This is a genomic window from Nitrincola tapanii (genome assembly GCF_008368715.1).
In the GTDB taxonomy this organism is placed as follows: domain Bacteria; phylum Pseudomonadota; class Gammaproteobacteria; order Pseudomonadales; family Balneatricaceae; genus Nitrincola; species Nitrincola tapanii.
Genome location: NZ_SMRS01000003.1, coordinates 1 through 57,671, shown reverse-complemented (window position 1 = coordinate 57,671; position 57,671 = coordinate 1). Strand labels below are relative to the sequence as shown.

Sequence of the window (57,671 nt, the reverse complement as noted above, 5' to 3'; positions counted from 1 at the left end):
CAAGATTCCGCCCTCGCCTATGTCGAAACCCGCTCTAACGCAGAGCCATCCAGCGCTCTGAGTCTCGCGCAACGGCGCTTAGCTTTGGGTACAAAAACCCCACGCACATACGCCGAAGAGCTGGCCGATGATCAACGCCTGTCTGAAGATTTACGTTTGCTGTATGTTGCCCTCACGCGTGCGCGCCATGCTTTGTTTCTAGGGGTTGCCTGTCTACGTAAAGGTCAAAAAAGAGTCAGTGAGCAACATCTTAATGCGCTCGGGTATCTGTTAGCCGGCGGTGATCCTCTCACCCCCGCAAGCTTCGCCGAACATTTAGCGCGTTGGGCGCAAGAGCCCGATATTGATTTGAGTCCGGCACCTCAGATTCGTCATGATCGGGTCGAACGTGTGCGGGGAGAGGAAGATCAAGGCGCTCTCCTCAGCCCACGCAGCCCCTATGAGCACTGGTGGATTGCCAGCTACTCTGCGCTCAAAACTGGAGCCATGAGTTCGTTGAAAGAGGATTCTTGTCACTTGGAAAATCGAGTCGAACCGGAATCGGCACGCGAGGCACGCTTACAGGAAGAAACCTTAGACGCCGCGAGCTCTGTCTTGAGTAGTGTCTTGAGTACTGCCATGAATAGCGACGAGCCCCCACCCGCACTTGCTCAAGGGATTCATGCCTTTGCACGCGGTCCTGCCGCGGGTACTTTTTTACATCATCTGCTGGAGTGGGCGGCAGAAGTGGGTTTTGCGCAGGCATTCGCCAATGCAGACGCGCGACAAGCCTGGATTACCCAGGCCTGTCGCCTTCGAGGCTGGGAGGCGTTTGCCCCTCTTCTGGATACCTGGTTACAGAGTTTCCTGGCACAAAGTTATGACTTCAAGCAGGACTCAACCCAGGCCTTACACCTGCCGAACCTAAGCCTTTGGCAAGCCGAGATGGAGTTTATGCTGGCCAGCCATCAGGTCTGCACAGAGCAACTGGACGCTCTCTGTCATACCTATCTATGCCCCGGTGAAGCGCGCCCTCGCCTAGAAAAAAATCAGCTTAACGGTATGTTAAAAGGCTTTATCGATCTGGTGTTTGAACATCAAGGACAATATTATGTGGCCGACTGGAAATCGAACTATTTAGGTCCAAACGCGTCCAGCTATACGCCCGCAGCCATTCGCCAAAGCTTGTTACAGAAGCGCTATGATGTGCAGTATCTGCTGTATCTCTTGGCTCTGCATCGTTTACTCAAACAGCGCCTCCCCAATTACCACTACAGCCAACATCTAGGTGGTGCCCTGTATTTTTATCTGCGTGGTTTTCAAGCCCCGCAGCAAGGGGTCTATTTTGACAAACCTCCGCAGGCCTGTCTGGAAGCACTCGATCAACTCTTTCGAGGAGAGGCGGCATGACTGACTCTTTACACGCTATTTCTGAGCACTCAAGCACTGACCTCTCTCAGTCTGCAGAGGTTCGCTCTGTGAATGCCTTCGCTTCTTGGCAGACCTCTTCGCAGGTACTTTTAGACTTACTCGAAACCTGGGCTGAATTAGGTTGGATTCGCTGGTTGGATCTGGCGCTGGCACGCTTTTGTCGGGAAACCTGCCCAGAAGCGCCTTCAGAGCTGTTATTAATGGCTTGTCTTGCGAGTTATCAGAGCAGTCATGGCCACGTCTGCCTGGATTTACAAGAAACGCTTGAGGCACCACAACTGGGTCTTTCTCCCCTTATCCAAGCCTCCACACAGACGCTGACACGACTCCCCTCCGCACTGCGAACCCATCTGACACTTGCTCAATGCTTAGCCGCCTGTAGTAAGACAAGCCTTCTGGTTTCACTCGGAGGGCAACACACGCCTTTAGTCTTGGACACCTCTAATCCAGAATCACCTTTACTTTATTTACGCCGCTTTTGGGAGTACGAGTCGCAGCTGCGCCACGCCATAGATCAACGTCTGAGTCAGCGCTTAGACTGGCCAGAAGCGCCGATTAAGATGCTTTTATCCGCACTCTTCCCGAGCTCGACACAGTCACCCGATTGGCAAAAGATTGCGTGTTTGTTAGCGATTCGTCAGCGGTTTGCCGTGATCACGGGGGGCCCTGGCACTGGCAAAACCACCACGGTGGTGAAGCTTTTAGCGCTGCTGCAAGGCTTAAGACGCCTCACACAACAACCACCCTTGCGCATCCGCTTGGCCGCGCCCACCGGCAAAGCCGCCGCACGCTTAAATGCATCCATCGCAGGCCAAGTGCAAAATTTAAACCTCAGCTCGCTAGGGGATGCCGAGACCCTGCGCGCCCAGATCCCCACCCAAGTGACCACGCTCCATCGTCTACTGGGCGCCCAAAGAGACAGTCGTTTCTTTAAACACAATCGTCGGCACCCCCTCCCGGCGGAGGTCGTGGTAGTAGATGAAGCCTCCATGGTCGATCTTGAGATGATGGCTCATCTAGTACAAGCCCTGCCCGATAACGCCCATCTGATTTTATTGGGTGATAAGGATCAGCTGGCCTCAGTCGAAGCCGGTGCCATTCTGGGCCGTTTATGTGAGGCCGCTGAAGACGCACATTATCGTCCCGACACACTTGCTTGGATCGAAGCCTTAACCACAGAACCCCTCCCCAGACATTTTATGGATAAAGCAGGCCAAGCCTTGCACCAATCCATTACGATGCTGCGCCAGAGCTATCGGTTTGGCCGGGATTCGGGTATCGGACAGCTGGCGAGGGCGGTCAATCATGCGGCGACCCCTGCAGAGCTCGAGGCGCTGTTTCTAGGACAACATAACGACTTACAACGTTTGACCTTGCCTGAACTCCAGCACCCCGCTTTTAAGGCGCTGATCTGTGATGCGCAACAGGGTTATGGCGCTTATCTGCAAGGCTTAAAACAACGCCCAGATGTAACGGCTGATCGCCGGGCTTGGGATGCCTGGGCAGCGCAGATGCTGCACACACAGAGCCGCTTTCAGCTGCTCGCGGCCTTACGCCAGGGTGAAAGTGGCGTGGAAGCACTGAATCTTTTAATTGAAGGTTGGTTAGAAAGTGCTGGCTGGATTCAGGTGCAGGGCCAAACCTGGTATGCCGGTCGGCCCATCATGATCACCCGCAATGATTATCGCCTTGGGCTGATGAACGGCGATCTGGGTATTACGCTGGAGTACCCTCTGCAGAACAGCGAAGGCGCCTGGCGAACGCTGCTACGCGTTGCTTTTCCATCAGACAAACATCCAGGGGGCATACATTGGGTATTACCCAGTCGCTTACCCAGCCATGAAACCGTCTTTGCCATGACCGTGCATAAATCTCAGGGTTCGGAGTTTGAGCACACCGCTCTACTGTTACCGACCCAAGATAACCCAGTGCTGACGCGAGAACTGGTTTATACCGGGATTACGCGTGCACGATCACGCTTTACGCTGATCACAACCCAACCTCAGCTCTTACACCTGGCTGTGCAGCGTCGTGTGTACCGTAACAGCGGTCAATTAAGCCAGCTCTAATCGTTTGCGATCTAGGCGCTCAGGTACAGCCAAGCGCCTTACGCGCCACAAGCGAATACACGTCAGGCATACACCTCAGGTACCTCAGCAGCACGCAAGCATTTAAGCGGCACGAAAGCCTTTACAGACGACAAAAACTTCACGGGAACGGGAACGCGAAGCATCCGGTTTACGCACCACCACAGAATCAAACTGCTCACGCAGGCTGCGGATATACTCTTCGTAGCCCTCTCCGTGAAACACCTTAGCCACAAAGTTTCCTTTGGGTTTTAAAACCTGGCAGGCCATATCCAGCGCCAACTCCACCAGATACATTGAGGCGGCTTGATCGGCTGCCGCCACACCCGAGATATTCGGTGCCATATCCGAAATCACCAGATCTACGGCGGCACCATTAATGACCTGCATGATCTGATCAAACACCTCCTGCTCGGTGAAATCTCCCTGGATAAACTCCACTCCGGCCAAGGGCGCCATTGGCAGGATGTCCGAAGCAATCACACGACCGCGATCCCCCACGAGCTTAGCCGCCACCTGTGACCAACCACCTGGCGCTGCACCTAGGTCAACCACCAGCATACCCGGACGAATCAGCTTGTCTTTTTCATTCAGGCCTAAAAGTTTGTAACTGGCGCGCGATCGGTAACCATCAACCTGTGCCTGTTTTACGAAGGGGTCATTGACATGCTCGTCCAGCCAACGAGCACTGCTTTTGGAACGTGCCATAAGAAACGCCACTCAAATCAAAAACGGCATTCTACCTAGGCCAAGCCCTGGGCGCCAACTGGAACCTGACTTGCTGAGGCTGAAAGGCTATAATCGCAAGGTTTTAGACTTCTGCCCGCTCTTTCTTGGATAAACTGACCCATGATTCGCATCACCGAACTGTCCTTGCCTCTTGATCACACAGACGCCGAGTTACGCCAGGCCATAGTGCAACGCCTAGGCATCAAGGATCACCAGCTTCTGGATTTTCGAGTGTTTAAACGCAGTTATGATGCGCGTAAAAAGAACTCCATCATTCAGTTTGTTTATATCATTGATCTCAGCACGAGTTGTGATGCTGCGCTGCTTGAGCAGTTTCGCCAAGATCCGCAGATCAAGCCTGCTCCAGATACAGACTACCATCCCGTAGCACAGGCGCCGGCGGATTTGGCCGAGCGTCCAATCGTCATAGGTTTTGGCCCCTGCGGTTTGTTTGCTGCCTTAATTCTGGCACAAATGGGGTTTAAACCTATTGTGCTGGAGCGCGGCCGTAATGTCCGCCAACGCACCCAAGACACCTGGGCACTCTGGCGCCAACATCAGCTCACACCCGAATCTAACGTGCAGTTTGGTGAAGGTGGAGCCGGTCTATTTTCCGATGGCAAACTCTATAGCCAGGTCAAGGATCCTAAATTTTACGGCCGCAAGGTGATGCAAGAGTTTGTTAAGGCGGGAGCGCCCGATAACATTCTGTATGTCAGCAAACCCCATATCGGCACCTTCCGTCTGACCAGCGTCGTCGCCAAAATGCGTGCTGAAATCATTGCACTGGGCGGCGAAATCCGTTTTGAATCCAAGGTCGTGGATCTTCTTCTGGAGAATCAGCAAGTGCGCGGAGTTAAGCTGGCCGATGGCCATGAACTCCTCAGCCGCTATGTGGTACTCGCCCTTGGACACAGTGCGCGCGATACCTTTCGGATGCTGCACCAGCGCCAGGTCTATGTCGAAGCCAAACCCTTTGCCATCGGCTTTCGCATCGAACATCCACAGTCGATGATTGACCAGGCGCGCTTAGGAAAATACGCCGGACACCCAGAGCTTGGAGCCGCTGACTACAAACTGGTTTACCATGCGAAGAACGGTCGTCCGGTGTACAGTTTTTGTATGTGTCCTGGTGGACAGGTCGTCGCCGCCACTTCGGAAGAAGGTCGCGTAGTCACCAACGGCATGAGCCAGTATTCACGTAAAGAGCGCAATGCCAATGCGGGCATTGTCGTCGGCATCTATCCCGAACAAGACTATCCCGGCGGGCCACTGGCCGGTATCGAACTGCAAGAGCGCCTCGAAGAGATCGCTTATGAGTTAGGCGGACGTGACTACCGTGCCCCCGCTCAATTAGTCGGCGACTTTTTGCGCGGTGAAGCCTCACAACAGCTAGGAGAAGTGATTCCCTCCTACCAGCCCGGGGTCAATCTATGCGATCTAGCACAAGCGCTGCCCGATTATGTGATCGAAGCGATACGCGAAGCCCTGCCCGCTTTTGGCAAGCAGATTCGTGGTTTTGATCGTGAAGATGCCGTGCTCACCGGAATCGAATCACGCACCTCGTCACCTGTGCGCATCACTCGAGACCCGAAAACTTTACAAAGCTTGAATACCCCAGGCCTTTACCCTGCCGGTGAAGGCGCCGGTTATGCCGGGGGCATTTTGTCTGCTGGCATAGATGGGATCAAGGTCGCTGAGGCCGTGGCACGAGATCTCTTAGCTGATCTAGCCCAGGGTTGAAAATGAAGTTCGACGAAATCAAAAAACTGCATCAAAAAAAATATCGCCAAGCCCTCGGCTACTGCTTAATTGAGGGCGAGCATCTGGTGCAGGAACTGGAGAAGGCCTGCACCTTGCACCCTGCCCTGGCTGAAGCTGAGCTGTATGTCAGTGAGGCCTATACGGACTTCCCCAGCCCCTGGCCTAAGCATCTGCTCAACGAGCGCCAGATGGCGAGCCTAAGCGAGACGAAAACACCTCAGGGCATTATTGCCCTGGTTCCTTTAGTGGCCTTGCAAGCACTCAATACAGCGCCTATACAAAGCGCAATCTACCTGCATGAGATCCAAGACCCCGGTAATCTCGGCACCATTTTACGTAGCCTAGCCTGGTTCGGGGGCATGCGCTGCTTGTTAAGCCCTGGCAGTGTCGATCCTTACAACAGCAAAGTGATTCGAGCCAGCATGGGGGCCATCTTCCATGTGCCGATTGAACTGGATGTGGAGCTCACGAGCCTGAGCCATCGCTTCCAGAAACTGGCCTACCTCGATATGCAAGGACGCCCCATAGCGGATCCTTCCTTTGCCAAGTGTGACTGTTATATTTTCGGCAACGAAGCACGCGGTGTCCCTCATCAAGCCTTGGCCAGCCTGCAGGCGCAGGCCTACACCATTCCGGGATCAGGTTTGATCGAATCTCTTAACCTAGGGACTGCGGTGAGCCTGAGCCTCTATCAACGCCAAGGCGGTTAAAGTCTGGCGACGAAAGAATCTTCGCTAAGCAGATGAAAAAAGACAAAAAATCTGTTGACTCCCATCAGGCTCAGACATAATATACGCACCGTCTTCACGACTTGGGGTCTTAGCTCAGCTGGGAGAGCGCGACGCTGGCAGCGTCGAGGTCAGGGGTTCGATCCCCCTAGACTCCACCACATTCGATAGATAGACCTTCATTATGAAGGTTTTTTTATGCCTAAAACTCTGTATCTATATTGATTCATTATATCTGCTATACATCCCTTACAAATCTATCCTTCAAACTTGTAAGGTTCTACTAAGCGTATTGTAAAGCTTAACCACATCAATCGGTTTATCTAACCAACCGTTAAAACCACATTCACGCGCTCGCTGTCTTTGTCCTTCGACCTGATCTGCTGAGAGTGCAAATATAGGCAAATCAGGATGTGCTTTACGTATTTCAACCGTGGCCTCGAAACCATTCATAACAGGCATCTGTATATCCATCAGAACACAATCTATAGATTCCTGCTCAACTGCCTGAACCGCCTCAGCACCATGATTGGCAATAATTAAATTTATACCCGTTTTCTTTAAAATACCACGCATCAAGATCTGATTAACTGGATTATCTTCAACTAACAATAGATTATGAGCACTAAAATCGGGTATTTGGATTTCTGGCTTAACAACATTTTTTTTCAGACTTACAACACGACTCTCCTCAGTAATTTGCTCTGGCTGAGGTAGATGTAGTGTAAAGTTAAAATCACTCCCAACACCTAGCTGACTTCGCACTTCAATTTCACTTTGCATCAGATTTAAGATTTGTTTGCACAGTGTAACCCCTAGGCCGGTTCCGCCATAAAGTCGCGTTGTACTAGTATCCGCTTGAGTAAAAGCCTCAAAAATACGAGACATTTGCTCTTTTGTCATTCCAATACCCGTATCTGATACAAGAAAATGATAATGATCGGGCTGATGTGTAGGTTTAACGATTAAACATACCTCCCCAGTCTCGGTAAACTTTATGGCATTCCCTAGCAAGTTAAGCAGCACCTGACGTAAGCGTGTAGAGTCACCCAAAACAACATTTGGCAATTCATGCATTTTTACAAGAAGCTCAAGACTTTTCTTTTGAGCAAGCACGGAAAAAAGCTTAGTTACATCCTGAATAAGCTCCCGCAAAGAAAACGGATGAATATCTAATTTGACCTTTCCGCTTTCCAATTTAGACGTATCTAATACATCATTAATGATACTTAACAACTCCTGAGAGGATTTCAAGATCAATTGGAAAAAGTCTGTGGCTTCAGTTGACTGCCCCTGTTGTAACGCAAGCTCGGAGAATCCAATAATAGCATTCATAGGAGTACGTATTTCATGGCTCATATTCGCTAAAAACTGTGTTTTGGCTTGAGAGGCTGCTTCTGCTTTTTCTTTCAATTGAATAAGATTTTTTCATACTCCTTACGCTCACTGATATCACGAAGTAATCCAATAAACATAACCTCTTCATGAATTAAAATCTCCGTGACAGAAATTTCAATCGGAAACTCTTCACCGCTGCGCCGAAGGCCCGTCAATTCAAGATTTCGATTAGTAATTTTTCCACTTCCACGCTGAAAGTAGTTTTTCAGATAACTATCATGAATCGCCTGATGCGGCTGAGGCATCAAGCAATTGATCTTCTGGTTAATTAAGTCCGCTTCTTGATAATGGAAGATTCGACAGGCTGCAGGGTTCACCAGACGAATGACGCCCTGCGCATCTATAATAATGACACCATCAATAATCGCATTCAAAACATGGGCCGTTGTGTGTCGATCCTCAAGGATTTTCTGTGTTTGGTCTTGCGATAGTGTCACGGTCATTCAGCTCATTCTCTTACATGTCGTTCGAATACTAGTCAGCCTGTAACGTCGTTAATCGACTTAACAACGCCTCTAGATAGCTGGCCGAACGCTTCTTGTCAGCTTGCTGCCAGATATTTACGAGCAGACTGATTTCTCGTCGAATCTCTTTCTCCTGAGAAAAAGTCTCTAGTAGCGACTGGATATGCTGTAAACACATCTCGTAATCCTGTTCGATCCGAGTCTGTACAAACAACAACTCCGCTACGAGATATTCAGAATCCACTCTAGTCTGTGAGTGCTCAGGAGATACAACACTGAGATTCTCCAAAATTGAAAGCGTTTGAATCAACGCTGCAAATTCATAATGAAACTCAATCAGTAAATCATCGCTTAAATCCAATGTTTGCTGCTTTGCCTTCCGCTCAATCTCACTCGCCAGTCTACTTAAGCGAAGGGCCCCTAGATTAGAACTCGTCTGTTTGATCTCTTGGGCCTGTAAGCAAACTTTCTGAAGATCATTGTTCTTTAAAAAATCTTCCAGCTCAAAAAGACGCTCATAATAGGCTTTATAAAAAAGATGCAAGTGAAGAAAGTACATCTCCAAGCTACCATCTAGCCTTAAAAGTGCCGCATCAATATCAAGCTGTGTATTCAAGCTCTGCAAAAATGCCAGCACAAACGAACAATCCCGATCATCCATTTTTCTCAAGTCTTGAATGTCTGAATTCGACTGAGAGAAGATGTCTTTTGAAGAACAGTGGCCAAGCTGAGCATGGATAAGTTGCTCTAGATGACTGGATTCTAGCTTATGCATAGTGCGTCACTCCTACTGCGTGACAGAGATTACATGAACGTTTGAGCAAATATTTTGTACTACCTACATATTTAGTGTAACCGAAAAAAAGAAAAATACGGAAAATATCGAATAAGAATAAATGATACATTGCGCAATGAAAAAGTTTTTCCTTATGGATAGAGAGGCGCCTGATGTGAATTGCCGAAAAAGCAACAAACTTCAGGCCACTATAACAGCCTAATCATTTCGGCCTGCTAACCTCCCACTACTTAGGATGACCGCTTCTATGGACTTACTGCTTAAAGCGATTAACGAGTTCATGTAACTGGTTTGAGACCTGCTGTGATTGACGAATACTTTCTGCACTTTCTTCTGTGCGTGTCAGACTGCGCTCTGCTAATTCAGCAATATCCTTAACCTGTCGGTTCACCTCTTCGGACACTAATGCCTGCTCTTCAACGGCCGCCGCCATTTGCTCTGACATCGCTGAAATCTGATTAACCGCTTCGGTAATCTCCCGTAGCATATTTTCTGATTCCATCACGCGCTGCAGCCCTATCTCTGCATCGGCCGCTCCCTCGGTCGCGACGGCAACGGATGAGTTGGCTTGTACTGTTAAATTTTCTACGATTTGCCGAATATTCTGCGCCGATACACGTGTATTACCTGCCAACAAACGAACCTCATCAGCGACGACGGAAAAACCACGTCCATGATCGCCGGCTCGTGCCGCCTCTATGGCTGCGTTTAAGGCCAAAAGGTTTGTCTGCTCAGAAATATCTTCGATTGACTGAGCTGCCTGTGCTATGACCAAAGTCTGCTCCGACAATCTTTGTACCGCTTCTCCAATTTGCGAAACTCTATTGCGTAATTGGGCGATCGAATCACAGGTCACCTGAGCGATGACCTCTCCTTTCCCTGCGAGATTACGAGAGAACTCAGCTTGACTCGCTGTTTTCTGTACATTGTGCGAGATTTCATGAATCGCCAAAGACATTTCATGCATAGCCGTGGCCACCAATTCAGTTTGTCGGCTCTGTGTCATGATTTCTTCACGCGCCACTTCTGAAAGTTGAAGACCCGTTTTAGCCTGTGCAGCCACCTGACCCGAAGCATCTTGAATTCGTGTTAAGACAGCATCTAGGTGAGCACGTAAACTCATCACTCCTACCATGATATTGCCGGTCATTCCTTGCTGATTCGTATAGGTATCAGCCGCCAACGGATGCATAAAAACGCCTTGTAACTCGCGCTTTATCAGCTTTAAATCCTTAATATGTTGTAGGTACTGAATACCTCCAAAAAAAAGCAGCGCAAAAATCAACCACAGACTACTGGCTAAAGGTGTCATCCAATACCCTAAACCTAGTGCTGGTAATATTAATATAAGAGCCATGCCCAACTGAATGAGATGACGCGGAATATAAAATGGACGGCGTTTACGATTGATCCGAGCATAAAGCTTTTCCGCACGTTCAACATCTATCCGAGAAGGCCAGGAGCGTACCGATTCATAACCAATAACTTCACCTTTTTCCGTGATAGGCGTTACATAAGCACTGACCCAGTAATAGTCACCATTTTTACAGCGATTTTTAACCAAACCCATCCAAGGCCGTACGGACTTTAGATGATTCCACATCACCTCAAAAGCTTCTTCAGGCATGTCCGGATGGCGCACTATATTATGATTATGATCAATAAGCTCCTCACGTGAATAGCCACTAATACGTTGAAATGCATCATTGCAGTGTGTTATTACACCTTTCAGATCAGTGGCTGAAATCAACTTTTCGCTTGGATCAAAACTCTGCTCATTTTGAGTTACGGGTCCATTATTTTTCATAGATTCAACCTCTGAATACAATCAGACATCCCTTTTCTATACTTTCATCCTATTTTTAATACCAAATTATACTTTTAGCCAAGTAAGATTAAGATCGTAATCATAAATACCTTAGCTTTTGTTATTTACGAATTCCAAGCACCTCACATGCACTTTCACAGTCCTGAAAAATCCTAGGTAATGCGTCTACTAACTCAGACAAAGGTAAAAAACTTTCATCCCAATGCGAAGAAATAACCTCCTCTTGAATCTTCTGATGTAGTTCCCGAGAACTCATTTTAGACCAGCCTGATTCCGTTGCTAAATAAAAGCTTAATGCATCGGAAAACTGAATAATAAGTAATAAATCTGCTAAATCTTTTGGCACTTTCGGATGACGTACGACCTCATGCTGGTGGTGATAGCGTACGATATTGCTAATCAATTTTGGTAAGTGCATTTTTTTACAGGCCATCTGACCTACGATAGTATGTGTGAATCCTAGACTTTTTTGTTCAACCTCTATCAGCTCTTCTGATCCCCCCCAACCCCTTACCTCAGTTTTTTTCAAAGCTTCAGGTGCTATCTGTAACATTACAAATCGTCCAATATCATGCAGAAGCCCGGCCATATAAGCAGTTTCAGGTTTTACATGAGGGAAACAAGACCTGCGTGCCATGAAACTAGAGATTTGAGCAACCTCTAAGGAGTGGCGCCAGATATTACGTTGCTCTTCCTTACTAGGTAGAAATACACGCGCAACCGAGATCGCCATTAAAATCTGCAAAATAGTATGTGAACCCACCCTGGCTAAGGCTGTTTCAATACTGTCTACAGCTCCTTTTCCTATATACGCAGCTGAATTCGCATGACCTAGGATCAAACTTGCCAAGGGAGGATCCTTCTTAGCTAAGCGGATCATGTCTTCATAAAACGTCTCGCCTTCTGGGTCTGATTTCATTAACTCAAACACAACACCAGGTAAGAGAGGTAGCTGCTCTAACTGCTCCTGAATAAACTCCAATGTCAAAAGTTGAGATGCGGCCTTGTGCATTAGACGCTCCTTGAGCACTCCCTTAGGTGAGACTCTTTTGATTAGCACCGCCCGAAGATAGGTCAGCACATAATTAGAACATATCAAATTTTCGGAAAATTCAGAAACTAATGCCTACGCATTTTTGATGCAGATCAAAGATCGTATCTATTGGCTAAGTAAGCAGATTCAGGCCTGCAAAGCCGCGCCTTGCATCAATTGAACGGATTCATCGCAAGTTAACGAACAATCATCGATCAAGGGAGAAAAGCCTGTTTCAGACTAGGAGAAAAAATCAGTGCCGCGGAGTCCACGCAGCACTGAATAGGATGAGAAAGACTTAAGCCTCGCTTGCCTCTTCACCTTGCAGCAAGATTTGGAACTCTTTTTCCCAGCGCTTGGCTTCTTTTTTAGATGCACCACCAACCTGATCCAAGGCATAACGCACACGCGCACGGCTCATATCCGGCCCCAGTATCTGCATGGCATCCACCACCGAGACACTTTGCGCGGTCCCTGCAATCGCCACAAACAACGGAAAAAGGAAGTCGCGGATTTTGTAACCCATCCCTTCGGCCAACTGCTTAAATCCTGCAAACAGCGTATCCTTATGCCAGTCACGCTGCTGATCCAGATACCAGGAAGCAAATTGTAAGATGCGCTTCACATCCTCTGGCGTTAGCGTTTTATGTTCAAAACTATTCGGCTGCACCGGCATCATGCCTGCAAGGAAAAAACCTGCTAAAGGCGCGACATCAGAGAACTTCTCTACGCGCTGCTGAATCAAAGGCAGAATCTGCATCAGATACTCAGGATTTAATGCCCACTGACAATAAGCCGCCGCAAAAGCCTCGGCATCGAGATTCTCACGTATCCAAACACCATTCAACCAACTCAGTTTCTCTTGATCAAAAACTGGCCCCCCGAGAGAGACACGCTGCAGATCAAAATTCTCAAACATCTCGGCGCGCGTAAACTTCTCACGCTCATCAGGCATCGACCAGCCCATACGCCCCAGATAATTCAGCAGAGCTTCTGGCAGGTACCCCATACGCTGGTAATAAAGAATACTGGTCGGATTTTTACGCTTAGAAAGCTTGGATTTATCTGGATTACGCAGTAAAGGCATATGGCACAACTGCGGCATTTGCCAGCCAAAATACTGATACAATAGCTTGTGCTTGGGTGCTGAGTTGATCCACTCTTCGCCACGAATAACATGCGTGATCTGCATCAAATGATCATCAACAACATTAGCAAGATGATAGGTGGGCATACCATCGGATTTCAGCAGAATTTGTGCATCCACCTGCCCCCAGTCCATTTCAATCGGGCCACGCAATAGATCATCGATGACGCAGACACCCTCTTCAGGTACCCGCATACGCACCACATATGGCATACCCTGGGCCATACGATGCTCTACTTCAGCCGCAGGCAGTTCGAGGTCGCTCTGTTTTAGTGCAGTGTGCTGACCGGAGGCTTTACGTGTTTCTCGTAACGCATCCAACTCTTCCGGGGTGCGGAAACATAAAAAAGCATGCCCTTCCTCAACCAGGCGCATGGCAAAATCTTTGTACATATCCTTACGTTCGCTCTGGCGATAAGGCCCGTGCGGCCCGCCTACATCAGGCCCCTCATCCCACTCCAGGCCCAACCAACGCAGAGAGTCCAAAATCGCCTGCTCAGATTCCGGTGTACTACGCGTTTGATCGGTATCTTCGATACGCAGGATAAACTGGCCGCCATGTTGACGAGCAAATGCCAAATTAAACAAGGCAATATAGGCTGTACCTACATGAGGGTCGCCTGTTGGCGAAGGGGCAACGCGAGTCCGGACGGTCATGCTTTTCTCACTTAAACTAATACTGAACAAAGGCGATAGTATAGCGGTAGAGCGGCACAGAAAGCAGAGGTTCTTATCAGGAAAAACCCGTCAAAAACAAAAATGCACATTAATTGAGCACACGCAAAATGTATCGCACATATTTAGTGCAAAAATACCCGTATGCAATAGGCTTAACTCGTACAAACATCTATTAACTGTATGTTTTATATGAACATATGAAGAATGGCACGATAGATGCTTTATTTAAGTCAGATGATTCAAGAGCATTCCAATTGATTGTTTTTGAACTCACGATTTTTCGCACTCGAGGGGCACTGCGAGACCGCCGCATTGGTAACAATGCGGCGTTTTTTTATCTCTGGACCTAGGTATACTGCATTTTTAGGTTGGAGATACGCAGCAATGGACTCCCTAACAGAATTACAACGCTACTTAGAACGCCATCATGGTGGTAACGGCGCCCTAGCCGCAGAACGCACCTTTGCGAGTCATCAGCGCAACCATGATGATGTCTTCATGGCCTTTTGGGCACGACACAGCAATCTGCAGCCCAATCAGTCCCAACAAATTGCCGATCTTGGCTGTGGCCCTGGGTTATTTCTTAAAGATCTAAGTAATGCCCATCCTAGCTGGCAACTCACCGGTATCGAGTGCGCACCTTATATGCTTGAGCGCATTGAAACACTCCCCAAGAATATTCAAGTGCGCATTGCCGATCTGAATGCCCCTGCACGTGAACTATTTAGCGATGCCACACTGGATCTAGCCTTAGCCAACCGGTTAGTCCACGAACTGCACCAACCCATTACACTCTTCTGTCAGCTGCGCCACTGGTTGAAACCTGGCGGGCGCTTACTTCTAGTCGATATGGTGCGCCAGCCCATCAAAAACTATCTGAGCCATGAATTGAAAGGCCAAGCTCTGCGAGATCTGGATCTTTCCCCGGCACAACTGCACGACTTATTCCAACACTTTCTGGAACACAATCGTTACACCTCGGAAGACCTCTGTGATCTTTTAACCCTCTGTGGTTTTGAGATTTTAGAGGTTGAAGCGATTCGCAGTGGTCGTGCCGTGCAAATTGCAGCACGCAATCCCAACTCAGAGTAAGTGGACTTAAACTTGTTATGCTGGATCTTATTTCCAAATTAAATCTCAAATATCCGATCATCCAAGCCCCTATGGCCGGCGTTCAGGACAGCCGTTTAGCCCTGGCTGTCAGCCAAGCCGGCGGGTTAGGTTCTATTCCCTGTGCCATGCTAAGTTTGGAGCAATTAAGCCAAACCTTGCAAAGCTTACAAGCCTATCCCGAGCTGGCCTTTAATTTGAATTTTTTCTGCCACACACCCCCTCCAGATCAACAGCATGAGGAGCTCCGTTGGCAAGAGCGCTTACAACCCTATTATCAAGAGTTGGGTATTCAAATCCCAATCTCTAATAGTGGCCCACAACGCCAACCCTTTAATGCCCAGATGTTGGAATGCTTACTGACCGCCCCCCCCAAGGTAGTCAGCTTTCATTTCGGCTTACCCGATCAAGATCTACTTAAGCCTTTAAAGGCAGCCGGCTGCTTCATTTTTTCCAGTGCTACGACGCTAGAGGAAGGCTTATGGTTAGAGGCTCAAGGAGTGGATGCGGTGATCGCACAGGGCCTGGAAGCCGGCGGGCATCGTGGCATGTTCTTGAGTGATGATCTCACTCTGCAGCAAGGGCTTTTTACCCTGCTACCCCAACTGGTTGCGCACCTAAACTGCCCCGTCATTGCTGCAGGCGGGATTGCGAGCCCTGCTGCCGTCAGCGCCACTCTGATGCTAGGGGCCAGTGCCGCTCAAATAGGCACCAGTTATCTACTTTGTCCAGAAGCGGCGACATCTGAGATACATCGTCAGGCCCTCACCTCACCTGCGGCGCAGCATACAGCATTCACGAATCTGTTTAGTGGCCGCCCAGCCCGAGGCATTATGAATCGACTGATGCGAGAGTTAGGCCCAATGAGTTCAGAAGTTCCGGCTTTCCCTCTGGCCAGTGCGGCGCTGCAACCTCTGCGTAGCGCTGCTGAAGCCCAAGGCTCAGGTGATTTTTCGCCCCTTTGGGCTGGGCAGAATACTCAAGGTTGTCGTCCGATTTCAGCTCAGGCACTGACGCTCTGGCTAGCGGACGCTCATAGAGAGATGATATAGATCAAATAGAAATAATATTATTCCACTTTTGAATTCATATGTTAGATTAGAGATCCATCATATAAATCTCTCCTCATCCCTAATCATGACAACGCTGAACAAATGGCTTAAATAAAGAGGCTGACATGGACATTAAAGAGCTGGAACCTGGATTTAGTATTTGCCACGCAATCTATCCTCAAGACCTTGAGGAAGTTAAAGCACGCGGTTTTCAATCGATTATTTGTAATCGTATGCCTGGAGAAGCTGAGGATCATGCCGATACCCAGGGCTTACGTCTTGCCGCCGAAGAGCTTGGATTGGAGTGGGTTGAAGTGCCCGTAGTACCGGGCGAGTATACACCGGAAGCGGTTGAAACCTTTGGTCGTGCTATTGAACGCCTACCCAAACCCATTTTGGGTTTTTGCCGTACGGGTCGTCGAGCTGTTTCTCTGTGGATTCACGCCCAATTACAGCAAAAATCCTGCGATTTAGGTGAGCTGTTACAAGCAGCGCATGCAGCCGGTCATGACTTAACTGAACAAAAAGACGCTTTTTTATCGAAATAACACTTCTTTCTCTGACTAGGTTTTGCTCTGCGCAAAGCTAGTCAGAGCACCTCAAGTCATCCTCCCCTTTGAACCCTTATGATATAGTGGCACGTTGAACTCAATGAACTGATGAGAGATTGGCAGCATCCATGTCAAACCCGCTTCCTAATCGACGCTTCTGCGTTGCCCCTATGATGGATTGGACCGACCCTTTTTGCCGTTATTTCCATCGCCTTATGTCTAAGCACACTTGGCTATACACGGAAATGGTCACCACTGGGGCGCTCATTCACGGTGATCGTGACCGCTTTTTACGCTTTGATCCCGCTGAGCACCCAGTTGCCTTACAACTAGGAGGAAGTGATCCTAAAGAACTCGCACGCTGCGCACGTATGGCTGAAGACTACGGATACGATGAAGTGAATCTAAATGTCGGCTGTCCAAGTGATCGTGTTCAGAACAATATGATCGGCGCCTGTTTAATGGCCCATCCAACGCGTGTCGCCGAGTGCATGGATGCCATGCAGCAGAAGACTCAACTTCCGGTCACCATCAAGCATCGCTTAGGCATAGATGATCTGGACTCGCAAGAACGACTCCTCGAGTTTGTTGACACTATCCAGGCGCAAGGTTGTCGCACCTTTATTATTCACGCACGCAAAGCGATTCTGAAAGGCCTCAGCCCGAAAGAAAACCGTGATATCCCTCCCTTGCAATATGAGCGTGTGTATGCGATTAAACAGGCTTTTCCAGAGCTGGAAGTTATCATCAACGGTGGTATCAAAACGCTAGAAGAATCGGCCGAACACTTGCAACAGGTCGATGGCGTCATGATTGGGCGTGAGGCCTACCAAAACCCTTACCCCTTGCTCTCTGAAGTCGATCAACGCCTGTATGGCGATAACTCCCCTATTTTGAGCCGTATTGAAGTGGCTGAGGCTTTTTTACCTTTTTTACAGCAACAGCTTGCCAAGAGTATCCCGCTTTATGCCGTCACCAAACATCTACTCGGCCTTTTCCACGGACAACGTGGTGGCAAACAGTTCCGTCGCCACCTCAGTGAAAATGGCCATGCAAAAGAAGCCGGTTTACAGGTTTTTCTCGACGCATTAAGTTATGTGCGTCCTTCTCCTATCACTCAGGATTGAGTCCAATGAATCAACTTGAACAACTGAAGCAGATGACCCAGGTGGTCGCCGACACAGGTGATATTGCCGCCATTGCCCAATTCTGCCCCGTCGATGCCACTACCAATCCCTCCCTGATTTTAAAAGCCAGCGAAGACCCAAAATATGCCTATCTGCTGCAAGATGCTAAACACTGGGCACGCGCTCAGGGGGGTACGCATCGCGACTATCTGAGCAATCTCACCGATCGCTTAGCCGTCCAGATCGGACATGAAATTCTGAAACTCATTCCAGGGCGTATCTCAACCGAAGTGGATGCACGTTTATCATTTAATACCCAAGCCACGCTTGAAAAAGCACGCCGTCTCATTCATCTGTATGAAGAGATGGGCATCAGCCGTGATCGTGTGTTAATCAAGATTGCATCGACTTGGGAAGGAATTGCTGCGGCACGTCAGCTTGAAAAAGAAAAAATTCAGTGCAATCTCACCCTACTTTTTGGCTTTAGCCAAGCACAGGCCTGTGCCGATGCTGGTGCATTCCTGATCTCGCCCTTTGTTGGCCGCATTCTGGACTGGTATAAAAAAGCACAGCCTGAAATGGATTTCACGGGTGATCAAGATCCAGGTGTCGCTTCCGTGACGCGCATCTACAACTACTACAAGCAAAATGGCTACTCCACCATTGTGATGGGCGCCAGCTTCCGTAATCTCGACGAGATTCGTTGTTTAGCAGGCTGTGATCGCCTCACCATCAGCCCAGCGCTCATGCAAGAGCTTGCTTTAAGCACAGATCCCCTAGAGCAGCGCTTAAGTGCAGCAAGTGCTCAGTCTAATGAGCCAGCCGTAGGGCCGAGTGAGTCAGAATTCCGCTGGGCCTTAAATGAAGATGCCATGGCCACGGAAAAACTAGCCGAGGGCATACGCAACTTCGCACGTGATCAAGAAAAGCTGGAAAGGCTACTGAGTGCAGAGTGAAGGACGTTAGAGAGGTGCACTTAGGTGCACTTCTCTAAGGTCTCAATCAAATCACGAAAAGCAGAACGATTACTTTCGTTCAGATCAATCAACACCTTATGTGCTTGAATAATACGCAGGCGCATCTCATTTTCAGATTCTTGCACAAAGGGGACTTCCTGCAGATCTTTTAAGCTGGTCGGGAGGAAGTCCAACAACAGAAATACCCGATCAAACCCCATCGCCAGCAGTATCTGCGTGATATCTGGATTGGTCGACACCAATGTGGGTTTGGGCATACCACGTTCAGCACACTTAATGGCCAGCTTCGCCACTAGGCCCAACGATGTACTGTCAATATTCTGCGTCTCGGTCAAGTCCACCAGAGTATCCTGAATATCTTCACGTGCAAGGAAATATTCAAGATGCTTATCTATCGTTGAACATAGGGTCAAACGTACGTCGCCCATGAACTTCAGAACATAATGCCCATCTTGGCAGGCATAAAAAATCTCACCATCACTCATGTTCAGGCTCTAGATACTGTCATAATCGCGACATCATCTGGATACACACCCTGTTTTTGTGTCAGTTGTGTAATCAATGCAGAGGATGATAAAAAACCTTGGTTGAGGCTCGCCAAAAGTCTCGCCTCTTTTTCGGCCAAACTGGCTTGGCCCATCACTTCTAAAATACCATCGGAGAAGAGCGTTAACCTAAAGCGCTCTGGCAAATCCACTTGCCGCTCTTCAAAAACGGGCGTTTCAAATAACCCGACAGGCATACCACGCCCTTCCAAAAACTGACTCTGAGTATCCGTACTGAAGACCGGCATCGGATGATGTCCTCCCACGGCATAGATCAGCGTATTCGCTTGGGTATCGATCAACCCCACAAACATGGTCAAGTGTTTACCTAACCCCGTCAGCAGCACTTCCTGATTAATGCGGCTAAGCGTAGACAAAGGTGAGAGAATGTCAAAGCTGGAGTGACGTTTGTAATTGCGCAGCAAACGATATGTCATATTTTTGAGCAGCACCGTGACCAGAGCCGAAGAAGCGCCATGGCCGGACACATCCGCTAAATAAAACATCACTTGATGCTCATTCAGCTCAATCGCATCGACAAAATCACCACTGAGCAGCAAGGAAGGTGTCAGAGTATATTCAAAGCGCAGTTGATTGATTAGCTGCTCACGCGGCGGCAGAAGATTCTGTTGCACCTGTTGCGCGGCATGGTGATCGGCACGCAACTCATCGAGGCTGCGCTCCAGAGATTCACGCAGCAAGCGCGCTTCTTCGATGTGCAAAGCACGACGCAGTTGACGCTTCATCGCATCAACAAAACTCTGCGCATAAGGGCCTTGCAGCTCACTCTGCAGAAACACGTCGTCAGCACCGGCACGTAACACCGCCAGCAATGCCTCGGCCGTCACGGCCTCTGAACGATCATCCAAAAGCGCCACCACTGGCTTTGGATTCAGATGCGCACTGACCTGATCCATAAAGGTAATCTCAAGGTCGGCTAGATCTAACAGCGCTAAAGAGAAATTGGTATGCTCAAGCAGCGATAAGGCTTCGGGAGCATGACGAGCAATCAATATACGGATATTGGCCTGCTCACATTGCTCACACAGTTCAAAGATGCGGTCAGTGGTTTCAGTCGAAGCACTGACCAACAAGACGCTATGCAGGAACTGATTCATAAATCAGCTAGCCTCATGGTGTCGTGATGCACGAATCATCCTGCTTAGCCTTGAATCTAGACGTCAATACAAGAATCAGAAGTTGGTTTCGTCGAATTGAACGTCTACCTGACCATCACGAACAAGGAACTCGCGGCGTTGCAGGTAAGCATCACGAATAAAAATATAGCGATCACCTGACACAATACGTTCAGCTTTCAATAACTGTGAACGCGTATCCACCAGGCGTAGTGCCATTAAGGAGTTACGTGTTGCACGATCATCCACATATTTAACAGGATCCAGATAAAAATCTGGGAACATGCCGGCAGTATCACGTACGGTACTTGGCCCGAACAGGGGTAAAACTAGGTAAGGACCGGAATTCACGCCCCAGTAACCCAGTGTCTGCCCGAAATCTTCATTATGTTTCGGAATACCCATTGGGCTGGCGACATCAATCAAACCGGCCAGACCAAACGTTGTGTTGAAGGTAATGCGTGCAAAGTCTTGAAAAGCGTTATCGACCTTGCCCTGCAACACATTGTTAAACAAGGTGCGAACATCACGCAGGTTTTCAAAGAAGTTGTTTACACCCGTTTGCGCCAGTTCAGGAGTAACAAATTGATAACCCTTAGTAATCGGCTTAATGGCAGCACGATCTAGGGTATCGTTGAAGGTAAACATTGCACGGTTAAAACCCTCCCAGGGGTCACGATCATCCTGTGCGTGAACGCTGGTCGCTGCACAAGTCAGAGCCAGAGTCGAAACAAAAGCGAACTTCTTTAGAGTGACTTTAAGCATTAGGGTTCCCTTAATCATCCCATGTTGGGCGGTAATTTGGCTTATTGTAGACATTGATGCGCTGCGAATAAAGCTCAGCCCCGCTATAATTGCCGAAAACTGATTAGACTTGAAAAGATGCGTCGTCGTAACCGCCAAAATCCTGCGCCCTTTCGCTGCCAAGCCTTCACCCTAGCACAGCGCCAGAATGGCATGAAAGTCACCACCGATGCTTGCTTGTTTGCTGCCTGGGTTCCACTCGGCCAAGCTCAGCGTATTTTAGATCTAGGCACAGGCACCGGTCTCATTGCCCTGTTTGCCGCACAACGCTGTTCAGCACAAATCGATGCTCTCGAAATCGATGCACAAAGCCTTGCCGAGGCTCAAGATAACTTCTTATCTAGCCCCTGGGCCGATCGTATTCATGCCATTCATGCTGACCTACGTGACTTTGCTCAGCACGGTTCAACCGATTACGATCTCATCCTCTGCAACCCACCGTTTTTTCAGCACTCCACAGCTAATCCATGCAGCAAAAAAGCCCTAGCGCGTCACAATCACGCTCTCTCCAGCCTTGAGTTGATGCAAGCCTGTAAACGCTTGTTGAAACCTCAAGGGGTTTTGTGGCTATTGATCTCCTGCGCAAGCTTTCCAGCCTTTCAAGCCTGTGCACAAGCGCTTGGATTTCATCGCGGTCAACGATTAAGCCTGAGCACCTCAGCCCAAACACCCGCTCATCGCTATTTTGTGGAATGGCGACTCGAACCTTGCAACGAAAGTGAAGCCGAATTGCAGATCTACACCGAGCACCCACGCCACAGTCCTGAAGCCCGCGCCCTGCTCCAAGATTTTTATTTACAGGTTCACTAAAGCGCAATTCTAGTTAGATCTAACACCCTATCCGCCTTCATTTGCACCCCACCATTGAAACTTTATTTTCAATATGTCTTGAAATGAATCGAAAGTTTCATATTATACACCTAGACCTCAGACTCCCCATCGACCAGAAGAGAGAGCCATGACTGCGCTACGAGAAAGAATTCGCCAAGAATATGAAGCCCTGACGGCTAGCGAGCGGCGCATTGCGGCTTTTCTCATAGATCATCTAGAGGATTTGACCAGCTACAACTCCGTTGAGATTAGCCAACTCTGCCAGACTTCAAAAGCCACTGTCAGTCGTTTGATTAAACGCTTGGGATACAGCAACTTTAGAGCGATGCGCGATGCGATGCGCCAACTGCGTCAACAAGGCGTTCCCCTGGCCAACCGCCAAGTCACCCACACCTCAGGTTTAATTCAACGACACTTTGAACAGGAAAAAGAGAACCTCGCACTTTGGCAGCAAGCTTTACCCGCACATCATCTGCATGTACTCACCGAACATCTCAGCCGTGCCCGACAGATCGGCGTCATGGGTTTACGCAATAGCTATCCACTGGCTTTACATCTGCGCCAGCAGTTACAACAAGTGCGTGGCCAGGTCCATCTCCTACCCCAGCCCGGACAAACGCTTGCTGAGGAGTTCTTGAATTATTCTCCAGACGATCTGTTGATCGTCTTCGGGTTTCACCGTCGTCCCTCACTCTTTCCTAAACTGATTCAGGCCATCCAAAAACAAGAAATCCCCTGGGCACTCTGCACCGAAACCGGCACCCAATTGGCGCGCTTTAAGCCAGATTATCTGATCGAACTGCCTCTGGACTCAGTGTCCGCTTTTGACAGTTACGCCTTGCCCATGAGCTTGATCAGCTTATTGGCCAATCAACTTTTGCATCAGAATTTGGAATCTGGGCGTGCACGTATCCATGACAGCAACGCCCTGTTTGATCTCACCGATGAACTTGATTTAAGTCTTTAACAGGAAATTTCTATGAGTACCTTATCCCATCCTTATCACTCGTCTTTAAACCTTGCCGATGCGCGCCTTGGCAGCCGTGTCATTCATGTCAGTGACGATTTTTTTGCTGATGCCAATCGCATGCTGCAAGCGCACGAACCCGAATGGAAAGAAGGGGTATTTGACGATCATGGCAAATGGATGGATGGCTGGGAAAGTCGACGCAAACGCCATGAGGGCCATGATTTTGCCGTGATCCGCTTAGGCGTTCCCGGTTATCTGCAAGGTGTCGATATCGACACTCGTTACTTCACCGGCAACTACCCGCCCTCCGCTTCACTCGAAGCCTGCTACTGCGCTGAGGGCGACCCCGACTCCGAAACACACTGGCATACGCTCCTGCCTGCTGTGAACCTGAAGGGCAACCAACACCATTGGCATGATCTATTGCTGACCGACCAGCCCTGGACACATCTGCGCTTAAATATTTACCCGGATGGAGGCATTGCACGCCTGCGAGTGTATGGGCGCGTGTATCGTGATTGGAGCGCTCACTCGACAGAGGAAACTCTAGATCTTGCTTCTGCACTTCAGGGAGGCCGCGCCCTTAGCTGCTCTGACCAACACTTTGGCCAGATGAGCAACCTCATTAACCCAGGACGTGCGCTGAATATGGGCGATGGCTGGGAAACGGCACGGCGTCGCAGTCCTGGTTATGATTGGGTAGTGCTCGCCCTAGGGCATCCAGGTGAAATTTCTGAAATCATCGTCGACACCCTACACTTTAAGGGCAACTACCCAGACAGCTGCTCCATTCAGGCCGCCTATGTTCAAGGCGGTACCGACGAGCAGATCGCCACTCAAAGCCTGTTTTGGCGTGAGCTGTTACCTTCACAGAAATTGGAGATGCATCAAGAACATCATTTTAGCGCCTCAGATCTAAATCCTTTAGGGCCCATCTCTCATGTGCGCTTAAACATCTTTCCCGACGGGGGCGTCAGCCGCTTACGCCTGTTTGGACGCGTCAAACGCCTGAATTAAATAAGGACGTCATCATGCAACTGCCCATCACACCGCTGACCCAGGAAAACTTTGCCCCCTTTGGGGATCTCATCGATTGGCGGCAAGCTGAACATTTTCTGATCAATGCCGGAACGACTCAGCGTTTTCACTGTCTGGCCGAAGTAAACACCGGTGCCGAAGATGGGCGAGCAATTATCAGTATCTTTCGTAAACCCCAAGCCGATTCACTCCCCCTACGCGTGACGCTCTTGGAGCGTCACCCGCAGGGGTCACAGGCGTTTATTCCGTTAAATGCCCAACCTTTTTTCATCCTTGTGGCACCGGCAACAGAAGGCTCCAAGCCCGATCTGCATCAGCTCAAGCTTTTTTTGAGTGATGGTCAACAAGGCGTGAATTATGCTGCCGGGGTATGGCATCATCCTCTGATCGCGCTTCAAGATGGTGACTGCTTTCTGGTAGTCGATCGTCAGGGCGATTTAGCGAATTGTGATGAATACACTCTGGAGGCGCATCTGGAATTGTGGATTCCGGCTCTGTCTGCTTCAACAGACACTCTTTGCGTGCACGACTCCAACGCTTGATTTCTGCTTCACGCCGAGTCGCCAAGGCACGATTGGGCTGAGGCTCTGACCAAACCAGACTGACCGGACGGCGGCTACGTGTGTAACGTGCCGCCAAACGCTCCGAGTGGTTGTGCTCCTCTAGGCGCCGCGTCAGATCCCGAGTAATCCCTGTATACAGGGTTTGATCGGCACAACGCAAAAGATAAACAAACCATCCCACCGAGGCTTAGTCCTCAGTACGCTGAGTTTCAGCGTCCAGTGCCGATTCGCCAAACCAAGCCAGTTGTGGCTGCAAGGCGACCACCTCACCCACGATAATGATGGCGGGAGCAGGCAGCTGCGCCTGCGCCTGTTTTTGCACGATATCGGCAAGTGTTCCCGTCAACACCCTCTGCTGTGGTGAGGTGCCTTGAGCAACGATCGCGATCGGCGTGTCCTGAGGCTTACCCTGCTCGAGCAAACCTGTCACCAGCATCTCTAGGGTATGCAACCCCATATAAAAAACGATCGTTTGATTGGGCTGAACCAGCTCAGCAAAATTCAAATCACTGGTGCGATTTTTCAGCTGGCCGGTGACAAACTTAACTGATTGCGCATAATTTCGATGGGTCAGAGGAATGCCACCATAGGTTGAGCAGGCGCTGGCTGCGGTAATCCCCGGCACTACTTGAAACGGAATCCCAGCGGCCTTCAGCTGCTCCAACTCTTCGCCGCCGCGACCAAAGATAAAAGGATCGCCCCCTTTTAAGCGCACCACACGCCGACCGGCACGTGCATGCTCGATCAGAAGCTGATTAATATCCTGCTGAGGCACCGCATGTTGATCACGCTTTTTACCCACGTAGATCAGATCCGCATCGCGACGGCACAGCTCCAACACCTCGTCTGAAACCAAACGATCATAGAGGACAACATCCGCCTGCTGCATCAATCTCAGAGCTTTAAAGGTTAAGAGTTCTGGATCACCTGGCCCAGCGCCGACCAGATAGACCTCACCGACCTGACTGTCGGCATTGCCTTCTGCGATCTGCTGTCGCAATAAAGCTTCAGCTAAAGCATCCTGGCCCGCAAACACCTTTTCCGCCACTTGGCCGTTGAGTACTTTCTCCCAAAATACACGCCGTTCATTCACCGAAGCAAAACGCGCTTTAACTTCATCACGCAAGCGACCAACGAGCTGACCCAAACGGGCAAAACTAACAGGAATCTGACTTTCCAGTTTTGAACGCAGGATGCGCGCCAATACCGGAGACTGCCCCCCTGAACTGATCCCGATCACAATCGGCGATCGGTCGACGATGGCCGGAAAAATAAACGTACATAAAGGCGGGTTATCGACTACATTCACCGGAATATTGCGCTCCACCGCATCAAAGTGCACGCGTGCATTCAGGCTCTCATCATCCGTCGCCGCAATGACCAGAGCCTGGCCTTCGAGCAAAGCAGGATGATACTGGCCTAGAATCACTTCTCCTTGATGCAGATCGAGCAGCTCACGTAATTCAGGCAATACCGCCTGTGAAATCACCGTGATACGTGCGCCCGCTCTGAGCAATAGTCGCGCTTTACGCAACGCCACTTCACCGCCGCCGACGAGCAAGATAGAGCGTTGTTTCAGATCAAAAAATAGCGGCAGATACTCCATCGCTCAGCATCCTGTAACAAAAAAGAGGGTCGATAGATGAAGTATAGTGCTTAGTTAGACTTCAGAGGAATCACTGAAGAAGCGGCATGTAGGCCACATTCACGATTTTCCGGGTTTTCCCACCACCAACGTCCGGCACGTACATCCTCACCCACCGTAATGGCACGCGTACAGGGCGCACAACCGATGCTCGGGTAATGACGGTCATGTAGTGCATTATAAGGCACCTGGAAATGACGAATAAAACTCCACACCTCCGCTTCACTCCAATCCGCTAGAGGATTGAGTTTTTGTAAACCTTGGCTGGCATCCCATTCGCTAAACTCAACCGCATCACGTGTCACAGATTGCTCACGACGCAAGCCGGTTATCCAAGCTTGCTGCCCCGTTAGTGCACGCTTTAATGGCTCAAGCTTACGCACCTGACAGCAAGCCTTGCGCAGTGCTTGTGAACGATAAAAAGGATTAATCCCCTCAGCCCGTACAAAAGCCTCCAACTCAGTCGCCTCTGGGTAATACACCTGAACCTGCAAAGAGGGATACTGCTGCTGTACTTGTTCCAGCAAACTCAGGGTTTCTTCTGGTAAACGCCCGGTATCCAAAACAAACATCGGCAACTCAGGTACCACCTCCGCGATCAGATGGGTCAACACCACATCTTCCGCGCCTAAGCTGTTGGCAAATACCACCTGCTGAGGGTAGCTCTGCCAAGTACTGCGTAAGCGCTGCTTAACCGCCTCAATTTTTTCCAATAGGGTGCTCGATAACGCTTCACTCATGCTTGTTGGCCTCCATCAGATTCGGCTCAGGCTTCTTGGCGATAAATGGGACGTGGATCATCCGCAGCGCCCTGATAATGCACTTGGATCTGCTCAAATGCCGCTAAGGCTTGAAGCGGATCTCGCCCTTCCGGCAGGACAAAAGCATTAAACCCACAGCGCTCTAGGTAAGCCAAACGATCTTGTCCAACATCGCCGGCCGCACGCAACTCACCCTGATATCCCGCTCGACGCAACAGACGCGCCAGACTGAAACCTCGGCCATCACGGAAAACTTCAAAACAGATCTCAATCAAACTCAACCTGTCTAACCAAGGCGTTAAATCTTCCAGCGTGGTATCCGCCGTAATCGACACCCCTAACTCCAGCTTCGCTGGACAACGAGCCGCCCATGTGGGCCAATCCGTACCAGAGATTAAGGCTTTTGTCTCCGGCCAGCTTAGACTTTCCCCTTCCACACTTTGCAGTCGCGTCCAAGGATCCACATTCTGCAACTGGCGATTAATGATCAGCGGCATACACCTTCTCCTTAAACGGGGTCAGACCCACACGACGGACACATTCCAAGAAACTTTCTTCTGGCTGGCGTAGTTCAACATAGGTATTCAAAATCACACGCAACACCCGAGGCACCTCATCGGCGGCAACTGAGCGCCCTAAAACCTTGCCCAGAGAAGCATCTTCACGCGCGGAACCGCCCAGCGTGATTTGATACCAATCTTCGCCCTTTTTATCGACACCCAGAATACCGATATGACCGACATGGTGATGACCGCAGGCATTAATACAACCGGACATATTGAGCTGAATATCCCCCAGATCATAGAGATAATCCAGATCTTCAAACTCCGCATTAATGGCATCGGCAATATTCAAGGTTTTGGCATTGGCCAGTGCGCAGAAGTCAAAGCCAGGACAGACAATCATGTCGGTGAGGGTATTGATATTAGCGCGCGCTAAATTATGTTCGCTCAAAGTCTGCCAGACCTGGTAAAGATCCGCTTGGCGTACATCCGCGAGTAACAGATTCTGATCATGAGTCGAGCGTATTTCAGCGAAGCTGTAGGCTTCAGCCAGATCCGCCACAACCTCCATCTGCAGCGCAGTGATATCGCCCGGAGCGCCTAACTGAGGCTTGAGGGAAACCATCACACAACGATAACCCGGCACCTTATGGGCACGGGTATTGCGCTCATACCAAATCTTAAAGGCTTCATCTTCAGCCAGATGCTGCGCCAGGCGGGTGTCCTCAGCCGCGTCAGCGGCATATGCAAAAGGAGTGAAGTGAGCTTTCACACGCTCAACTTCCGCGTGTGTCAATTTCAGCTCGGTATCACGCGTGAACTGCCATTCGGCCTCCACTAACTCACGAAAGGCCTCAATCCCCAAGGACTCAACCAGAATTTTGATACGCGCTTTATATTTGTTATCACGACGCCCTTTAAGGTTATAGACACGCAGGATCGCATCCAGATAAGACAAGAGATCCAGCGCCGGTAAAAACTCACGAATCACCTTACCTATCACTGGAGTGCGACCTAACCCCCCCCCCACTAAAACCTCGAAGCCCAATTCGCCTGCCGCATTTTTAACCAGATGCAATCCTATATCATGCACCTGACTGGCCGCGCGATCCTGCTGACTGCCGGTCACGGCAATCTTGAATTTACGCGGCAGATAGGCAAACTCCGGGTGCAGGGTTGACCACTGACGGATAATTTCACACCAAGGGCGTGGATCTTCTATTTCACCTTCGATGACACCTGCAAAATGATCCGTCGTGGTATTGCGAATACAGTTCCCCGAGGTTTGAATCGCATGCATCTGCACTTCGGCCAACTCAGCCAGAATATCAGGCACCTCTTCCAACTTCGGCCAGTTAAATTGCAGATTGGTGCGTGTGGTGAAGTGGCCGTAACCCTGATCGTAGGTCCGGGCAATGTGCGCAAGCTTGCGCATCTGTTGGGCCGACGTCAGACCATACGGGATGGCGACACGCAGCATCGGTGCTTGGCGCTGGATATACAGGCCGTTCATCAAACGTAGCGCAAGAAACTCATCCGCTGAAAGCTCACCGGCGAGATAGCGACGGGTCTGATCCCGGAACTCCTCTACACGTTCGTTGACGATCTGCTGATCGACCTGAGTGTACTGATACATATCTGGATGCTTCCTGTTTAGCCTGTGGCATAAAGAATAGGTGGCAGAAGAAATGCGCGCAGTCTACCGCGCTTCACATATAACTTAAAATAATAATTAAGCATTTTGTTATTTCATATGAGACTAAAAACTTTCATTTGACACAGGCTGGCGTCAAGCAGGATCTGAAAAACATCTTATATTTCTTATTGGAATATAAAAATTCATATATATTCTTTTTTATTTTATAAGCCATCCACCATAATCACGCCGCACACTGGATAAGACGCTTTGAGGCATTACTCAACGCCTCTCCAGTCAACCCAGACACCTACGCCGAAGAATCAGCTGAATTTAAGAGTGGAATCATGACCAGCCTGTCTGAACAGCGACTTACGCACCTAAAACAATTGGAAGCCGAAAGTATTCACATTATCCGTGAAGTGGCCGCCGAATTTGATAATCCGGTCATGCTTTACTCCATCGGCAAAGACTCCTCGGTGATGCTGCATTTAGCGCGCAAAGCCTTCTACCCTGGCCGCCCGCCCTTTCCTTTATTACACGTGGACACCACCTGGAAGTTCCGTGAGATGATCCGCTTCCGTGATGAGATGGCCAAAACTGCCGGCATGGATCTGATTGTGCATATCAATCCAGAAGGCGTGGCCATGAACATCAGCCCGTTTGAGCATGGTTCCAAAAAACATACGGACATCATGAAAACTCAGGGGCTGAAACAGGCCTTAAACCAATACAAATTTGATGCAGCTTTTGGCGGTGCACGTCGCGATGAAGAAAAGTCTCGGGCTAAGGAGCGCGTCTTCTCTTTCCGCGATAAGAACCATCGTTGGGATCCCAAAAACCAGCGCCCCGAACTCTGGAATCTGTTCAACACCCGTGTTGATCCCGGTGAAAGCATCCGCGTCTTCCCGCTATCGAATTGGACGGAACTGGATATCTGGCAATACATCTGGCTAGAAAAGATCGACATCGTGCCGCTTTATTACTCGGCCGTACGTCCAGTCGTGGAACGCGACGGCATGCTGATTATGGTCGATGACGAACGCATGCCTTTAGCGCCGAATGAAACCCCGATGATGAAATCAGTCCGTTTTCGCACCCTCGGCTGCTATCCGCTGACCGGCGCCATTGAGTCTGAAGCGGATAGCCTAGAAGAGATTATTCAGGAAATGCTACTGGCCACCACTTCTGAGCGCCAGGGCCGCGCCATCGATCACGATAGCGCAGGCTCCATGGAACAAAAGAAGATGGAAGGTTATTTCTAACGTCGAGCGCCAGAGAGGTTTATTCACATGAGTCACCAAAGCGAACTGATTGCCAGCGATATCCGCGCTTATTTGCATCAACAAGAAAATAAAGAACTGCTGCGCCTGCTCACCTGCGGCAGTGTCGATGACGGTAAATCCACCCTGATTGGTCGTCTTCTGCACGACTCCAAAATGATTTATGAAGATCAGCTGGCCGCGATCACGCGTGACAGCAAAAAAGTCGGCACCACCGGCGATGAAGTCGATCTCGCCCTATTGGTGGATGGTCTTCAAGCTGAGCGTGAGCAGGGTATTACCATCGATGTCGCCTATCGTTATTTCTCCACCGATAAACGTAAATTTATTATTGCCGACACCCCAGGTCATGAGCAGTACACGCGCAATATGGCGACGGGCGCGTCCACCTGTGATCTGGCCATTATTTTGATTGATGCGCGCCATGGTGTGCAGGTGCAAACGCGTCGCCATAGTTTTATTGTCTCTTTGCTTGGCATCCGCCATGTCATTGTGGCCATTAATAAGATGGATCTGGTCGACTTCAGCGAAGCACGTTTTAATGCGATCAAAAACGACTACTTAGCTTTTGCACAATCTTTAGATCTGCCCGATATCCATTTTGCTCCGATCTCGGCGCTGGCCGGTGACAACGTGGTCAATGCCTCTGAGCGTATGCCTTGGTATAGCGGCGCCCCCCTGCTGCGTCAACTGGAAGAGATCCGACTTGCGGAAGATCAAAACTTTGAGGTGATGCGTTTCCCTGTTCAGTATGTGAACCGCCCGAATCTCAACTTCCGTGGCTACTGCGGCACCCTCAGCTCGGGCGAAGTGCACGTCGGTGATGCCATCACCGTTTTGCCCTCAGGGAAACAAAGTCGCATTAAATCTATTGTGACCTGGGAAGGTGAGCTGACAAAAGCTTTTGCGCCGATGGCCATTACGCTAACGCTGGAAGATGAAATTGATATCTCCAGAGGTGATCTGTTGGTACACAGCCATCAATTGCCCAAGGTGAGCCATGAACTGCAAGCGCACCTCGTCTGGATGGATGAAACCCCGCTGAATCCAGCACGCGAATATGAAATTAAAATTGCCAGCCGCCGCCAGACCGGACGTGTTAGCCGTATTCATCACCGAATTGATGTCAACACACTCGCACAAACGCCTGCGCCGCGCTTAGAGCTCAATGAGATTGCGCGTGTCAGTCTCACACTGGAAACGCCGGTCGTGGCCGATGACTACCGTCAACTCCCCGGCACAGGGGCATTTATTCTGGTGGATCGCTTAACCCACCGCACCGTCGCGGCCGGCATGGTGCTGGCGGAAGAGAAGCAGAGCCAAGCCTTTGAGTGGGTCAATCACTCGGTGATTCAATCACAAGATTGGACGCAACGCCTCGGCCAGAAAGGGCAATGCTTAAGCCTACAGGGGGGGCATGAAGATGAGCGTTTGCGTGTCCTTTTCAGCTTGGAAAAAGCTCTGTTTGAAGCGGGCTATTTACCGCTAGTGCTCAGTCAAACCACCTGCCCCCAGAGCCTAGATCAAGCTCAGGCCTGGATCGAATGGCTGGTTTCTAAGGGGCAATGGATTCTCACCGACCTGGCTCTAGAAGGGGAAAATGTACGTACCTTGAACCTTGCGGAGAGCAGAGTGGAGTTGCAGGAACTGGTCACAGAGCTGCTGCAACAAATACAGTAATCCGTTAGTATAGGGCATCCGTTTATAACTCTAGGTTATCAATACAGCGTCTCGTGTTTGACAAGGGGCAACAGGCTTCGCCATGACAGACTTTATGCTTATTTTGATCAGTACCGTTCTGGTCAACAATTTTGTTCTCGTCCAGTTCCTAGGACTCTGCCCATTCATGGGCGTGTCGAACAAACTGGAGACAGCAATGGGCATGTCCTTGGCGACCACCTTTGTCCTGACACTGGCGTCTGTTTGCAGCTACCTGGTGTATCGTTATCTATTGGTGCCCTTTGAGATCGTCTATCTACGCACCCTAGCTTTTATTCTGGTAATTGCTGTAGTTGTGCAGTTCACCGAAATGGTGGTGCACAAAACCAGCCCTCTGCTCTATAAACTGTTGGGGATTTTTCTACCCTTAATCACCACCAACTGTGCTGTTTTAGGGGTGGCGCTGCTTAATATTCAGAAACAAAACAACTTCATTGAATCCATTGCTTATGGCTTTGGTGCTGCAGCGGGCTTCTCTCTAGCGCTCGTGCTCTTCTCGGCACTGCGTGAACGTGTCGCCGTGGCCGATGTGCCTGTGGCTTTTCGCGGTGCAGCCATCGGCATGGTTACCGCAGGGTTGATGTCATTAGCCTTTATGGGCTTTACCGGCCTGGTTAAGTTTTAACACTACTGTGCAGGAATGACTGTGTTATGAGTGCTGTCCTCACCGCCATTTTGGTTTTGCTGATTCTGGCTTCAGTCTTTGGATTGATTCTCGGATTTGCGGCCATTCGCTTTCGTGTCGAAGGCGACCCGATCGTTGAACAAATTGACGCCCTGCTGCCACAGACGCAATGTGGTCAATGCGGCTATCCCGGCTGCCGCCCTTATGCCGAAGCAATTTCGAATGGCGACGCCATCAACAAATGCCCACCAGGCGGCCAAAGCACCATTGAAGCTTTAGCGGATCTCTTGGATCGTGAAGTGGTTCCGCTCGATGCTGAGCATGGTGAAGAGAAACCGAAAACCGTGGCCTATATTCGCGAAGATGAGTGCATTGGTTGCACCAAATGCATTCAGGCATGTCCTGTCGACGCTATTCTGGGGGCGGCCAAGCAGATGCACACAGTGATCGTGAGCGAATGCACAGGCTGTGATCTCTGTGTTGAGCCCTGCCCAGTCGATTGTATTGATATGATTCCGCTGCCGCTGACTCCAGGCAATTGGAAATGGCCAGCACCTGTTTCAGATCCCAACTTGATTTTGACTGACCGTGGCCGTGGGCACCTTCTGCAAAGGGGCGATGCATGAGCAAGATTTTTAGTTTCCATGGTGGTATCCATCCGCCGGAAAACAAGCGTCAATCCTTAGGAGCGGCCATCGCTCCCGGGCCTCTTCCTAAACGCTTGATCCTGCCATTGCAACAGCATCTGGGCCAGGCTGCTTTACCCTGCGTCAGCGAGGGGGATCAAGTGTTAAAAGGCCAGCTAATTGCCCAACCCAATGGCCGTGTCAGTGCGGCGTTACACGCGCCCAGTTCTGGACGGATTGTGTACATCGGCCCGCAACCCGTTCCCCATGCCTCGGGATTGGAATCGGATTGTATTGTTATTGAAACTGACGGCTTAGATCAGTGGATTGAGCATCAACCCCTAGAGGATTTCCGCGCGCTGAAGAAAACCCAGTTGTTGGATCATATTCGCGCGATGGGAATTGCGGGAATGGGCGGTGCGGGTTTCCCTACGGATGTCAAGCTGCATCTGGCGGATGATCATATCGTTAATACTCTGATCATCAATGGAGCGGAGTGTGAGCCCTATATTACGGCAGATGATGCCATTATGCGTGAATACGCGGATGAGATTTTATCGGGCATAGACGTCATGGCGCATCTGCTGCGCCCCAGTCATATTTTGATCGGTACCGAAGACAACAAACCTCAAGCCATCAAAGCCCTGCGTGAAGCCTTAAAGCACTCACCGCTGCGTAACATTGATCTGGTCGTGGTGCCAACTAAATACCCCTCTGGGGGTGAGAAACAGTTGATTCAGCTGCTCACGGGGATTGAAGTCCCCAGTGGCACCCTACCGGCTGATGTCGGAATCGTCTGTCAAAATGTCGGCACCGCACGCGCCCTTCATAAAGCGGTGCACCTAGGCGAACCCTTGATTAGCCGTGTCGTGACCCTCACTGGGGAAGCCCTGGAACATCGCCATAATGTTGAAGCTCGGATCGGTACCCCTTTTGCTGATCTATTAGCGATGGCTGGCGTGAAACCCGATCAACTCTTTCGTCTGGTGATGGGCGGGCCGATGATGGGGATCTCCGTGGAAGACTTCCAGATTCCGGTGATCAAAACCACCAACTGTATTATTGCCGCTACAGAAGAAGAGATGCCCCCTTCCCCTCCCGCGCAGCCCTGCATTCGTTGTGGCATGTGTGAGCAGGTTTGCCCGGCCACTTTGCTGCCGCAACAGCTCTATTGGTTTGCCAAAGGGCGGGAGTTTGATAAAGCCAAACACCATAATCTTTTTGACTGCATAGAATGTGGTGCATGTGCCTATGTCTGCCCTAGCCATATACCTTTGGTGCAGCACTATCGTTTTGCGAAATCTGAAATTCGTAACGAAGAAGCAGAACAGAAAAAAGCCGCTCACGCGCGTGAACGCTTTGAAGCACGTCAAGCCCGCTTAGAACGCGAAGCCGCTGAAAAAGAGCAGAAACGTCGTGAACGTGCCGAAGCTGCCGCACGTGATCAAGCGGCCCGTAAGGCAGCGGAAGAAAACGCCTCGCGCCAAGCAGATCCTGAGCAAGAAGCCGCCGCACACTTAAAGCAGTTAAAAACGGCCGCGTCAGTGGCCCGCACCAAATTGAAAAAAGCCAAAGATGCCCTTAAAAATGCACAAGAAAAGGGTCTAGAGGGTGTCGATAAACTGGAGGCCACCGTGGCGCAATTAGAAATAAAAGCCGGTGAGGCTCAGCAAGCCTATATCGATGCCGGTGGAGAGGCGTAAAACATGGCCATGATTCATCTCAGCTCCCCCCATGTTGCCAAGGCCAACTCGACGGCTCGCGTCATGCAGCTGGTTTTCCTCGCCACGCTCCCGGCTTTACTGGCACAGACCCTGTTTTTTGGCTGGGGCAGCTTAATTCAAGTGCTGCTCGCTTGTAGCCTTGGTTTAGTGTTTGAAGCTCTGAGCCTGTGGTTACGTAAGCGGCCCATTATCTTTTTCTTGAAAGATGGCAGCGCTCTAGTCACGGGGATTCTACTGGGCTTAGCCCTACCCCCTATGGCGCCCTGGTGGGTTATCACCGTGGGGATGTTTAGTGCAATCGTGATCGCCAAACATCTATATGGCGGTCTAGGCAATAATCCTTTTAATCCCGCCATGATCGCATACGCGCTCCTGCTGATCTCCTTCCCTCTAGAAATGACACGCTGGAACAGTCCTTTTGTGCTTTTAGGCGAGGGTTGGGCGGTCCCTGATTTTGCTCAAACCCTAAGCTTTATCTTCTTCAGCCTAGAGCCCGCACTGTTAGATGCCTATACCGGTGCAACGCCACTTGAAGCCTTACGCAACCGTGGCGCCCTCACGACGGAAGAAGTGTGGCGACAGTCCGCCGTCCTCAGCGAAGGTGTCTTTGCTTGGTACGGTGTCAGTGCCGCTTGGTTAATGGGCGGTATTTTTTTAATTTACCGAAAAATCATCACCTGGCACGTACCCTTTGCGCTCTTAATCACACTTTTTGTTTTATCCGGTCTGTTTTACGCGGGTGACCCCTCTTCCTTTGCCGATCCTTTTTTACACTTGGGCGTGGGGGCCACTATGATGGGCGCTTTCTTTATCGCCACCGATCCCGTCTCCTGCGCAACCAGTAACCGCGGCAAACTCATCTTTGGTATCGGCCTAGGCGTATTAATCTATGTCATTCGTACCTGGGGCAACTACCCCGATGCAGTCGCTTTTGCCGTGTTGCTGATGAATTTAGCCGCGCCTTTCATCGATCAATATACGCAACCACGCAGTTACGGTCACACGCGTGCTCGCAAAGGTTTAAAAGGAGATTAAGATGTCTGACCTTCTCCTCAATATCCGCCGCAGCACTTTAGGCATCGCCTTATTTGCCGCCGTCACTTCGGGTTTAATTGCCGTCACACAGGTGTTGACCAAAACACGTATTGCCAGCAATCAAGAAGCTCATCAGGCACGCGCACTCTATGAGATTCTGCCGGCAAGCTTAGATGAGCGTTTACATCAGCAGATTGCGAGCCTACCCGCCCCTGAACTCGGTTTAACCGAAATTCATTTTTATCAGGCGATTCAGGATCAAGAAGTGCAAGCAGTGATCTTCCCGATCGTGGCAGCAGACGGTTACAGTGGTGATATCCATCTACTCGTTGGCATTTGGCGAGATGGCCGTGTAGCCGGCGTGCGAGTGTTAGCACACAAAGAAACACCTGGCTTAGGCGATAAAATCGAGTTAGCTAAATCCGATTGGATCTTAAGTTTTAATGACAAGCGCCTAGAAAACGGTCGCGAAGAGGCGTGGAATGTTCGCAAAGAAGGCGGTGTTTTTGATGCCTTCACTGGGGCGACCATCACTCCACGCGCGGTCGTGCGCAGTGTCGCGCGCACCCTGGATTTTTATCAGCGCCATCAAGCCGAAATTCTACAACCTGTCCGTGTCGAAACCACGGAAGCCGAGGTGACTCCATGAGCGTCGATTATCGTGCCCTAAGCTATGAAGGACTGTGGAAAAATAACCCCGCCCTGGTTCAGCTTTTAGGTCTATGCCCCTTACTCGCGGTGACCGGCTCCGTCGTCAATGCCCTGGGCTTGGGCTTGGCAACCCTGGTGGTGTTAGTCGGATCAAATCTTACTGTATCCCTCTTCCGACATCAGGTTCCTGAAGCGGTTCGACTGCCCATTTTTGTCATGATTATCGCCGCTTTTGTGACCGCGATTGAGCTGCTGATGCAGGCGCTGACCTATGAACTTTATCTGATTCTGGGCATCTTTATTCCTTTGATCGTGACTAATTGCGCCATCATGGGACGTGCCGATGCCTTTGCATCCAAAAATCCCGTCTCCGCTGCCGTCACCGATGGTTTTATGATGGGACTGGGCTTTGCCATAGTATTAGTCCTACTGGGTGGTTTGCGTGAAGCGCTTGGAGCCGGTACGCTATTCAGTAATATGCATCTGTTACTGGGTGCCTGGGCACAGGATTGGGAAATCGTCCTGGTTGAAGGCTATCGCGGTTTTCTATTTGCGGCCTTACCTCCGGGTGCCTTTGTTGGCCTTGGCTTGCTGATCGCCTTAAAAAATCTAATCGACCGTCGTTTACACGCACGCAAACAGCCTGATAGCAGTGCTCAGAGCGCCAGTTCCAAACGTGTGCGCGTCACCGGTTAATTGAGTATAGGAGTGAGTTTTGTTCTCTTTGTTGCTTAGATCACTTTGTGGTTTTGTCATCCTTGTCTTAGCACTGAGTGCCTGGGCAAGTCCCAGCGACCCCGAGCCCGAGGACGCCTCACTGCAACAAAGTTACTCCAGTCTTGCCGATCTCCTCGAAAACGAAGAAACCCGCCAACGCCTCATCGGCGAACTGCGTGGAATGGCCAGCCCTAGTCTCGAGGCGGACACGATGCCGCCCAGCACACAAATCTCTTTAGCCCGACAGATTGCCGACCAGACACAAACGATTGCGGAAGAACTGGTCACGCAAATTATGAGTGGCATCGAGGCGGTAGGCAGCTTGTTTAATGCTGAATCCGAACTGCTATGGAGCAGTATCGGCACGGTCTTCCTGCATCTGGCCTATGTCGTTGTCGCGACTTTGGTTGCGTTTTACCTGCTGCGCAGATTAATTACGCCACTCTTTCGCACCCTCAGCCTCTGGGCCGAAAATACCCAAAGCCCTGCCGCCCTGCTGATACGCTTAGCCGCTGTTGTCTTAGCCGCTTTAGTCGACTTAGTTGTGATTGGTCTGGCTTGGGTGGTCGGCTACGGAGTGGCTTTGTTGCTGGTCGGTGAACTGGGTGAAATGGAAGCCACACAATCTCTGTTTCTGAACGCTTTCCTTTTGATCGAAGTCTTTAAAGCGATCATTCGAACCCTCTTCTCCTCGCGCTTTGAGGGCTTGCGCCTTCTTCCTATGTGCGCGGAAACTGCGGCCTACTGGAACGCTTGGTTAGCACGTCTCAGCGGCTTTATTGGTTACGGCATGTTACTAGTCGTGCCCTTAATTAACTTCCATCTCTCGACTGCGCTCGGGCGCTTCGCAAGCCTATTCATCATGCTGGTCGCATTTGCCTATGCGCTCACCATTATCTTGCAAAACAAGCTACGCGTCTCGGAACAGATACGCTCACAAGCTCAGGATGAAGATAACTTCGCGTTTACTCGTGTGATGACCACCATGCTCGCCCGTAGTTGGCATTTTATTGCGATTGCGTATTTTGCCGGCTTAGTTATTGTCACCGTGATTCGACCTGAAGATGCACTGCCCATCATGTTACAGGCCAGCCTACAAACCCTGGCCGCATTTGCCGGCGGTTTGTTCGTCTCAGCACTGCTGACTCAAATTATTTCACGCAGAATTCATATTCCAGAAGAAACGCGCCTGCGCTTTCCGGCACTGGAAGATCGCCTGAACGCGTTTATCCCAACCTCTTTAAAGATCATTCGACTCTTTATTATGCTAACGGTCTTGGCCATCATCCTTGATGCCTGGAGTTTATTTAACCTGAAGAACTGGCTGAGTTCAGAGAGCGGTGCGGGTTTACTCGGCACACTTCTGTCCGTTGCGATGATTTTATTAGTTGCCAAGCTCCTGTGGATTGCTTTTGCAAGCTGGGTGGAGCACCGTTTAAATCCCAATACCGGCCTGGGTGAGCCCAGTGCACGCGAAAAAACGCTGCTGACCTTGTTACGCAATGCCGTCCTCATCAGCTTGAGTGTGATTACAGTGATGATCACCTTGGCTGAGATAGGAATTAATATCGGCCCATTGATTGCCGGTGCCGGGGTCGTCGGTTTAGCCATTGGCTTTGGTGCCCAGACGCTAGTCAAAGATGTCATCACAGGGGTTTTTATCCAACTGGAAAATGCCATTCATACCGGTGATGTCGTGACTGCCGACGGGATCACCGGTACGGCTGAGCACTTAACGGTACGTTCTTTAGGCTTACGCGATCGATTCGGCACCTATCATCTGATTCCTTTCTCGTCGATTACGCGTGTCTCTAACTACATGCGCGGTTTTGGGTATCACGTCGGGGATTATGGCGTGGCCTATCGTGAGGACACCGATCAGGTGATCGTACATCTGCGTGCAGCGTTTGATGAGCTGATGACGGATGAAGAGCAAAGTGCCAATATCCTCGGCGAACTGGAAGTCCAGGGTGTCACAGAACTGGCCGACAGCGCGGTGAATGTGCGTGTGCGCATCAAAACGCTGCCAGGATCACAATGGTCAGTCGGACGAGCATACAACCGCTTAGTGAAACGTCATCTAGATGCCGCTGGCATCGAAATCCCATTCCCGCATATGACACTCTATTTTGGTCAGGATAAAGATGGCAGCGCTCCGCCTGCACCCATCAATATCGTGAGTTTACCGGAGCGTCGTCGCGCGAATGGCTCGGTAATGGATGCTGAGCGCGCTAAAACCAATGCTCAAGTCGGTCAAGACTTCAGCGAGCCGGACTAAACCGGTTCGCTGCAGGCGTTGCATCGCTGTAACAAATTGATTAACCTGCCCTGAATAATAATTTTAATTAGGCGCTCTAGTCTGTGGCTCCACCCATTCCCGTTATTGTATGCGACGATTCCAGCCTGGCTCGTAAACAGATGCTGAAAGCCATTTCGCGCTGGGATCTTGAGATCACCCAAGCCAGCAACGGCCTAGAAGCCTTAGATGCGATTAAAGCAGGGCGTGGTCATCTGGTTTTTCTGGATCTTAACATGCCGATTATGGACGGTTACGCCGTGCTCGAGCATGTCCGCCGCCACGACCTGCCCTGCATGATTATTGTTGTCTCAGGAGATGTTCAGGAGGACGCACGCCAACGTGTAATGGCGATGGGCGCCATAGGTTTTGTAGCCAAGCCTTTTACTCCAGAATCCATCTATTCCGCCTTAGCCGCTTATGGACTTTTATCTGAGCTACAGCCACGGCAAAATGAACTGCCTAAAACCGCGAGCTTACCGCAAGATCCGGATCAGCAACTCGCTGATATGGCACGAGAAGTGGCCAACATTGCCATGGGTCGCGCCGGTGCGTTGCTCTCCAAACTCCTCGGGGTTTTTATCCCCCTACCGGTGCCAAAATCAGGTGTCATTCAACTCAGCGAGTTAGAAATGGCTTTGGCTTACGCACAGGGAGAGGACCCTATTAGCAGCATCAGCCAGGGCTTTATTGGACCACGTTTATCGGGTGAGGCGATCTTAATGTTTCGCGATTCTGCCCTGCCTCAACTGGCCAGTCTCTTGGATTACCCCACTCCGCTGAGTGTGGAGCATGAGCGTGAAATGCTGATGGATCTCGCCAATGTCTTAACCGGTGCTTTTATTCTCAATTTTGGTCGGCTTCTGGGTCTCGAATTCAGCCTGGATGCCCCGCATCTGCTCGCACAGCATGGTCAAGCACCGGATCTACAGATGCCGACACAGAGACGTGCGCTGGCGATCGAAATCGATTACCGCTTGAACTCGACACAACTCACTTGTGAATTACTGATTCTCTTCACCGATGACTCTCTTTCTGAACTGCACACTCGATTGGAGCAACTCAACCGATGAACGGCTTGGATGCCAACGCCTGGCAAACTGAACTTTTACAAACACTGGATGTGGGTCTGATCGTCTTAGACCGTGATTTCAAAGTGTGTTTGTGGAACAGTTTTATGGTGAATCACTCAGGCATCGAAGCACAGAGTGTCTTAGGTAAAAGCCTGTTTGAGTGTTTTGAGGATCTGCCTGCTTCTTGGTTAAAACGTAAACTCGATTCGGTGTTTATGCTGGGCAATCGTGCGTTTATCACCTGGCAAGAACGTCCTTGGCTATTTCGTTTTAAAAGCTACCGTCCCTTTACTGGGGGTGCCGAAGCGATGTACCAGAACATCACTCTGATTCCTCTAAATCAGGGTGAAATGGGTGCGGAACATCTAGGCATTATGATCTATGACATGACCGATGCAGCTTTGAATCATAAAGCCCTAGAGGGTGCAAACGACTCCCTGCAGGCTTTGAGCCGCACAGATCGACTCACCGAGCTTTACAATCGCGGTTATTGGGAAGAATGTCTTGCCCAAGAGTTCCAGCGCTTTCTCAGGACACGGCAGACAAGCACACTGGTCATGCTGGATATCGATCACTTTAAAGCCATCAACGATAACTACGGTCATCAAGCCGGTGATGAAGTCATTCGACAGGTCGCCGCACGTATTCAACTGTTGACACGTACCACCGATCTCTGTGGGCGTTACGGCGGCGAAGAGTTTGGTATTCTTCTCGTCAATACCGAAGCTGATCAAGCCATGCAATTTGCAGAGCGGCTGAGACTGCGCATCGAGTCGGAAACCGTACAGATTGGCTCACAGTTACTGTCTATTACCGTGAGCCTAGGTGTTGCACCCTGCCACGACGCTCAAGTGAACCACTCACAATGGATCGAAGTGGCGGATCAGGCGCTTTATCGCTCTAAACAAACTGGCCGTAATCGTGTTACGTTGGCCGATCTGGATCCCTATGAACAAAAGCAAACGTCAGGAAATCTTTACTCGTCTGCGTGAGCAGAACCCCCATCCCGAAACCGAGCTGGAATACACCTCGACCTTTGAGTTATTGATTGCGGTGATTCTTTCCGCACAAGCCACCGATGTCGGCGTGAATAAAGCCACACGCAAACTCTTCCCCGTCGCCAATACACCTGAAACGATTTTAGCTTTAGGTCTTGACGGCTTGAAATCCTATATCCGCACCATCGGCCTATTTAATAGCAAGGCCGAGAATATTCTCAAAACCTGTCAGATATTGATTGAAGAACATGGCAGCCAAGTCCCCGATCAGCGTGAGGCCTTGGAAAAACTCCCTGGCGTAGGGCGCAAAACCGCCAATGTGGTTCTCAACACCGCTTTTCGCCAGCCGGCCATGGCGGTCGACACCCATATTTTCCGAGTGGCGAATCGTACCGGCATCGCGCCGGGTAAGACTGTGCTGGAAGTCGAAAAGCGCTTACTGCGTTTAGTGCCCAAAGAGTTCCTACTGGATGCACACCACTGGTTGATCCTCCATGGCCGTTACGTATGTGTCGCACGTAAACCGAAATGTGGTGCCTGCTTGATCGAAGATCTCTGCGAATATCGCCCGAAAAGCGAATAAAACTACTCACAGTATCTGTGGATAACTCTGTGAGTTGTATTGGGATGGATCGCTCCAGCCAAGGGATTTCGCGGCCTGCAGCGAATTGGTAGAAAAACAACCAGAATCGAAAAAGATCAATAAAATCAAAAAGTTAAATTAGTCAACATAGAGAAAGCTGTTTTTTATGCAGAAAATCTCTTGACAGAAAGCCGCAAAAACCAAGCTGTGCAAAAGTTGCGCAGACTCAGTTCAAAAATGGTGCAAACCTAAGCCCTAAGCATCAGGCAATTCAATTTCAATATGAGATTTTGGGCGACAACAACAGGTTAGGATCTCATCTTCAGCCACATCAACCAAAGCATCCTGCACCATTTCGACCTCACCCTCGAGTAAGCGCACCTTACAACAGCCGCAATACCCGCCACGGCAATTATAGGGTGCAGGAATCTGCTGAACTTCTAGAGCATCCAGCAAGGAAAACTCATATTGATAATAAAAGGTGTGAAAATTATTGACCTTGATACGTGGAATTCCGGACATACGCGTTGCTTACCTCAGCCGTCACAAATCAAAGCCATCAAAATCTTCGGTTTCTACATCATTATCAATCTGACCCACTAAATAGGAGCTAATCTCAGACTCTTGTGGGGCCACTTGAACATTGTCACTGATCAACCAGGCATTCATCCAAGGCAAGGGATTCTGTCGGGCAGGAAAAATTTCTTCTAGATTCAAAGCTTTCATGCGAATATTCGTGATGTACTCAACATAATCACTGAGAATGCGTGCATTCAAACCGATCATAGAACCCTGGCTGAAGAGGTAGCCGGCCCAGTCTTTTTCCTGTTGCGCCGCTTCGCGGAAGATGTCATATACCTGCTCTCGACACTCCATCGCAATCTGCTTGAAGTCGGCATCATCACGACCTGAGGCCATAATGTTGAGCATGTGCTGAGTTCCGGTTAAATGCAGCGCCTCGTCACGTGCGATCAAGCGAATAATTTTGGCATTCCCTTCCATAATCGCCCGTTCTGCGAAGGCAAAAGAGCAAGCAAAACTGACATAAAAACGGATCGCTTCAAGCACATTGACCGACACGAGCGTGAGATATAGCTTTTTCTTTAGATTATAGAGGGTGGCATCGAGCTCACGCCCATCGACCATTTTTTTACCTGGACCATAAAGACTGTAAACCGTCACCAACTCTATGAACTCGTCATATAAGCGCGTGACGGATTCAGCACGCTTAACGATTTCTGGGTTGGTGACAATTTGATCAAAAACCACCGAAGGTTCTGTGATGATATTCCGAATAATATGGGTGTAAGAGCGACTATGAATCGTCTCACTGAAGGCCCAGGTCTCAAACCAAGTTTCCAGCTCTGGCAAGGACACAACCGGCAAAAAAGCGATATTGGGTGAGCGCCCTTGAACTGAGTCGAGCAGAGTCTGATATTTGAGATTACTCAGAAAGATATGCTTTTCATGTTCGGGCATATCCTGGAAATCTTTGCGATCCTTCGTCAGATCCACCTCTTCTGGACGCCAGAAAAACGACAGCTGTTTTTCGATGAGCTTTTCGAAAATCGGGTACTTTTGGCGATCATAACGGGCAACGTTGACACTGCGACCAAAAAACATCGGCTCACGCGTGGCATCATGATCACTGGTACTAAAGGTGGAGTAAGACATATCTTCCTATTCTCTTAAAACTCGGTCACGCTCTGGCCTGCTGCTTTACAGCTTGCAGGCCCCTCCCTCACAACCCCCATCATCGTGCTGGTCTTTCGCACCGTCTCGAGTGTTGTGGTAATAGAGCGTTTTTAAGCCATATTTGTAAGCCGTCAGCAGATCTTTTAACAGCTGCTTCATCGGCACCTTGTCGCCAGGGAAACGACTGGGGTCATAGTTGGTGTTGGCAGAGATAGCTTGATCGACAAACTTCTGCATGATGCCAACCAATTGCAGATAACCTTCGTTATTTGGGATATCCCAAAGCAATTCGTATTGATCCCGCAGTTGCAAAAACTCAGGCACCACCTGTTTCATCACCCCATCTTTGCTCGACTTCACTGATACGAAGCCACGCGGCGGTTCGATTCCATTGGTGGAGTTGGTAATTTGTGAAGAAGTTTCACAAGGCATCAAAGCCGTTAGGGTGGAGTTACGCAAACCAAATTCACGGATATCTTCGCGCAAAGTTTCCCAGAAATAATGCAACGGTTCTTCGCAATAGCTGTCTACATCGCGCTTGTAAGTATCGATCGGCAACAACCCTTTGGCATAGGTGGTTTCATGGAACTTAGGACAGGCACCCAGCTCTTTGGCCAGCTGATTCGATGCCTTGAGTAGGTAGTACTGCACGGCTTCAAAGGTACGATGGACTAACGCATTCGCACTGCCATCTGAGTAACGCACGCCATTTTTGGCCAGATAGTAGGCAAAGTTGGTCACTCCAACACCCAGGGTACGGCGATTCATGGTGGCATTGCGTGCCGCAGGAATCGGATAGTCTTGATAATCCAGCAAGCTATCGAGCGCACGCACGATCAGATCGGATAGATTTTCCAGTTCATCGAGAGACTCTAACGCCCCCAGGTTAAACGCAGACAGCGTACAAAGTGCGATCTCACCCTCTGGATCATTCACATCTTTCAACGGCTTGGTCGGCAGCGCGATTTCCAAACAAAGATTCGACTGCCGCACCGGCGCCACCTTAGGATCAAAGGGGCTGTGTGTATTACAATGATCGACATTCTGAATATAGATACGCCCTGTAGAGGCGCGCTCAGCCGCTAACAAACCAAAAATTTCGACCGCTTTGATCGTCTGCTTACGAATGCTGGGATCCTGCTCATATTGCAGATAGAGGCGTTCGAACTCATCCTGATCTGCAAAGAAAGCTTCATACAGACCCGGCACTTCATGCGGACTGAAGAGTGTAATCATCTCACCCTTGATCAAACGCTGGTACATCAGCTTATTGATCTGAACACCATAATCTATATGGCGTACACGGTTCTCTTCAACCCCACGATTGTTCTTTAAGACCAGCAAAGACTCCACTTCAAGATGCCAAAGTGGATAGAAAAGCGTGGCCGCCCCGCCGCGCACTCCACCCTGAGAGCAGGATTTTACGGCGGTCTGGAAATGCTTGTAAAAAGGGATACAACCGGTATGGAAGGCTTCGCCATTGCGAATCGGACTGCCCAGAGCACGAATACGACCGGCGTTAATCCCAATGCCCGCACGCTGCGAGACATATTTCACGATCGCAGACGCCGTCGCATTGATGGAATCCAGGCTGTCATCCGTCTCGATCAAGACACAGGAGCTAAATTGACGGGTCGGTGTCCGCACCCCTGCCATGATCGGCGTCGGCAGTGAAAGCTTAAACAGAGAAACAGCATCATAGAAGCGTTTGACGTAATCCAGCCGCGTCTCACGCGGATAACTGGCAAACAAACAGGCTGATACCAACATATAGAGCAGCTGTGGGCTTTCGTAAATTTCACCGGTGACGCGGTTTTGCACCAGATACTTACCTTCCAGCTGCTTAACGGCAGCATAACTGAAGTTCATATCACGGTTATGATCTATGTAAGCTTCCAGCGCATTAAATTCCGCTTCGGAGTAATCCTCTAGCAGATGGGCATCATAACGCTGCTCCGCAACCATACGTTGAACGTGGGCGTAGAGTGCGGGTGCATCAAAACTTCCAAAGGCACGTTTACGCAGGTGAAAGATGGCCAAGCGCGCAGCGAGGTATTGATAGTCTGGAGCTTCTTCCGAAATCAGATCCGCTGCAGACTTAATCAACGTCTCGTGGATATCCGCCGTTTTAATCCCGTTGTAGAATTGGATGTGCGCACTCAGTTCAACCTGAGAAACGGAGACATTCTCCAGACCTTCCGCCGCCCAGATAATCACACGATGGATCTTCTCCAGATCAATCGGTTCCTGACGTCCGTCACGTTTGGTTACCATCAGATTTTGCTGCATAAGACTGCTCTTCCATTTCTTGGTTGATGCGCTGAAAATCGCCGGCGGGGCTAAGACATCTGGTTATTTTTTATTCTAAGAAACACAATATCTTGTGTACATTTCCAGAGTAGGCACTAAATATAGTGATTTCGACGCTCATTTCAACTCTTGACCCCATCCTCACTCAGTGCTAATCAAGGGTATTTTCGCCCCTCAAATTCGCTCAGACTCAACCCTGATGCGGCCTCCCTGCTCATCCCCTTCTACCTATATGACTTAAGTATTAGTGTGATTTTTTTTCATCCCCCTAAAATCCCGTCTAAAGTATAAGGATATAGATCAGAGCCTGTGCCTCGGATCTCACATGGGATGTTCACCTTCATGCCTCTGCGCGCCCCCAAACTCAACTTCCGCCGTAAGGTCGGCCTGATCTACATCAGCCTGCTGTTTGCTTCTTTGTTAATGGCCGCTATCGGACTCCATTCACTACATGAAAACCTACTGGATGATCGACGCTCACGCGTCAGTCAATTGGTAGAAACAGCTTGGTCATTCACCGCGCATTACCATCAACTCGCTGAACAGGGGCAGCTTTCCGAATCTGAGGCACAGGCACAAGCGCTTGCCGCCTTGCGCAGTCTACGTTATGGCCAAGAGGAATATTTTTGGATCAGTGATCTAGACGCCAGCCTCGTCATGCATCCGATACAATCTCATCTGGAAGGGCTGAGTCAGGTCGATTTTCGCGACAGCCATGGTGCGCCCTTGTTTTTGACCTTTGTCGAGATTGCCCAGAGCAAAGGGGCGGGGTTTGTGCCTTATCACTGGCCAAGACCCAACTCTACAGAACCTGTCGCCAAACTCTCTTATGTGATGTATTTCCCCGCCTGGGAGTGGATTATTGGCTCTGGCATCTATCTGGATGATGTGGAGGTTATTTTCCGTAAGGATCTGTACAACTACGCCTTAACACTTGGTATTTTCCTACTGCTCACTAGCCTGCTGTTAATGCGTTTATTGCGTGTAGATGCACGTGCCTTTAACACCGATCGTTTGATGGCAGCGGCCCTTGGAGCCTGTGCTGAAGCCATTATGATTACGGATCGCCATGGTTTAATCACCTGGGTCAACCAGGCTTTTGAACACTTAACGGGTTACAAATTTTCCGAGATCAAAGGATTACGCCCTGCTGATACCCTGCGCTCTGGCCAACAAAATGAGGCCTTTTACCAGCAGATGTGGGCTCGTTTAGCTAAGGGAGAAACCTGGAGTGGGGAGCTGATTAATCGCCGCAAAAACGGCCAACTCTACTATGAGCGTATGAGCATCACCCCGGTGAAAGATGCGCGTGGCCAGATCAATAGTTATATTGCCGTGAAAACCGATATCTCTGAACGCAAACGTCAACAACAATACTTAGAAGCCTTGGCTTCACGCGACAGTTTAACCGGGCTGTTAAATCGGCGGGTATTTCTGGAACAGTTGGGTCTTTATCTTGAACATCCGGACACACCTGCGGGTGTACTGATGATGCTGGATCTGGATCATTTTAAACAGATCAATGATCAGCATGGACATCTGTGTGGCGATCAAATTCTCAAAGGATTTTCAAATCGCTTAAAGGCCAACCTCCGTGATCGTGATCTCTGCGGCCGTATCGGCGGTGAGGAGTTCGTGTTTCTGGCTCCAGGGGTTAGCCCTGAGCAAGGCTTACAAATTGCTGAACGCATCTGTCATCAGGTCTTTGGCGAAGCGTTTATCTACGAAGATGTGCGTTTAAAAGTCAGTGTCAGCATCGGCTTAGCGGCGATTTATCCCCCTGAAACCGACCCTCTCGCCCTGTTAGAGAGAGCCGATCAAGCGCTTTATCAAGCCAAAAAACATGGCCGAAATTGCGCCAAGCTAGTGCAAATTTAATCAAAACACTCCCTAAATCGGTGCGCAAGGAGTAATATACGCGCCAATTTTGTGCAATTTGTGTTTTGAGGACCTCTAATCATGCCCTATGTTCACGACACCATGCTTCGTCTGCAAAAAAGCAGCCCCGCGCAGACCGAGTTTTATCAGGCCGCGGAAGAAGTATTGGAGTCGATACGCCCTCTTCTGGATAAAGACAAGCATTACCGTGAGCATGGCATTGTAGAACGCCTGGTTGAACCTGAGCGTCAGATCATGTTTCGTGTGGTTTGGCAGGATGATCAAGGCCGCGTGCAAGTCAACAAGGGTTACCGCATACAGTTCAACTCCGCTCTGGGCCCCTATAAAGGCGGCTTGCGCTTTCACCCCAGCGTCAATGCCGGCATTATCAAATTTCTCGGCTTTGAGCAGATTTTCAAAAACTCTTTGACCGGTCTGGCCATCGGCGGCGGCAAAGGAGGCTCTGACTTTAATCCGAAAGGCCGCTCTGATGCCGAAATCATGCGCTTCTGCCAAGCCTTCATGAGCGAACTTTACCGCCACATAGGTGACACCATCGACGTACCTGCCGGTGACATAGGTGTGGGTGCGCGTGAAATCGGTTATCTCTATGGACAGTATAAGCGTCTGACCGGTAGCTACGAAGGCGTACTGACCGGCAAAGGCCTGAAGTGGGGCGGCTCCCTCGCACGTAAAGAAGCCACAGGTTACGGTGCCGTCTATTTCGCTCAGAATATGTTGGAAGAACGCGGTGACAGCCTGAATGGTAAAGTCTGCCTCGTTTCCGGTGCCGGCAACGTTGCGATCTACACCATTGAAAAACTCTACGAACTGGGCGCTCTGCCTGTGACCTGCTCGGACTCTCAAGGTACGCTCTATCATGCCAAGGGGATCGACCTGGCTCTACTCAAAGAGCTGAAAGAGGTGCGTCGCAGTTCACTGGAAGTCTATTTGGAAGCCCACCCAGATGCCGTTTACACCCCAGTCAGCGCTTATCCAGCCGACGGCCATGCCGTTTGGCGCTATTCGGCACAAGCCGCTTTCCCAAGCGCGACGCAGAATGAACTGACCGACGCAGATGCCAAAGTTCTGCTGGAGAACGGCGTTTACTGCATCAGCGAAGGCGCTAACATGCCTTCCACCGCTCAGGCAGTGGATCGCTTCATTGATGCACGCATCTGTTACGGCCCAGGTAAAGCCGCGAATGCCGGAGGTGTCGCGACCAGCCAGCTGGAAATGGCACAAAATGCCAGCATGACGCAGTGGACTTTTGAAGAAGTCGATCATCGCCTGAAGGACATCATGGCGGGCATCTTCCAACGCAGCATCAGCACAGCACGCGAATTTGATCAGCCGGATAACCTAGTACTGGGTGCCAACATCGCCGGTTTCCGCAAAGTCGCGGATGCAATGATTGAACAAGGACTGGTGTAAAGCATTCTGTCTTTTGCAAAAAACTGTTAAGGTTTTAGCCGTCTGATAAAGACGGCTTTTTTTTGTGTGTACTACACCCAACACATGCCGTCCTATGCTAAGAATAAGGAAAATAAACGCATGAAACCGCAGGAGTTTGGATCGGCACGAGCCGAACCGATACCCTCCCTGAACAGCCGCGAAGAGCCTGTCGCGCCGATTCAAGTGGAGGCCGATGCTCGCCGCGTGCAGGAACTACTGCTTGAGCGCGAGCAGCTTTACGCCCGTCTACACAGCCAACAAGCAGAAATGGCACACATGAGCCGCCTCCTCTGCTTAGGCGAAATGGCGACCGAACTGGCGCATGAGATCAATCAACCTCTGGCGACCATTCTGAATTACGGCAACGGCATTCTTCGTCAAATGGACCAACAGCCTGAACTCAGGCTAGACAGCGCCCGCGAAGCGATACAACGCATTACACGCCAAGCACATCGAGGGGCGGAAATTATTCGACGTATTCGTCAGTTTGCACAACGCAGCGAACTTCCCCACGGCTTATTTGCCCTGAATGACTGCTGCCAAGAAGCTGTGCATTTTTTGCAGGAAGAGATGCCAGACAGCGAATTTCGCATTCAACTGGATCTGTCGCCAACCAATCCTTTAGTGCTCGCAGATCGACTGCAAGTGGAGCAGGTGTTATTGAATTTGATTCGTAATGCCGTGGAGGCCTATCACGAAACCGCTCAGTCACCTGCAGACATACGCCTACAAACGCGCTTGGATGCCACGCGCCAAGAAGTGGAAGTGCGCGTCGAAGATCGTGCCGGTGGGATCGAAGCGGGGCTTCTGGCTCGCCTCTTTCAACCCTTTACCAGCTGCAAATCCCAAGGCTTGGGGATGGGCTTGTTTATCTCACGCACCCTGATCGAGAGCCAAGGTGGACGCCTTTGGGTGGAAACCGACGGCCAAAACTACAGCCATTTTATCTTTCGCCTGCCTTTACAAAGTGACCCACGATGAACGCCACAACCCAGACCATTTTTCTTGTCGATGACGATAAAGACTTCCGTGAATCCATGCAGTGGCTGCTCAACTCAGCCGGTTATTCAGTCCGAGCCTTCTCGTCTGCTGTGGAGTTTCTCGACGTCTATGAAGGGGATGAGGGTTGCCTTCTACTCGATGTACGCATGCCGGAAATGAACGGGCTCGATCTACAGCAACGCCTACAGGAACGGGGATTACCTCTACCCATTCTACTGATGAGTGGCCATGCCGACATCGCGACCGCAGTGGAAGCGATGAAAGCCGGAGCGATCGACTTCATTGAAAAACCCTTTGATGATTCCACTCTGATGGCACGCATCGATCAAGCCCTGGCCTTGGCCGTTCAACGCTTTGCTCATTTTCATGCGCAACAAACTCTGCAACAGCGCTATACCAGCCTGAGTGTGCGTGAGAAAGAGGTGATGGAGCAGGTTGTCGCCGGACTGGCCAATCGTGAAATTGCCGATCAACTGGGTATCAGCCCCAAAACTGTTGAGGTGCATCGAGCGCGTGTGATGAGCAAAATGCGTGCAGACAGCTTACCGCAATTGGTGAATATGGCGGCACAGCTCTAATGGATTCAACAGGTTGCGACCATGGTCGCAACCCTATACGTTTTTTAGATTAGCCAAAAGCGTCATCAAAGCGTAAAATACGTCGCCTAAAATAACTATAAACAACAACTATAGATGGACGTATGCAAAAGATACTCGTAAGCGCCTGCCTGATGGGAAGCAAGGTACGCTATGACGGGCGTGATAACGCTCTCCACCACCCTACCCTTGAACGCTGGCAACAAGAGGGTCGTTTAGTTCCGGTATGCCCGGAAGTCTTAGGCGGCCTCGGTGTGCCGCGTGCACCGGCTGAAACGCTAAGTCGTTTCCCGATTCTGATCGCCACCCAATCGGGTGAAGATGTCACCCCTGAGTTTTTAAAAGGTGCCGAAACGACTCTTGCTATTGCGCAGACACATCAAGTCTGCTGTGCTTTGATGAAAGCGCGCAGCCCTTCGTGTGGCAATCGGGAAATTTACAATGGCCAATTTAATGGCACCTTGATGCCCGCACCTGGCGTAGCGGCCGATGAGCTGATTCGTCATGGCATCCCTGTTTTTAATGAAGAGCAGATGGATACCCTGATCGCCTTTGTGGAAGCACAAATAGAAGCGTCTGAATCAAAAACGCTTCCATCCAGCGGATCCCGAACACGCCAAGCCGCTTAAAATCCCCTGTTTAGTTCCGGTTTAACACGCGAACCTTGTTCCAACCTCAGCCGCCCCCTAAAATGGGGGCACTCTTGGGCGCCCTTCGCCTATCCTTATTCTATTTCCAACGATGGATGTTGCTACTCTATGCGTGCCAGTCAATATTTGATCTCCACTCTGAAAGAAACCCCAGCCGATGCGGAAGTGATCAGCCATCAGTTGATGCTACGCGCCGGCATGATCCGCAAACTGGCCTCTGGCTTATACACTTGGCTGCCAATGGGGCTACGCACCCTGCGTAAGGCTGAGCGTATTATTCGAGAAGAGATGGATGCCGCCGGTGCACAAGAAGTGTTGATGCCAGCCATTCAACCGGCAGAACTCTGGCAGGAGTCGGGTCGTTGGGAAAAATATGGCCCGGAACTCTTGCGTTTACAGGATCGTCATCAGCGCGATTTCTGTGTCGGGCCAACGCATGAAGAGGTCATCACCGATCTTATTCGCCGTGAAATCAAAAGCTATAAACAGCTGCCTGCCAATTTCTATCAGATCCAAACCAAATTCCGGGATGAGATCCGTCCCCGTTTTGGTGTGATGCGCTCTCGTGAATTCATCATGAAAGATGCTTACTCTTTCCACATAGATCGTGATTCTTTGCAAGCCACCTACGATGCCATGTATCAAGCCTATAGTAATATCTTTACACGCATGGGTCTGAACTTCCGTCCAGTGCTGGCAGACAACGGCTCGATCGGGGGTAATTCTTCACACGAATTCCATGTACTTGCCGATTCGGGTGAGGATGATATCGCCTTTTCGGATACCGGCTCTTACGCCGCCAATATTGAGAAGGCAGAAGCCCTCGCGCCTGACTATCCACGCCCCGCCGCCACTGAAACCCTGCGCTTAGTCGACACGCCGAATGCCAAGACGATTGCTGAATTGGTCGAACAGTTTAATCTGGCGATTGAAAAAACGGTGAAAACGCTCATCGTTGCCGCTCATGAAGACAGTGACGCAGACTTCATCGCCCTCTTGGTCAGAGGCGATCATGAACTGAATGAAATCAAAGCGGAAAAGCTTTCCCAGGTTGCGGCTCCGCTGCGTTTTGCGACGGAAGAAGAGATCCGCGCCCTCATCGGTGCCGGCCCGGGCTCACTTGGCCCGATCGGTCTCTCCATTCCTTGCATCATTGATCGTAGCGTCGAGAAAATGGCTGATTTCTCTGCCGGTGCAAACCAAGACGGCCAACACTATTTTGGTATCAACTGGGATCGCGATCTGCCTACACCTGAAGTCGCGGACCTTCGTAATGTCGTAGCAGGCGACCCTAGCCCATGTGGAACGGGCGTCCTGGAAATTAAACGCGGAATTGAAGTGGGGCATGTGTTCCAGCTCGGCAATAGCTACTCCAGCGCCATGAACGCCAGTGTGCTGGATGAAAATGGCAAAGCCAGCATTATGGAAATGGGATGCTACGGTATCGGCGTGACGCGTGTGGTGGCCTCTGCCATAGAGCAGAATCATGATGACAAGGGAATCATCTGGTCGGAAGCCCTCGCACCCTTTAGCGTCGCCCTAGTCCCTCTCAACTATGACAAGTCTGAAGAGGTACGCGAGAAGGCCGATGAGATCTATCACGCTTTGCAGAAGGCTGGAATTGATGTCCTCTTGGATGATCGCAAAGAGCGTCCTGGTGTGAAATTTGCGGATATGGAGCTTATCGGCATCCCCCATCGAGTCGTGATCTCTGATCGTGGTCTGGCAAATGCGACTCTGGAATACAAAGGCCGCCGTGATTCCGAATCCAGTGATCTGGCCGTGGATCAGGTGATTACATTCTTACGCGAGAAAATCTACCCAGCTTAAACACTGGATCGATTGACAACATCTTAGCAAAAAGGCCTCTCAGGAGGCCTTTTTAGTGAGTGCAGATTCAGAGCACGTCTTACAACGAAACACCTAAGTGCTCTAGGCTTTCATAGGTTAACGCACCGGCTGCTAAACCCTGTGCCCGCTGGTACTGCAGTAGGGCTGAAAGAGTACGCGGGCCAAGCTTACCATCGATACGACCTGGGTCCATACCACGCTCTTTTAAAGCTTGCTGCAATCCCACCACCAGATCTTCATTGAGATCCTGACGACACAGTGCTTGACGCGAAACGATCCGAGCCTCACCTTCAAAACGTGTGGTATGGATCTGATCCGTTTCAGCAGGAATCATGCTCTGCAGAACACGTTCAGCCGCTAGAAGACGCTCCACCTCAACATCGGTCAACTCCGGTGCCTCTTGGACAGGAATCGCCCGTGCAGGTGTTTCCACCACCCAGCGTTTAATCTCTTTATATTCAGCCGGCTCAACTTCAATACGTGTCGTTTCTGGCTGCACGAGAACCTGCCGCACGAGCGTTTGAGTTTTGGCAGGAAGTTCACGTGCACACAGAGCCTGCACAGCCGCCTCGGTTGAAAAAGTCACACCCGCCGCTTTACAGGGTTCTAGAACGGTACGCGATGCTTCAACCACCACGACATCTTGGCGCTCTTCAAAGACAGCAGGCACGACAACAGAACGACGCACTTCCGGACGGATCTCAACTCGCTCAGTCACTTCTTTGAAGGTCGGGGGCTCAATGCGATAGGTCACGGTGCCCTCTTTGGTCACCACCTGAGTCAGACCCGTCCCCCATTGCGCTGGGGTAATCTCTAACTTATTCACCGAATCCTTGATAATCACTTCATAGGTTTGCGGGATAGGCTTGGGATGCACAACTGCCTGTACCCAACACTGTCCCGGTGCGATAGCCACATCTTGACTCACCGCACTCCAGGCGGGGGTGGCTATCATGTTCTCTGCATCTAATGGCTGGGAAGAAAGGGTGGCATCAGAAGTGCCTCTTCCACGCTCAAATATCCCTAGAGATAAACCCGATTGCAGCAATGCTGGAGAGATCTCATCAGAACCTTCTTGATAAGAAATCGAGTTTTCAGTATCAGATCGTGAAGGATCATTTGATATAGATGTAGGCAGGTGAACACAGCCTGAGGCCATGACCGCAATCAAAGCCGACAGCAAGTAAGAAGTTTTCATTAGCTATTCCCAACGCAGAGATCATTCCATATGTGCGCGAGTATAGCCTAAAACTTAGGTGATTTGACTAGTTACAAATAAACACCTCTCTTACTTACTTTAGGTGTAAGTAAGAGAGGTGTAATGGCTTAAACAACTTATTGGTCTATTTCAAGTTTTCCACTATCAAGTAAATAGCTAATGATCTGCTCCTGAGCATCTGCTCCAGATACGCCTGAATCAATAGCCATTTGGGCTAGATCAATTCCTTCTAAGAAAATTTCTTGAGTCACACCTGAAACACCTCCGGTATGATTGACACTGATCAGTGTACCCTCTGCTGTGACAGTGAAGCTCAAATAGTCGCTCAAAGTGGCTACAGTTTCATCTTGCAAAAGATCGGATAAATCCAGCTTATTGTTTCCGAGACCAAAGTCTTTCACTACGTCATATGCAGGTGATCCAGCTTCCCCCTGATCCCCTAAGTTCCAGACAAAGACATCATCGCCCTCTCCTCCCCAGAGGGTATCGTTCCCAGCACCACCGACTAAAATATCATCACCCTCTCCACCCATCAGGGTGTTATCTCCTGAGCCACCACCAATCGCATCATTATTCAAACTTCCTTCAACTAAGGTAGGTGAGGTATCAAAAGTCAGCACAACCTGGCCACTGACAGTATCACCATCACTATCTTCAGCAGTAAAGGCCAAATCTAAACTTGGCGTACGATCAACATCCAGTGTAAAGAAGTTTAGACCATCAATTTTCCAATTACCGGACACACCAATAATTTCGACAGAGTCAATAAACGTTCCTGCTTTGGCCTGAATGAAGAAATCATTCGAGGAGTTTGTTGTCTGGATAACTTGCTCTCCAGAGTGCGTTCCGTCCGTATAGTGCACAATATATTTACCGTTACCAGACTTATATTGTTGATTCAAACTTAAGAACAATGCAGAGAACTGTTTATTATCATTAACATCGATATAAACCCTATCACCAGACTGAATAACGTTAGCTCCGACCGCCAAACCATTAGAGCTCATATTCACGTTTGCAGCATTACCTCCACTTGTTGCACGGAAGGTCGCCAAAACGTTGGGATCTTCAGCAGAAATGCCTGTTGCAGCTACTAGATTATTTCCTTCATACAATACGTAGCCTGCTTTAGGCCCATCACCATACGTCAGAATTTCGCCATCTGCTTGAAACAACTTGCTACTATCTAAAGGACGTACCAGATTGACTGTATAAGTTCCATCCATTTGGCCTGTGATAGTAAATACAGTTTGATTCGTTGTTGCTGTTTTACCCGTGATCTCATTGCCGGACACGGTAATGACAACAGTTTCACCTAATGATGTTAAGGTAACTCCTGTCTCCACGCCCGAACCAGTGATGATTTTTGCGATAACAGTGCCATCCCAGGTTATAGATGAAGTTGTTGTTGCACCTGAAGAAGATCCAACATCAGCACCCATATTAACGAGTGTGCCGATCAATATTCCGCCAGATTCATTAGCAAGGAAACCGTTACGGATATCTAGAACCGGCTCGTCATCTACTATTTTTATACGGAGATTAGCGCTACTACTATCGCCATCCGTATCCGTAACCGTAACACTGAAGCTGTCTAAATAACTCGTATTTGTTGCACCTAACTGACTATCGTTATCAACTTTTTCATCGAGTTTGTAAACATAGGATACAACACCACCACTTTCACTACCCGTATATCCATTCAGCGTCAGCGTACCATAGGATGTTGTGATCACTACATTCGAATCAGTCAAGTTTTCCAACTGATCATAAGTCAAAAGGGTATCACCAATACTGAGCTCAGAGATTCCATCCAAGGCTGTTATTGTAAAACTTCCTTGTTCAGATAGAGCTGAATTATTAGGGCTGGTCCCTGTTTTCAAACTACTCTCATATAAAAGATGGTCACCATTTTCAGCACCTATTCCTGTAATGATCACTCCGTAATCAATTCCGACCTGCGTTGTTCCTTTTGTTTTAAGGTCCTCATACTCATCGCCACCAGAAACAATACTCTCTATGCTGTTAGTGATATTAGGTTCGCCTAGAATATCTCCTTCAGTATAAACTCGGGTATAGGATCCAGAAGTTTGACCCTGATAAATCGTTATCGACTCACCATTCGCGAGGCCAAAGACCAAATCATCCATTGGAGCAATTAAGCCAGGCCCACCTGAAAGCGTTATAGTGTAAGTAATACTGCCGCCCATCTCAGATATCTCTGAAGTACTTGCAGTGAGGGTTGCGGTCACGGTATCCAGGGTGTCGCTGATCTGCACCGTCGCCGGTCCACCCAGAACCAGGTCCTCGAACTCGGCACCCTCGACGCTCGCAGCGGTCAGACCCACAGTCACTTCGCTTGGGTCTACATAGA

Annotated in this window: 50 protein-coding genes, 1 tRNA gene and 1 pseudogene (1 of these 52 running past the window's edge); 32 read left to right on the top strand and 20 right to left on the bottom strand. The window is 49.9% G+C overall.

Annotation, left to right across the window (positions count from 1 at the left end; all coding sequences use genetic code 11):
* Together recB and recD are read left to right on the top strand one after the other, a co-directional pair.
* Positions 1 to 1,389: the 3' end of an exodeoxyribonuclease V subunit beta gene (recB, locus tag E1H14_RS04660; protein WP_149390301.1), read on the top strand. The gene continues 2,397 nt to the left of window position 1, outside the view; only the last 1,389 of its 3,786 coding nucleotides appear in the window; the start codon falls outside the window, past its left edge; the stop codon is at positions 1,387 to 1,389.
* A complete protein-coding gene (gene recD, locus E1H14_RS04655; RefSeq protein ID WP_149390300.1) occupies positions 1,386 to 3,479 on the top strand; it encodes an exodeoxyribonuclease V subunit alpha in 2,094 nt (697 codons plus the stop codon). The genes recB and recD overlap by 4 nt, the downstream gene beginning before the upstream one ends.
* Before the next feature lie 102 nt (positions 3,480 to 3,581).
* Here the strand turns inward: recD and rlmE are convergent, their stop codons facing one another.
* A complete protein-coding gene (gene rlmE, locus E1H14_RS04650) occupies positions 3,582 to 4,205 on the bottom strand; it encodes a 23S rRNA (uridine(2552)-2'-O)-methyltransferase RlmE (protein WP_149390299.1) in 624 nt (207 codons plus the stop codon).
* A gap of 141 nt (positions 4,206 to 4,346) precedes the next feature.
* On the opposite strand from rlmE, the gene E1H14_RS04645 reads away from it, so the two are divergent.
* From E1H14_RS04645 to E1H14_RS04635, 3 genes are all read left to right on the top strand, one after another.
* A complete protein-coding gene (locus tag E1H14_RS04645) occupies positions 4,347 to 5,969 on the top strand; it encodes an NAD(P)/FAD-dependent oxidoreductase (RefSeq protein ID WP_149390298.1) in 1,623 nt (540 codons plus the stop codon).
* A 2-nt stretch (positions 5,970 to 5,971) separates the two neighbouring features.
* Positions 5,972 to 6,700 (top strand): TrmH family RNA methyltransferase, encoded by a 729-nt coding sequence (locus tag E1H14_RS04640; protein WP_149390297.1) that lies wholly within the window; start codon positions 5,972 to 5,974, stop codon positions 6,698 to 6,700.
* Between the two features lie 103 nt (positions 6,701 to 6,803).
* Positions 6,804 to 6,879 (top strand) — tRNA-Ala (locus tag E1H14_RS04635).
* 103 nt (positions 6,880 to 6,982) lie between these two features.
* Here the strand turns inward: E1H14_RS04635 and E1H14_RS04630 are convergent.
* The 6 genes from E1H14_RS04630 to gltX form a co-directional block, all read right to left on the bottom strand.
* Positions 6,983 to 8,131, bottom strand: coding sequence for an ATP-binding protein (locus E1H14_RS04630; RefSeq protein WP_149390296.1), 1,149 nt, complete (start codon positions 8,129 to 8,131; stop codon positions 6,983 to 6,985).
* Positions 8,128 to 8,559: a PAS domain S-box protein gene (locus tag E1H14_RS04625; protein ID WP_149390295.1), complete on the bottom strand. Its 432-nt coding sequence runs from the start codon at positions 8,557 to 8,559 to the stop codon at positions 8,128 to 8,130. Before E1H14_RS04625 ends, E1H14_RS04630 begins: the two co-directional genes overlap by 4 nt.
* 31 nt (positions 8,560 to 8,590) lie before the next feature.
* A complete protein-coding gene (locus tag E1H14_RS04620) occupies positions 8,591 to 9,355 on the bottom strand; it encodes an Hpt domain-containing protein (RefSeq protein ID WP_149390294.1) in 765 nt (254 codons plus the stop codon).
* Positions 9,356 to 9,629: 274 nt separating this feature from the next.
* On the bottom strand, positions 9,630 to 11,183 hold the full coding sequence (locus tag E1H14_RS04615; RefSeq protein WP_149390293.1) for a methyl-accepting chemotaxis protein: 1,554 nt from the start codon (positions 11,181 to 11,183) through the stop codon (positions 9,630 to 9,632).
* 121 nt (positions 11,184 to 11,304) lie between these two features.
* Positions 11,305 to 12,216 (bottom strand): HDOD domain-containing protein, encoded by a 912-nt coding sequence (locus tag E1H14_RS04610; protein ID WP_149390292.1) that lies wholly within the window; start codon positions 12,214 to 12,216, stop codon positions 11,305 to 11,307.
* Between the two features lie 319 nt (positions 12,217 to 12,535).
* A complete protein-coding gene (gene gltX / locus E1H14_RS04605; protein ID WP_149390291.1) occupies positions 12,536 to 14,041 on the bottom strand; it encodes a glutamate--tRNA ligase in 1,506 nt (501 codons plus the stop codon).
* Between the two features lie 405 nt (positions 14,042 to 14,446).
* Between gltX and E1H14_RS04600 the strand changes: the two genes are divergently transcribed.
* The 5 genes from E1H14_RS04600 (at position 14,447) to tal (ending at position 18,858) form a co-directional block, all read left to right on the top strand.
* The gene (locus tag E1H14_RS04600; protein ID WP_160142023.1) at positions 14,447 to 15,154 is read left to right on the top strand and encodes a class I SAM-dependent methyltransferase; all 708 of its coding nucleotides are present in this window, start codon (positions 14,447 to 14,449) and stop codon (positions 15,152 to 15,154) included.
* A gap of 17 nt (positions 15,155 to 15,171) precedes the next feature.
* Entirely contained in the window at positions 15,172 to 16,224 is a 1,053-nt protein-coding gene (locus E1H14_RS04595; RefSeq protein WP_149390289.1) for an NAD(P)H-dependent flavin oxidoreductase, read from the top strand.
* Between the two features lie 125 nt (positions 16,225 to 16,349).
* The gene (locus E1H14_RS04590; RefSeq protein ID WP_149390288.1) at positions 16,350 to 16,772 is read left to right on the top strand and encodes a TIGR01244 family sulfur transferase; all 423 of its coding nucleotides are present in this window, start codon (positions 16,350 to 16,352) and stop codon (positions 16,770 to 16,772) included.
* A gap of 131 nt (positions 16,773 to 16,903) precedes the next feature.
* Complete coding sequence (dusA, locus tag E1H14_RS04585) at positions 16,904 to 17,902, top strand: tRNA dihydrouridine(20/20a) synthase DusA (protein WP_149390287.1); 999 nt, start codon at positions 16,904 to 16,906, stop codon at positions 17,900 to 17,902.
* A gap of 5 nt (positions 17,903 to 17,907) precedes the next feature.
* Positions 17,908 to 18,858 (top strand): transaldolase, encoded by a 951-nt coding sequence (tal, locus tag E1H14_RS04580; protein ID WP_149390286.1) that lies wholly within the window; start codon positions 17,908 to 17,910, stop codon positions 18,856 to 18,858.
* 20 nt (positions 18,859 to 18,878) lie between these two features.
* On the opposite strand, the gene E1H14_RS04575 is transcribed toward tal, so the two are convergent.
* The 3 genes from E1H14_RS04575 to E1H14_RS04565 all read right to left on the bottom strand — a co-directional run bounded on the left by E1H14_RS04575 (position 18,879) and on the right by E1H14_RS04565 (position 21,325).
* Positions 18,879 to 19,364 carry an STAS domain-containing protein gene (locus tag E1H14_RS04575; RefSeq protein WP_149390285.1) on the bottom strand — a complete coding sequence of 162 codons (486 nt, stop codon included), beginning with the start codon at positions 19,362 to 19,364 and terminating at the stop codon, positions 18,879 to 18,881.
* A gap of 2 nt (positions 19,365 to 19,366) precedes the next feature.
* Positions 19,367 to 20,542, bottom strand: a complete 1,176-nt coding sequence (locus E1H14_RS04570; RefSeq protein WP_149390284.1) for a PP2C family protein-serine/threonine phosphatase — start codon at positions 20,540 to 20,542, stop codon at positions 19,367 to 19,369.
* A 75-nt stretch (positions 20,543 to 20,617) separates the two neighbouring features.
* The gene (locus E1H14_RS04565) at positions 20,618 to 21,325 is read right to left on the bottom strand and encodes an MlaA family lipoprotein (protein WP_149390283.1); all 708 of its coding nucleotides are present in this window, start codon (positions 21,323 to 21,325) and stop codon (positions 20,618 to 20,620) included.
* Between the two features lie 117 nt (positions 21,326 to 21,442).
* Between E1H14_RS04565 and E1H14_RS04560 the strand changes: the two genes are divergently transcribed.
* The 4 genes from E1H14_RS04560 to E1H14_RS04545 all read left to right on the top strand — a co-directional run bounded on the left by E1H14_RS04560 (position 21,443) and on the right by E1H14_RS04545 (position 24,745).
* Positions 21,443 to 22,174: a tRNA1(Val) (adenine(37)-N6)-methyltransferase gene (locus E1H14_RS04560; protein WP_149390282.1), complete on the top strand. Its 732-nt coding sequence runs from the start codon at positions 21,443 to 21,445 to the stop codon at positions 22,172 to 22,174.
* A 148-nt stretch (positions 22,175 to 22,322) separates the two neighbouring features.
* A complete protein-coding gene (locus E1H14_RS04555) occupies positions 22,323 to 23,162 on the top strand; it encodes a MurR/RpiR family transcriptional regulator (protein WP_149390281.1) in 840 nt (279 codons plus the stop codon).
* Positions 23,163 to 23,174: 12 nt separating this feature from the next.
* Positions 23,175 to 24,182 (top strand): allantoicase, encoded by a 1,008-nt coding sequence (alc, locus tag E1H14_RS04550; RefSeq protein ID WP_149390280.1) that lies wholly within the window; start codon positions 23,175 to 23,177, stop codon positions 24,180 to 24,182.
* 14 nt (positions 24,183 to 24,196) lie between these two features.
* Positions 24,197 to 24,745 carry an ureidoglycolate lyase gene (locus tag E1H14_RS04545; protein WP_235017382.1) on the top strand — a complete coding sequence of 183 codons (549 nt, stop codon included), beginning with the start codon at positions 24,197 to 24,199 and terminating at the stop codon, positions 24,743 to 24,745.
* Positions 24,746 to 24,779: 34 nt separating this feature from the next.
* On the opposite strand, the pseudogene E1H14_RS04540 reads toward E1H14_RS04545, so the two are convergent.
* From E1H14_RS04540 to E1H14_RS04520, 5 genes and pseudogenes are all read right to left on the bottom strand, one after another.
* Positions 24,780 to 24,947, bottom strand: a pseudogene (locus tag E1H14_RS04540) (GIY-YIG nuclease family protein); the annotation flags it as partial.
* A 6-nt stretch (positions 24,948 to 24,953) separates the two neighbouring features.
* On the bottom strand, positions 24,954 to 26,372 hold the full coding sequence (gene cysG, locus E1H14_RS04535; RefSeq protein ID WP_149390279.1) for a siroheme synthase CysG: 1,419 nt from the start codon (positions 26,370 to 26,372) through the stop codon (positions 24,954 to 24,956).
* 50 nt (positions 26,373 to 26,422) lie between these two features.
* Positions 26,423 to 27,151 carry a phosphoadenylyl-sulfate reductase gene (locus E1H14_RS04530; RefSeq protein WP_149390278.1) on the bottom strand — a complete coding sequence of 243 codons (729 nt, stop codon included), beginning with the start codon at positions 27,149 to 27,151 and terminating at the stop codon, positions 26,423 to 26,425.
* 26 nt (positions 27,152 to 27,177) lie between these two features.
* Positions 27,178 to 27,669, bottom strand: a complete 492-nt coding sequence (locus E1H14_RS04525) for a DUF934 domain-containing protein (protein ID WP_149390277.1) — start codon at positions 27,667 to 27,669, stop codon at positions 27,178 to 27,180.
* Positions 27,653 to 29,311: a nitrite/sulfite reductase gene (locus E1H14_RS04520; protein WP_149390276.1), complete on the bottom strand. Its 1,659-nt coding sequence runs from the start codon at positions 29,309 to 29,311 to the stop codon at positions 27,653 to 27,655. The genes E1H14_RS04525 and E1H14_RS04520 overlap by 17 nt, the downstream gene beginning before the upstream one ends.
* Positions 29,312 to 29,658: 347 nt before the next feature.
* On the opposite strand from E1H14_RS04520, the gene cysD reads away from it, so the two are divergent.
* From cysD to nth, 12 genes are all read left to right on the top strand, one after another.
* A complete protein-coding gene (gene cysD, locus E1H14_RS04515) occupies positions 29,659 to 30,576 on the top strand; it encodes a sulfate adenylyltransferase subunit CysD (RefSeq protein WP_149390275.1) in 918 nt (305 codons plus the stop codon).
* 27 nt (positions 30,577 to 30,603) lie between these two features.
* Complete coding sequence (cysN, locus tag E1H14_RS04510) at positions 30,604 to 32,274, top strand: sulfate adenylyltransferase subunit CysN (RefSeq protein ID WP_149390274.1); 1,671 nt, start codon at positions 30,604 to 30,606, stop codon at positions 32,272 to 32,274.
* Between the two features lie 82 nt (positions 32,275 to 32,356).
* A complete protein-coding gene (gene rsxA / locus E1H14_RS04505; RefSeq protein WP_149390273.1) occupies positions 32,357 to 32,938 on the top strand; it encodes an electron transport complex subunit RsxA in 582 nt (193 codons plus the stop codon).
* A 26-nt stretch (positions 32,939 to 32,964) separates the two neighbouring features.
* Entirely contained in the window at positions 32,965 to 33,564 is a 600-nt protein-coding gene (rsxB, locus tag E1H14_RS04500) for an electron transport complex subunit RsxB (protein WP_149390272.1), read from the top strand.
* Positions 33,561 to 35,267: an electron transport complex subunit RsxC gene (gene rsxC, locus E1H14_RS04495; protein ID WP_149390271.1), complete on the top strand. Its 1,707-nt coding sequence runs from the start codon at positions 33,561 to 33,563 to the stop codon at positions 35,265 to 35,267. The genes rsxB and rsxC overlap by 4 nt, the downstream gene beginning before the upstream one ends.
* A 3-nt stretch (positions 35,268 to 35,270) precedes the next feature.
* Positions 35,271 to 36,323, top strand: a complete 1,053-nt coding sequence (gene rsxD / locus E1H14_RS04490) for an electron transport complex subunit RsxD (protein WP_149390270.1) — start codon at positions 35,271 to 35,273, stop codon at positions 36,321 to 36,323.
* Between the two features lies 1 nt (position 36,324).
* Positions 36,325 to 36,972 carry an electron transport complex subunit RsxG gene (gene rsxG, locus E1H14_RS04485; RefSeq protein ID WP_149390269.1) on the top strand — a complete coding sequence of 216 codons (648 nt, stop codon included), beginning with the start codon at positions 36,325 to 36,327 and terminating at the stop codon, positions 36,970 to 36,972.
* A complete protein-coding gene (locus tag E1H14_RS04480) occupies positions 36,969 to 37,670 on the top strand; it encodes an electron transport complex subunit E (protein WP_149390268.1) in 702 nt (233 codons plus the stop codon). Before rsxG ends, E1H14_RS04480 begins: the two co-directional genes overlap by 4 nt.
* Before the next feature lie 19 nt (positions 37,671 to 37,689).
* Positions 37,690 to 39,969, top strand: coding sequence for a mechanosensitive ion channel domain-containing protein (locus E1H14_RS04475; protein ID WP_149390267.1), 2,280 nt, complete (start codon positions 37,690 to 37,692; stop codon positions 39,967 to 39,969).
* Between the two features lie 83 nt (positions 39,970 to 40,052).
* Positions 40,053 to 41,060, top strand: coding sequence for a response regulator (locus E1H14_RS04470; protein WP_268814354.1), 1,008 nt, complete (start codon positions 40,053 to 40,055; stop codon positions 41,058 to 41,060).
* Positions 41,057 to 42,052 (top strand): GGDEF domain-containing protein, encoded by a 996-nt coding sequence (locus E1H14_RS04465; RefSeq protein ID WP_149390265.1) that lies wholly within the window; start codon positions 41,057 to 41,059, stop codon positions 42,050 to 42,052. Before E1H14_RS04470 ends, E1H14_RS04465 begins: the two co-directional genes overlap by 4 nt.
* A complete protein-coding gene (gene nth, locus E1H14_RS04460; RefSeq protein WP_149390264.1) occupies positions 42,009 to 42,641 on the top strand; it encodes an endonuclease III in 633 nt (210 codons plus the stop codon). Before E1H14_RS04465 ends, nth begins: the two co-directional genes overlap by 44 nt.
* A 255-nt stretch (positions 42,642 to 42,896) precedes the next feature.
* On the opposite strand, the gene yfaE is transcribed toward nth, so the two are convergent.
* From yfaE to nrdA, 3 genes are read right to left on the bottom strand one after another with little or no spacing between them, the layout of a single operon-like run.
* Complete coding sequence (gene yfaE, locus E1H14_RS04455; RefSeq protein ID WP_149390263.1) at positions 42,897 to 43,163, bottom strand: class I ribonucleotide reductase maintenance protein YfaE; 267 nt, start codon at positions 43,161 to 43,163, stop codon at positions 42,897 to 42,899.
* 21 nt (positions 43,164 to 43,184) lie between these two features.
* Entirely contained in the window at positions 43,185 to 44,315 is a 1,131-nt protein-coding gene (nrdB, locus tag E1H14_RS04450; protein ID WP_149390262.1) for a class Ia ribonucleoside-diphosphate reductase subunit beta, read from the bottom strand.
* 45 nt (positions 44,316 to 44,360) lie between these two features.
* Positions 44,361 to 46,625, bottom strand: a complete 2,265-nt coding sequence (nrdA, locus tag E1H14_RS04445; RefSeq protein WP_149390261.1) for a class 1a ribonucleoside-diphosphate reductase subunit alpha — start codon at positions 46,623 to 46,625, stop codon at positions 44,361 to 44,363.
* A 363-nt stretch (positions 46,626 to 46,988) separates the two neighbouring features.
* Between nrdA and E1H14_RS04440 the strand changes: the two genes are divergently transcribed.
* From E1H14_RS04440 to E1H14_RS04415, 6 genes are all read left to right on the top strand, one after another.
* Positions 46,989 to 48,524 carry a diguanylate cyclase gene (locus tag E1H14_RS04440; protein ID WP_160142022.1) on the top strand — a complete coding sequence of 512 codons (1,536 nt, stop codon included), beginning with the start codon at positions 46,989 to 46,991 and terminating at the stop codon, positions 48,522 to 48,524.
* An 81-nt stretch (positions 48,525 to 48,605) separates the two neighbouring features.
* On the top strand, positions 48,606 to 49,958 hold the full coding sequence (gdhA, locus tag E1H14_RS04435; RefSeq protein ID WP_149390259.1) for an NADP-specific glutamate dehydrogenase: 1,353 nt from the start codon (positions 48,606 to 48,608) through the stop codon (positions 49,956 to 49,958).
* A gap of 120 nt (positions 49,959 to 50,078) precedes the next feature.
* Entirely contained in the window at positions 50,079 to 50,960 is an 882-nt protein-coding gene (locus E1H14_RS04430) for a sensor histidine kinase (protein ID WP_160142021.1), read from the top strand.
* Complete coding sequence (locus E1H14_RS04425) at positions 50,957 to 51,559, top strand: response regulator transcription factor (RefSeq protein WP_149390257.1); 603 nt, start codon at positions 50,957 to 50,959, stop codon at positions 51,557 to 51,559. Before E1H14_RS04430 ends, E1H14_RS04425 begins: the two co-directional genes overlap by 4 nt.
* 122 nt (positions 51,560 to 51,681) lie before the next feature.
* Entirely contained in the window at positions 51,682 to 52,206 is a 525-nt protein-coding gene (locus tag E1H14_RS04420) for a DUF523 domain-containing protein (RefSeq protein ID WP_149390256.1), read from the top strand.
* Positions 52,207 to 52,335: 129 nt separating this feature from the next.
* Positions 52,336 to 54,057 (top strand): proline--tRNA ligase, encoded by a 1,722-nt coding sequence (locus tag E1H14_RS04415; protein WP_149390255.1) that lies wholly within the window; start codon positions 52,336 to 52,338, stop codon positions 54,055 to 54,057.
* 79 nt (positions 54,058 to 54,136) lie between these two features.
* Here E1H14_RS04415 and E1H14_RS04410 read toward each other — a convergent pair whose 3' ends face one another.
* Both E1H14_RS04410 and E1H14_RS13345 read right to left on the bottom strand, forming a co-directional pair.
* Positions 54,137 to 55,276 (bottom strand): peptidoglycan-binding domain-containing protein, encoded by a 1,140-nt coding sequence (locus E1H14_RS04410; protein ID WP_149390254.1) that lies wholly within the window; start codon positions 55,274 to 55,276, stop codon positions 54,137 to 54,139.
* 137 nt (positions 55,277 to 55,413) lie between these two features.
* A partial coding sequence (locus E1H14_RS13345) for a type I secretion C-terminal target domain-containing protein (RefSeq protein ID WP_160142020.1) occupies positions 55,414 to 57,671 on the bottom strand: 2,258 nt, incomplete at its 5' end.

What these genes read in the sequence shown, in the direction of transcription:
- recD (WP_149390300.1), top strand. Translation starts at nt 1,386, where the DNA reads ATGACTGACTCTTTACACGCTATTTCTGAGCACTCAAGCACTGACCTC.
- rlmE (WP_149390299.1), bottom strand. Translation starts at nt 4,205, where the DNA reads ATGGCACGTTCCAAAAGCAGTGCTCGTTGGCTGGACGAGCATGTCAAT.
- E1H14_RS04645 (WP_149390298.1), top strand. Translation starts at nt 4,347, where the DNA reads ATGATTCGCATCACCGAACTGTCCTTGCCTCTTGATCACACAGACGCC.
- E1H14_RS04640 (WP_149390297.1), top strand. Translation starts at nt 5,972, where the DNA reads ATGAAGTTCGACGAAATCAAAAAACTGCATCAAAAAAAATATCGCCAA.
- E1H14_RS04625 (WP_149390295.1), bottom strand. Translation starts at nt 8,559, where the DNA reads ATGACCGTGACACTATCGCAAGACCAAACACAGAAAATCCTTGAGGAT.
- E1H14_RS04620 (WP_149390294.1), bottom strand. Translation starts at nt 9,355, where the DNA reads ATGCATAAGCTAGAATCCAGTCATCTAGAGCAACTTATCCATGCTCAG.
- E1H14_RS04615 (WP_149390293.1), bottom strand. Translation starts at nt 11,183, where the DNA reads ATGAAAAATAATGGACCCGTAACTCAAAATGAGCAGAGTTTTGATCCA.
- E1H14_RS04610 (WP_149390292.1), bottom strand. Translation starts at nt 12,216, where the DNA reads ATGCACAAGGCCGCATCTCAACTTTTGACATTGGAGTTTATTCAGGAG.
- gltX (WP_149390291.1), bottom strand. Translation starts at nt 14,041, where the DNA reads ATGACCGTCCGGACTCGCGTTGCCCCTTCGCCAACAGGCGACCCTCAT.
- E1H14_RS04600 (WP_160142023.1), top strand. Translation starts at nt 14,447, where the DNA reads ATGGACTCCCTAACAGAATTACAACGCTACTTAGAACGCCATCATGGT.
- E1H14_RS04595 (WP_149390289.1), top strand. Translation starts at nt 15,172, where the DNA reads ATGCTGGATCTTATTTCCAAATTAAATCTCAAATATCCGATCATCCAA.
- E1H14_RS04590 (WP_149390288.1), top strand. Translation starts at nt 16,350, where the DNA reads ATGGACATTAAAGAGCTGGAACCTGGATTTAGTATTTGCCACGCAATC.
- dusA (WP_149390287.1), top strand. Translation starts at nt 16,904, where the DNA reads ATGTCAAACCCGCTTCCTAATCGACGCTTCTGCGTTGCCCCTATGATG.
- tal (WP_149390286.1), top strand. Translation starts at nt 17,908, where the DNA reads ATGAATCAACTTGAACAACTGAAGCAGATGACCCAGGTGGTCGCCGAC.
- E1H14_RS04575 (WP_149390285.1), bottom strand. Translation starts at nt 19,364, where the DNA reads ATGAGTGATGGTGAGATTTTTTATGCCTGCCAAGATGGGCATTATGTT.
- E1H14_RS04570 (WP_149390284.1), bottom strand. Translation starts at nt 20,542, where the DNA reads ATGAATCAGTTCCTGCATAGCGTCTTGTTGGTCAGTGCTTCGACTGAA.
- E1H14_RS04565 (WP_149390283.1), bottom strand. Translation starts at nt 21,325, where the DNA reads ATGCTTAAAGTCACTCTAAAGAAGTTCGCTTTTGTTTCGACTCTGGCT.
- E1H14_RS04560 (WP_149390282.1), top strand. Translation starts at nt 21,443, where the DNA reads ATGCGTCGTCGTAACCGCCAAAATCCTGCGCCCTTTCGCTGCCAAGCC.
- E1H14_RS04555 (WP_149390281.1), top strand. Translation starts at nt 22,323, where the DNA reads ATGACTGCGCTACGAGAAAGAATTCGCCAAGAATATGAAGCCCTGACG.
- alc (WP_149390280.1), top strand. Translation starts at nt 23,175, where the DNA reads ATGAGTACCTTATCCCATCCTTATCACTCGTCTTTAAACCTTGCCGAT.
- E1H14_RS04545 (WP_235017382.1), top strand. Translation starts at nt 24,197, where the DNA reads ATGCAACTGCCCATCACACCGCTGACCCAGGAAAACTTTGCCCCCTTT.
- cysG (WP_149390279.1), bottom strand. Translation starts at nt 26,372, where the DNA reads ATGGAGTATCTGCCGCTATTTTTTGATCTGAAACAACGCTCTATCTTG.
- E1H14_RS04530 (WP_149390278.1), bottom strand. Translation starts at nt 27,151, where the DNA reads ATGAGTGAAGCGTTATCGAGCACCCTATTGGAAAAAATTGAGGCGGTT.
- E1H14_RS04525 (WP_149390277.1), bottom strand. Translation starts at nt 27,669, where the DNA reads ATGCCGCTGATCATTAATCGCCAGTTGCAGAATGTGGATCCTTGGACG.
- E1H14_RS04520 (WP_149390276.1), bottom strand. Translation starts at nt 29,311, where the DNA reads ATGTATCAGTACACTCAGGTCGATCAGCAGATCGTCAACGAACGTGTA.
- cysD (WP_149390275.1), top strand. Translation starts at nt 29,659, where the DNA reads ATGACCAGCCTGTCTGAACAGCGACTTACGCACCTAAAACAATTGGAA.
- cysN (WP_149390274.1), top strand. Translation starts at nt 30,604, where the DNA reads ATGAGTCACCAAAGCGAACTGATTGCCAGCGATATCCGCGCTTATTTG.
- rsxA (WP_149390273.1), top strand. Translation starts at nt 32,357, where the DNA reads ATGACAGACTTTATGCTTATTTTGATCAGTACCGTTCTGGTCAACAAT.
- rsxB (WP_149390272.1), top strand. Translation starts at nt 32,965, where the DNA reads ATGAGTGCTGTCCTCACCGCCATTTTGGTTTTGCTGATTCTGGCTTCA.
- rsxC (WP_149390271.1), top strand. Translation starts at nt 33,561, where the DNA reads ATGAGCAAGATTTTTAGTTTCCATGGTGGTATCCATCCGCCGGAAAAC.
- rsxD (WP_149390270.1), top strand. Translation starts at nt 35,271, where the DNA reads ATGGCCATGATTCATCTCAGCTCCCCCCATGTTGCCAAGGCCAACTCG.
- rsxG (WP_149390269.1), top strand. Translation starts at nt 36,325, where the DNA reads ATGTCTGACCTTCTCCTCAATATCCGCCGCAGCACTTTAGGCATCGCC.
- E1H14_RS04480 (WP_149390268.1), top strand. Translation starts at nt 36,969, where the DNA reads ATGAGCGTCGATTATCGTGCCCTAAGCTATGAAGGACTGTGGAAAAAT.
- E1H14_RS04465 (WP_149390265.1), top strand. Translation starts at nt 41,057, where the DNA reads ATGAACGGCTTGGATGCCAACGCCTGGCAAACTGAACTTTTACAAACA.
- nth (WP_149390264.1), top strand. Translation starts at nt 42,009, where the DNA reads ATGAACAAAAGCAAACGTCAGGAAATCTTTACTCGTCTGCGTGAGCAG.
- yfaE (WP_149390263.1), bottom strand. Translation starts at nt 43,163, where the DNA reads ATGTCCGGAATTCCACGTATCAAGGTCAATAATTTTCACACCTTTTAT.
- nrdB (WP_149390262.1), bottom strand. Translation starts at nt 44,315, where the DNA reads ATGTCTTACTCCACCTTTAGTACCAGTGATCATGATGCCACGCGTGAG.
- nrdA (WP_149390261.1), bottom strand. Translation starts at nt 46,625, where the DNA reads ATGCAGCAAAATCTGATGGTAACCAAACGTGACGGACGTCAGGAACCG.
- E1H14_RS04440 (WP_160142022.1), top strand. Translation starts at nt 46,989, where the DNA reads ATGCCTCTGCGCGCCCCCAAACTCAACTTCCGCCGTAAGGTCGGCCTG.
- gdhA (WP_149390259.1), top strand. Translation starts at nt 48,606, where the DNA reads ATGCCCTATGTTCACGACACCATGCTTCGTCTGCAAAAAAGCAGCCCC.
- E1H14_RS04430 (WP_160142021.1), top strand. Translation starts at nt 50,079, where the DNA reads ATGAAACCGCAGGAGTTTGGATCGGCACGAGCCGAACCGATACCCTCC.
- E1H14_RS04425 (WP_149390257.1), top strand. Translation starts at nt 50,957, where the DNA reads ATGAACGCCACAACCCAGACCATTTTTCTTGTCGATGACGATAAAGAC.
- E1H14_RS04420 (WP_149390256.1), top strand. Translation starts at nt 51,682, where the DNA reads ATGCAAAAGATACTCGTAAGCGCCTGCCTGATGGGAAGCAAGGTACGC.
- E1H14_RS04415 (WP_149390255.1), top strand. Translation starts at nt 52,336, where the DNA reads ATGCGTGCCAGTCAATATTTGATCTCCACTCTGAAAGAAACCCCAGCC.
- E1H14_RS04410 (WP_149390254.1), bottom strand. Translation starts at nt 55,276, where the DNA reads ATGAAAACTTCTTACTTGCTGTCGGCTTTGATTGCGGTCATGGCCTCA.